Annotated in this window: 59 protein-coding genes, 1 tRNA gene and 2 pseudogenes (2 of these 62 cut by a window edge); 38 read left to right on the forward strand and 24 right to left on the reverse strand. The window is 62.8% G+C overall.

The genetic code is table 11. The features are described 5' to 3' along the window. Window positions 1-213, forward strand: the final stretch of a protein-coding gene (locus tag ACVJNE_RS08735; protein ID WP_368801683.1) for an SDR family oxidoreductase. Its footprint begins 546 nt before the window's first position; the window shows 213 of its 759 coding nt (coding positions 547-759); the start codon falls outside the window, past its left edge; its stop codon occupies window positions 211-213. A gap of 391 nt (window positions 214-604) precedes the next feature. Here the strand turns inward: ACVJNE_RS08735 and ACVJNE_RS08740 are convergent, their stop codons facing one another. The 5 genes from ACVJNE_RS08740 to ACVJNE_RS08760 all read right to left on the reverse strand — a co-directional run bounded on the left by ACVJNE_RS08740 (window position 605) and on the right by ACVJNE_RS08760 (window position 3,975). Next, window positions 605-1,429 (reverse strand): GIN domain-containing protein, encoded by an 825-nt coding sequence (locus tag ACVJNE_RS08740; protein WP_499564748.1) that lies wholly within the window; start codon window positions 1,427-1,429, stop codon window positions 605-607. Between the two features lie 37 nt (window positions 1,430-1,466). Further along, complete coding sequence (locus ACVJNE_RS08745) at window positions 1,467-2,033, reverse strand: DUF1700 domain-containing protein (protein ID WP_499564750.1); 567 nt, start codon at window positions 2,031-2,033, stop codon at window positions 1,467-1,469. Continuing rightward, on the reverse strand, window positions 2,030-2,356 hold the full coding sequence (locus ACVJNE_RS08750) for a PadR family transcriptional regulator (protein WP_499564752.1): 327 nt from the start codon (window positions 2,354-2,356) through the stop codon (window positions 2,030-2,032). The genes ACVJNE_RS08745 and ACVJNE_RS08750 overlap by 4 nt, the downstream gene beginning before the upstream one ends. A 687-nt stretch (window positions 2,357-3,043) precedes the next feature. Beyond that, window positions 3,044-3,499 carry an RES family NAD+ phosphorylase gene (locus ACVJNE_RS08755; RefSeq protein WP_499564754.1) on the reverse strand — a complete coding sequence of 152 codons (456 nt, stop codon included), beginning with the start codon at window positions 3,497-3,499 and terminating at the stop codon, window positions 3,044-3,046. Between the two features lie 35 nt (window positions 3,500-3,534). Continuing rightward, window positions 3,535-3,975, reverse strand: a complete 441-nt coding sequence (locus tag ACVJNE_RS08760) for an NUDIX domain-containing protein (protein ID WP_499564756.1) — start codon at window positions 3,973-3,975, stop codon at window positions 3,535-3,537. Window positions 3,976-4,459: 484 nt separating this feature from the next. Here ACVJNE_RS08760 and ACVJNE_RS08765 point away from each other — a divergent pair, with 484 nt between their 5' ends. The 3 genes from ACVJNE_RS08765 to ACVJNE_RS08775 all read left to right on the forward strand — a co-directional run bounded on the left by ACVJNE_RS08765 (window position 4,460) and on the right by ACVJNE_RS08775 (window position 6,229). Continuing rightward, window positions 4,460-4,921, forward strand: coding sequence for a hypothetical protein (locus ACVJNE_RS08765; RefSeq protein ID WP_499564758.1), 462 nt, complete (start codon window positions 4,460-4,462; stop codon window positions 4,919-4,921). Beyond that, complete coding sequence (locus tag ACVJNE_RS08770; RefSeq protein WP_499564760.1) at window positions 4,918-5,286, forward strand: hypothetical protein; 369 nt, start codon at window positions 4,918-4,920, stop codon at window positions 5,284-5,286. Before ACVJNE_RS08765 ends, ACVJNE_RS08770 begins: the two co-directional genes overlap by 4 nt. A 103-nt stretch (window positions 5,287-5,389) precedes the next feature. Next, window positions 5,390-6,229, forward strand: a complete 840-nt coding sequence (locus ACVJNE_RS08775) for a S1 family peptidase (RefSeq protein ID WP_499564762.1) — start codon at window positions 5,390-5,392, stop codon at window positions 6,227-6,229. On the opposite strand, the gene ACVJNE_RS08780 is transcribed toward ACVJNE_RS08775, so the two are convergent. The 4 genes from ACVJNE_RS08780 to ACVJNE_RS08795 form a co-directional block, all read right to left on the reverse strand. Continuing rightward, the gene (locus ACVJNE_RS08780; protein WP_499564927.1) at window positions 6,226-6,489 is read right to left on the reverse strand and encodes a sunset domain-containing protein; all 264 of its coding nucleotides are present in this window, start codon (window positions 6,487-6,489) and stop codon (window positions 6,226-6,228) included. The genes ACVJNE_RS08775 and ACVJNE_RS08780 overlap by 4 nt on opposite strands. A 162-nt stretch (window positions 6,490-6,651) precedes the next feature. Then, the gene (locus tag ACVJNE_RS08785) at window positions 6,652-7,074 is read right to left on the reverse strand and encodes a hypothetical protein (RefSeq protein ID WP_499564764.1); all 423 of its coding nucleotides are present in this window, start codon (window positions 7,072-7,074) and stop codon (window positions 6,652-6,654) included. Window positions 7,075-7,114: 40 nt separating this feature from the next. After that, entirely contained in the window at window positions 7,115-7,591 is a 477-nt protein-coding gene (locus tag ACVJNE_RS08790; RefSeq protein ID WP_499564766.1) for a hypothetical protein, read from the reverse strand. 202 nt (window positions 7,592-7,793) lie between these two features. Beyond that, window positions 7,794-7,883, reverse strand: a tRNA-Ser gene (locus tag ACVJNE_RS08795). Window positions 7,884-8,090: 207 nt separating this feature from the next. Here ACVJNE_RS08795 and ACVJNE_RS08800 point away from each other — a divergent pair. The 4 genes from ACVJNE_RS08800 (at window position 8,091) to ACVJNE_RS08815 (ending at window position 11,674) form a co-directional block, all read left to right on the forward strand. Further along, window positions 8,091-8,417 carry a hypothetical protein gene (locus ACVJNE_RS08800; RefSeq protein WP_499564768.1) on the forward strand — a complete coding sequence of 109 codons (327 nt, stop codon included), beginning with the start codon at window positions 8,091-8,093 and terminating at the stop codon, window positions 8,415-8,417. A 31-nt stretch (window positions 8,418-8,448) separates the two neighbouring features. Continuing rightward, complete coding sequence (msrA, locus tag ACVJNE_RS08805; RefSeq protein WP_499564770.1) at window positions 8,449-9,114, forward strand: peptide-methionine (S)-S-oxide reductase MsrA; 666 nt, start codon at window positions 8,449-8,451, stop codon at window positions 9,112-9,114. Between the two features lie 223 nt (window positions 9,115-9,337). Continuing rightward, on the forward strand, window positions 9,338-10,333 hold the full coding sequence (locus ACVJNE_RS08810; protein ID WP_499564772.1) for a BMP family lipoprotein: 996 nt from the start codon (window positions 9,338-9,340) through the stop codon (window positions 10,331-10,333). Between the two features lie 120 nt (window positions 10,334-10,453). After that, window positions 10,454-11,674 carry an MFS transporter gene (locus ACVJNE_RS08815; RefSeq protein WP_499564774.1) on the forward strand — a complete coding sequence of 407 codons (1,221 nt, stop codon included), beginning with the start codon at window positions 10,454-10,456 and terminating at the stop codon, window positions 11,672-11,674. On the opposite strand, the gene ACVJNE_RS08820 is transcribed toward ACVJNE_RS08815, so the two are convergent. Continuing rightward, the gene (locus tag ACVJNE_RS08820) at window positions 11,643-12,413 is read right to left on the reverse strand and encodes an anti-sigma factor (protein ID WP_499564775.1); all 771 of its coding nucleotides are present in this window, start codon (window positions 12,411-12,413) and stop codon (window positions 11,643-11,645) included. The two genes, ACVJNE_RS08815 and ACVJNE_RS08820, sit on opposite strands and share 32 nt — an antisense overlap. Further along, window positions 12,410-12,961 (reverse strand): sigma-70 family RNA polymerase sigma factor, encoded by a 552-nt coding sequence (locus tag ACVJNE_RS08825; RefSeq protein WP_421928248.1) that lies wholly within the window; start codon window positions 12,959-12,961, stop codon window positions 12,410-12,412. Before ACVJNE_RS08825 ends, ACVJNE_RS08820 begins: the two co-directional genes overlap by 4 nt. A 176-nt stretch (window positions 12,962-13,137) precedes the next feature. On the opposite strand from ACVJNE_RS08825, the gene ACVJNE_RS08830 reads away from it, so the two are divergent. Continuing rightward, window positions 13,138-13,935 (forward strand): DUF4394 domain-containing protein, encoded by a 798-nt coding sequence (locus tag ACVJNE_RS08830; protein ID WP_173188066.1) that lies wholly within the window; start codon window positions 13,138-13,140, stop codon window positions 13,933-13,935. 28 nt (window positions 13,936-13,963) lie between these two features. Here the strand turns inward: ACVJNE_RS08830 and ACVJNE_RS08835 are convergent, their stop codons facing one another. The 3 genes from ACVJNE_RS08835 to ACVJNE_RS08845 are packed head-to-tail and all read right to left on the reverse strand — an operon-like array spanning window position 13,964 to window position 15,776. Further along, window positions 13,964-14,170: a SlyX family protein gene (locus tag ACVJNE_RS08835; protein WP_173188064.1), complete on the reverse strand. Its 207-nt coding sequence runs from the start codon at window positions 14,168-14,170 to the stop codon at window positions 13,964-13,966. Next, a complete protein-coding gene (locus ACVJNE_RS08840) occupies window positions 14,167-14,604 on the reverse strand; it encodes an acyl-CoA thioesterase (RefSeq protein WP_499564778.1) in 438 nt (145 codons plus the stop codon). Before ACVJNE_RS08840 ends, ACVJNE_RS08835 begins: the two co-directional genes overlap by 4 nt. After that, the gene (locus ACVJNE_RS08845) at window positions 14,601-15,776 is read right to left on the reverse strand and encodes an iron-containing alcohol dehydrogenase (protein WP_499564780.1); all 1,176 of its coding nucleotides are present in this window, start codon (window positions 15,774-15,776) and stop codon (window positions 14,601-14,603) included. The genes ACVJNE_RS08840 and ACVJNE_RS08845 overlap by 4 nt, the downstream gene beginning before the upstream one ends. A 146-nt stretch (window positions 15,777-15,922) precedes the next feature. On the opposite strand from ACVJNE_RS08845, the gene ACVJNE_RS08850 reads away from it, so the two are divergent. From ACVJNE_RS08850 to ACVJNE_RS08900, 11 genes are read left to right on the forward strand one after another with little or no spacing between them, the layout of a single operon-like run. Then, window positions 15,923-17,455 carry an ABC transporter ATP-binding protein gene (locus ACVJNE_RS08850; RefSeq protein ID WP_499564782.1) on the forward strand — a complete coding sequence of 511 codons (1,533 nt, stop codon included), beginning with the start codon at window positions 15,923-15,925 and terminating at the stop codon, window positions 17,453-17,455. Then, a complete protein-coding gene (locus ACVJNE_RS08855; RefSeq protein WP_499564784.1) occupies window positions 17,452-18,591 on the forward strand; it encodes an ABC transporter permease in 1,140 nt (379 codons plus the stop codon). Before ACVJNE_RS08850 ends, ACVJNE_RS08855 begins: the two co-directional genes overlap by 4 nt. 1 nt (window position 18,592) lies before the next feature. Further along, window positions 18,593-19,564: an ABC transporter permease gene (locus tag ACVJNE_RS08860; protein ID WP_173188060.1), complete on the forward strand. Its 972-nt coding sequence runs from the start codon at window positions 18,593-18,595 to the stop codon at window positions 19,562-19,564. Between the two features lie 22 nt (window positions 19,565-19,586). Beyond that, window positions 19,587-19,979, forward strand: coding sequence for a cytidine deaminase (cdd, locus tag ACVJNE_RS08865; RefSeq protein ID WP_499564786.1), 393 nt, complete (start codon window positions 19,587-19,589; stop codon window positions 19,977-19,979). After that, window positions 19,976-20,782, forward strand: coding sequence for a purine-nucleoside phosphorylase (locus ACVJNE_RS08870; protein WP_499564788.1), 807 nt, complete (start codon window positions 19,976-19,978; stop codon window positions 20,780-20,782). Before cdd ends, ACVJNE_RS08870 begins: the two co-directional genes overlap by 4 nt. 9 nt (window positions 20,783-20,791) lie before the next feature. After that, window positions 20,792-22,111, forward strand: a complete 1,320-nt coding sequence (deoA, locus tag ACVJNE_RS08875) for a thymidine phosphorylase (protein WP_499564790.1) — start codon at window positions 20,792-20,794, stop codon at window positions 22,109-22,111. 60 nt (window positions 22,112-22,171) lie between these two features. After that, window positions 22,172-22,522 (forward strand): ArsR/SmtB family transcription factor, encoded by a 351-nt coding sequence (locus ACVJNE_RS08880; RefSeq protein ID WP_499564792.1) that lies wholly within the window; start codon window positions 22,172-22,174, stop codon window positions 22,520-22,522. Beyond that, the gene (locus tag ACVJNE_RS08885) at window positions 22,519-22,962 is read left to right on the forward strand and encodes an SRPBCC family protein (RefSeq protein ID WP_499564794.1); all 444 of its coding nucleotides are present in this window, start codon (window positions 22,519-22,521) and stop codon (window positions 22,960-22,962) included. Before ACVJNE_RS08880 ends, ACVJNE_RS08885 begins: the two co-directional genes overlap by 4 nt. Before the next feature lie 3 nt (window positions 22,963-22,965). Further along, the gene (locus ACVJNE_RS08890) at window positions 22,966-23,979 is read left to right on the forward strand and encodes an SRPBCC domain-containing protein (protein WP_499564796.1); all 1,014 of its coding nucleotides are present in this window, start codon (window positions 22,966-22,968) and stop codon (window positions 23,977-23,979) included. Next, on the forward strand, window positions 23,979-24,344 hold the full coding sequence (locus tag ACVJNE_RS08895; RefSeq protein WP_499564798.1) for a VOC family protein: 366 nt from the start codon (window positions 23,979-23,981) through the stop codon (window positions 24,342-24,344). Before ACVJNE_RS08890 ends, ACVJNE_RS08895 begins: the two co-directional genes overlap by 1 nt. A 19-nt stretch (window positions 24,345-24,363) precedes the next feature. Next, window positions 24,364-24,753, forward strand: a complete 390-nt coding sequence (locus ACVJNE_RS08900) for a VOC family protein (protein ID WP_499564800.1) — start codon at window positions 24,364-24,366, stop codon at window positions 24,751-24,753. A 4-nt stretch (window positions 24,754-24,757) separates the two neighbouring features. Here the strand turns inward: ACVJNE_RS08900 and ACVJNE_RS08905 are convergent, their stop codons facing one another. The 6 genes from ACVJNE_RS08905 to ubiE form a co-directional block, all read right to left on the reverse strand. After that, a complete protein-coding gene (locus ACVJNE_RS08905; protein WP_499564802.1) occupies window positions 24,758-25,288 on the reverse strand; it encodes a GNAT family N-acetyltransferase in 531 nt (176 codons plus the stop codon). After that, entirely contained in the window at window positions 25,285-26,511 is a 1,227-nt protein-coding gene (gene coaBC, locus ACVJNE_RS08910) for a bifunctional phosphopantothenoylcysteine decarboxylase/phosphopantothenate--cysteine ligase CoaBC (RefSeq protein WP_499564804.1), read from the reverse strand. Before coaBC ends, ACVJNE_RS08905 begins: the two co-directional genes overlap by 4 nt. Window positions 26,512-26,529: 18 nt before the next feature. After that, window positions 26,530-26,928 carry a type II toxin-antitoxin system VapC family toxin gene (locus ACVJNE_RS08915; protein ID WP_499564929.1) on the reverse strand — a complete coding sequence of 133 codons (399 nt, stop codon included), beginning with the start codon at window positions 26,926-26,928 and terminating at the stop codon, window positions 26,530-26,532. A 5-nt stretch (window positions 26,929-26,933) separates the two neighbouring features. Beyond that, window positions 26,934-27,173 (reverse strand): FitA-like ribbon-helix-helix domain-containing protein, encoded by a 240-nt coding sequence (locus tag ACVJNE_RS08920; RefSeq protein ID WP_499564806.1) that lies wholly within the window; start codon window positions 27,171-27,173, stop codon window positions 26,934-26,936. Window positions 27,174-27,249: 76 nt separating this feature from the next. Continuing rightward, on the reverse strand, window positions 27,250-28,824 hold the full coding sequence (gene ubiB, locus ACVJNE_RS08925; RefSeq protein ID WP_499564808.1) for a 2-polyprenylphenol 6-hydroxylase: 1,575 nt from the start codon (window positions 28,822-28,824) through the stop codon (window positions 27,250-27,252). A gap of 13 nt (window positions 28,825-28,837) precedes the next feature. Further along, window positions 28,838-29,614, reverse strand: coding sequence for a bifunctional demethylmenaquinone methyltransferase/2-methoxy-6-polyprenyl-1,4-benzoquinol methylase UbiE (ubiE, locus tag ACVJNE_RS08930; protein WP_499564810.1), 777 nt, complete (start codon window positions 29,612-29,614; stop codon window positions 28,838-28,840). Window positions 29,615-29,726: 112 nt separating this feature from the next. Between ubiE and ACVJNE_RS08935 the strand changes: the two genes are divergently transcribed. After that, the gene (locus tag ACVJNE_RS08935; RefSeq protein ID WP_499564931.1) at window positions 29,727-30,707 is read left to right on the forward strand and encodes an adenosine deaminase; all 981 of its coding nucleotides are present in this window, start codon (window positions 29,727-29,729) and stop codon (window positions 30,705-30,707) included. Window positions 30,708-30,800: 93 nt separating this feature from the next. Beyond that, window positions 30,801-31,430 (forward strand): uracil phosphoribosyltransferase, encoded by a 630-nt coding sequence (gene upp, locus ACVJNE_RS08940; RefSeq protein ID WP_173188039.1) that lies wholly within the window; start codon window positions 30,801-30,803, stop codon window positions 31,428-31,430. Between the two features lie 15 nt (window positions 31,431-31,445). Here upp and ACVJNE_RS08945 read toward each other — a convergent pair whose 3' ends face one another. Beyond that, window positions 31,446-33,227: a sensor domain-containing diguanylate cyclase gene (locus tag ACVJNE_RS08945; protein ID WP_499564812.1), complete on the reverse strand. Its 1,782-nt coding sequence runs from the start codon at window positions 33,225-33,227 to the stop codon at window positions 31,446-31,448. Window positions 33,228-33,447: 220 nt separating this feature from the next. Between ACVJNE_RS08945 and ACVJNE_RS08950 the strand changes: the two genes are divergently transcribed. Further along, the gene (locus tag ACVJNE_RS08950; RefSeq protein WP_173188035.1) at window positions 33,448-33,786 is read left to right on the forward strand and encodes a hypothetical protein; all 339 of its coding nucleotides are present in this window, start codon (window positions 33,448-33,450) and stop codon (window positions 33,784-33,786) included. 18 nt (window positions 33,787-33,804) lie between these two features. Here the strand turns inward: ACVJNE_RS08950 and ACVJNE_RS08955 are convergent, their stop codons facing one another. Then, window positions 33,805-34,917, reverse strand: a complete 1,113-nt coding sequence (locus ACVJNE_RS08955; protein WP_499564814.1) for a GGDEF domain-containing protein — start codon at window positions 34,915-34,917, stop codon at window positions 33,805-33,807. Window positions 34,918-35,189: 272 nt separating this feature from the next. Here ACVJNE_RS08955 and ACVJNE_RS08960 point away from each other — a divergent pair, with 272 nt between their 5' ends. The 4 genes from ACVJNE_RS08960 to sigJ all read left to right on the forward strand — a co-directional run bounded on the left by ACVJNE_RS08960 (window position 35,190) and on the right by sigJ (window position 38,306). Then, a complete protein-coding gene (locus tag ACVJNE_RS08960; RefSeq protein WP_499564816.1) occupies window positions 35,190-36,341 on the forward strand; it encodes a PQQ-dependent sugar dehydrogenase in 1,152 nt (383 codons plus the stop codon). A gap of 93 nt (window positions 36,342-36,434) precedes the next feature. Next, window positions 36,435-36,821: a hypothetical protein gene (locus ACVJNE_RS08965; RefSeq protein WP_499564818.1), complete on the forward strand. Its 387-nt coding sequence runs from the start codon at window positions 36,435-36,437 to the stop codon at window positions 36,819-36,821. Further along, window positions 36,818-37,369, forward strand: a complete 552-nt coding sequence (locus ACVJNE_RS08970) for a hypothetical protein (protein ID WP_499564820.1) — start codon at window positions 36,818-36,820, stop codon at window positions 37,367-37,369. Before ACVJNE_RS08965 ends, ACVJNE_RS08970 begins: the two co-directional genes overlap by 4 nt. Then, window positions 37,362-38,306: an RNA polymerase sigma factor SigJ gene (sigJ, locus tag ACVJNE_RS08975; RefSeq protein ID WP_499564822.1), complete on the forward strand. Its 945-nt coding sequence runs from the start codon at window positions 37,362-37,364 to the stop codon at window positions 38,304-38,306. The genes ACVJNE_RS08970 and sigJ overlap by 8 nt, the downstream gene beginning before the upstream one ends. Here sigJ and ACVJNE_RS08980 read toward each other — a convergent pair. Then, window positions 38,240-39,100, reverse strand: a complete 861-nt coding sequence (locus ACVJNE_RS08980) for a YiiX/YebB-like N1pC/P60 family cysteine hydrolase (RefSeq protein ID WP_444728403.1) — start codon at window positions 39,098-39,100, stop codon at window positions 38,240-38,242. The genes sigJ and ACVJNE_RS08980 overlap by 67 nt on opposite strands. Before the next feature lie 214 nt (window positions 39,101-39,314). On the opposite strand from ACVJNE_RS08980, the gene rimP reads away from it, so the two are divergent. From rimP to ACVJNE_RS09035, 11 genes and pseudogenes are all read left to right on the forward strand, one after another. Beyond that, on the forward strand, window positions 39,315-39,938 hold the full coding sequence (rimP, locus tag ACVJNE_RS08985) for a ribosome maturation factor RimP (RefSeq protein WP_499564824.1): 624 nt from the start codon (window positions 39,315-39,317) through the stop codon (window positions 39,936-39,938). A gap of 46 nt (window positions 39,939-39,984) precedes the next feature. Beyond that, entirely contained in the window at window positions 39,985-41,589 is a 1,605-nt protein-coding gene (gene nusA, locus ACVJNE_RS08990; protein ID WP_444728404.1) for a transcription termination factor NusA, read from the forward strand. 33 nt (window positions 41,590-41,622) lie between these two features. After that, complete coding sequence (locus tag ACVJNE_RS08995) at window positions 41,623-42,273, forward strand: RNA-binding protein (protein WP_499564933.1); 651 nt, start codon at window positions 41,623-41,625, stop codon at window positions 42,271-42,273. Further along, window positions 42,270-44,825, forward strand: coding sequence for a translation initiation factor IF-2 (gene infB / locus ACVJNE_RS09000; RefSeq protein ID WP_499564826.1), 2,556 nt, complete (start codon window positions 42,270-42,272; stop codon window positions 44,823-44,825). The genes ACVJNE_RS08995 and infB overlap by 4 nt, the downstream gene beginning before the upstream one ends. Window positions 44,826-44,941: 116 nt before the next feature. Next, a complete protein-coding gene (rbfA, locus tag ACVJNE_RS09005) occupies window positions 44,942-45,349 on the forward strand; it encodes a 30S ribosome-binding factor RbfA (protein WP_499564828.1) in 408 nt (135 codons plus the stop codon). Window positions 45,350-45,420: 71 nt separating this feature from the next. Further along, a pseudogene (gene truB, locus ACVJNE_RS09010) lies at window positions 45,421-46,080 on the forward strand (tRNA pseudouridine(55) synthase TruB); the annotation flags it as partial. Between the two features lie 18 nt (window positions 46,081-46,098). Continuing rightward, a pseudogene (truB, locus tag ACVJNE_RS09015) lies at window positions 46,099-46,332 on the forward strand (tRNA pseudouridine(55) synthase TruB); the annotation flags it as partial. Between the two features lie 69 nt (window positions 46,333-46,401). Beyond that, entirely contained in the window at window positions 46,402-48,174 is a 1,773-nt protein-coding gene (locus tag ACVJNE_RS09020; RefSeq protein WP_499564829.1) for a sensor histidine kinase, read from the forward strand. 158 nt (window positions 48,175-48,332) lie between these two features. Beyond that, on the forward strand, window positions 48,333-48,602 hold the full coding sequence (gene rpsO, locus ACVJNE_RS09025; RefSeq protein ID WP_173188017.1) for a 30S ribosomal protein S15: 270 nt from the start codon (window positions 48,333-48,335) through the stop codon (window positions 48,600-48,602). A gap of 279 nt (window positions 48,603-48,881) precedes the next feature. After that, window positions 48,882-51,032, forward strand: a complete 2,151-nt coding sequence (gene pnp / locus ACVJNE_RS09030; RefSeq protein WP_173188015.1) for a polyribonucleotide nucleotidyltransferase — start codon at window positions 48,882-48,884, stop codon at window positions 51,030-51,032. Window positions 51,033-51,108: 76 nt separating this feature from the next. Continuing rightward, window positions 51,109-52,131, forward strand: a complete 1,023-nt coding sequence (locus ACVJNE_RS09035) for a class I SAM-dependent methyltransferase (protein WP_499564831.1) — start codon at window positions 51,109-51,111, stop codon at window positions 52,129-52,131. A gap of 7 nt (window positions 52,132-52,138) precedes the next feature. Here the strand turns inward: ACVJNE_RS09035 and ACVJNE_RS09040 are convergent, their stop codons facing one another. Further along, window positions 52,139-53,268: the 3' portion of a putative bifunctional diguanylate cyclase/phosphodiesterase gene (locus ACVJNE_RS09040; RefSeq protein WP_499564833.1), read on the reverse strand. The gene runs 403 nt beyond the window's last position; the window shows 1,130 of its 1,533 coding nt (coding positions 404-1,533); the start codon falls outside the window, past its right edge; the stop codon is at window positions 52,139-52,141.

A 53,268-nucleotide genomic window follows, 5' to 3' on the forward strand; every position in this document is an offset into this window, starting at 1 on the left:
GACACGCCCACTGCGGGCGTCGCAGGCATGTCGGATGAGGAGCGCAGGGCCTTCCACGAGGTCGGTAACGCCGTCACACCGATGAAGCGCAACGGAACTGCGGAAGAGGTGGCGCGCGCGGTCGTCTTTCTGGCGTTCGAGGCGACCTACACCACCGGGGCGAAGCTCGCGGTCGATGGCGGTCTCGGCCAGAAGATAAGTGCGCCGCAATAAGCGGCATCCGACGCTTCGGCGGAGTTATTTGCGTTCTTTCAGCTCTCTGCCCGTGTCTGAGAAAGCGCTGAAATCCGACACTTCTGCAAAGCCGGCATAGGAGTCTATCCAGCTCCGATGCCGGAAAATCCGCTCGAACGGATCGAAAAGGTCCACGGTGGGGCCCTGGTTCTGGGCCCTCGACGTGTCCTTGGGTTTGCTTCTGGGCTTCGCGGTCATCTCGTCCTCGTTCGTGAGGTTGCCCGCCACACCGTTACCATTGTCACGACCGCCCTAAGCGTTCGTTAACCGACTTGTTAACCCGGCGCATCGGAGAGCATTGGCGAAGTGCGGAGAGAAGCCGGTTTAGACGGGTGGCGCTTGGCAAACGTCACCCGCCGTCGGCCATTGTTCAGGGCACCTGCCGGATACTGCCGCTGCCCTTCACCTCCGAGCGCCGCATCACGGGGCCGCCCGACAGTTCGACATCGCCACTTCCGGATACGAACACGTCGGCATCGACATGCGCTGTCAGGCTGGCGTCGCCGCTGCCTTGAATGTTTACCCGCACCGATTTGGCGGTCAGCTTTTTCAACGCAGCGTCGCCCGAACCGGAGATGTTCACATCAACGGCATCGGCTGTGCCGTTTGCCGAGACACTCCCGCTGCCACGGATTTCCAACTGCACCGACTTGGCGGTGAGGCCCCTCAGCTCCGTGTCGCCTGAGCCAGAAATGTTTACTTTGACGTCATCCGAGGTGCCGTCGACGTAGACGCTACCGCTGCCTCTGATCGCCAACGCGAGCTTCGGCTGGTTGATTTGCGACAGATTCAGAACGCCACTGCCGCGCAGTTCCCAACGGGTGATGGACGGTCCCGACAGTTTCACATCGAGCCGCGACGCAAACCAGCCGGGATCGCAATCCAGTCCCAGTTGGCCGGCTTCCAGACGCACGTGATCGAGTAAGGCCGGATCACCGGTAATCACGACTTCGGCCATGCCGCCTGGTTGATAATGAACGTTGGCAGGAATGTGGATCGAGAAGCTGTCGGTTGCTGTCAGCGGCAGCGTTCGCTGCCGCGAGGCAGAGTCTGCGGGTCCGCAGGTCGATTCTCCCATGCCCAACAAACGCGATGCGTCAGCCCAACTCGCTCCCGCAAGAGCGATACCAAGCGTCAGGAACGCTACGGCGCCCAGTGAACCCGCCATTGCAACAAATGCCAGTTTTCGAGTCATTTCAGTACGCTCCGTATCATTATTAATGTCATGAATTTCAGACGTCGCGTCGGCCCGGCTGGGCAGCACGAAAATGCAATCGGGCATAGTGGCCGAACATGCGGATGCCGGCGCTGACACCCATCAACAGGAGGGCACCACCGCCAAAGAAGCCGCTCACAAGTCCGGCTCCGATGAACAGGCGCCCCAACAGCTCGGACGTCGCTTCGCCGAAGAGCAGGGCCGTGGCGATGATCTTCAAGCCAACCGCGCCGACAGCTATCAGCACGATCGCGAAGGCTATTGCCAGAACGACCGCAACGATCAGCAACGGCAGGAAGAAGATGAGATCGACCAGGGCAAGACCTGCCAGCGCCGCAGTCGCCGTTACCAGGTTGCCGAGGCTCCATTGGCTTTCGAAGCGCCTCAATCCTATGTCGGCGCGCAGTTCCCGGGCAATCCGCGCCGGATCGCCAAGAGCGTCGGCGACATCGGCTTCATGTCGGCCATCGGCAATGGAATCGGCGAAGTGGGCTGAATAATCGGCGAGGATTTCGTCGACTTCCTCCGCCGGAAGACCGGCAAGCCCCTGTTTCAGTCTCTCCAGAAACGCATCCCTGGTCATCGTTCATCCTCGAGAAGTTTATCGACCGCCACGGCGAAAGCCCGCCAGTCTTTGCGATGCGCTTCAAAGACCGTCTGGCCCAGCGGCGTGAGCCGGTAATATTTGCGAGGCGGTCCGCTGCTCGACTCCACGAGGCGCGTCGTAACAAGGCCTTCGTTCTGCATCCTGCGCATCAGGGGGTAGATCGTGCCCTCGCCCATGCCGACGGCCGTGACCAGCGTGCTGGCAATCTCGTAGCCATAGTTCTCCCCCCGCGACAGCACTGCCAGGACACAGAGATCGAGAACGCCCTTTCGCAGCTGGATTTGGATCGAGTCGGTCATGGGAGCTCCGGATTTGGAGTCTAGATATAGCAAGCTACCGTGTTATGCACGGTAGTGTCTCATATAGCAGGTTATTGCTGGAAAGCGGCGGTCAAGGCGCATGCAAGCGGAATGTCTGCTTCTCGCAATCGCGAACTTTATCTCAGCGGTCGGCGCGGGGGCATGAACCGGCCAGGCCGGAAAAATGCATGTCTGGGCGCGATGAGTTGCGCTAAGTCACCGAGCGGGCAGCGGAAGGCTTCGGGCAGCGCGTCCATTGGCGTCAAAAGTGCGGTTCTCAATGAGGCTTCGGGCGAGATTTCGAGAGACGGTTCGAACTGGGAGCCCAGCGGGCGACCGCTCGCCGGCCGATCAGGCCGCCCCCGCGGAAGCGTTGAGAGCAGCGAATCTGCCGTGAGCGAAAATCTGGCGGAGAGAGAGTCCGCTAAACCAACATTCCACAGGGCATCAAGATACCCCATATAGCTCTATAAAATCAGCAGGTTATAGGAGTTGTCATCCCACAAGGCTCCTATATATTTTCTATTGATTTCAAGAAAAGAAGTGTAAGTAGTGTCAAAAGTCTGAAAAGCCGTTTGATATCAATGCGATAAGGCTGACACTACAACATTTGAGAAGTGTCAAAGAGGTGTCAGGCCAGCAAGGCCTCCTTAGCACCCCCATGGGTAGGCTGCGGGCCTTCCATGGCTATGGCTCAAAGGCCGACATCGGCCGGACGTAAGATAGACAGGTCAGGTCAAAAACCACAACGTGCGAAAGATTCGGCCTAGAACGGGATGAGTACAACATGGCGAGCGCTCCCCTTGCCCTCGCTTCGTCGGAAACTGCCCATGTTGGGGCGATCTCGCCGGATGCTCGAATATCTTGCCAAACTATGGACGCCGCTCGGTTTCCCCTTTCATCAGCGACACGTTCGGCATTTAACCACATTGGAACAAGTACTCTCCGCACCCCATCATGGAGGTATCGTTTGATTGCCACTGCCGCCCCCTCCGCGCTTAGAGATGCGTAGGCTGCTATTTGCCCCGAGTGATGGAAGCGGCCTTCAGGGGCCGTGGCAGGCGCGGCCGGAGTCTCGGCGACAGCAACTGGCAGCATCCGCCAAACCGGGCCGGAGAACTTGACCAAACCGCCCATTGGCATATCTCTCCGCAAGGAGCTTTCTCACCGATCCACATTCACACGCGGTAGACCGAGAAGTTCGAGCCCTCCGCAATCTGTTGCAAGGCAATCTTCACATAGGGAACCGCCGGGGCGCTGTCGTCTGTCAGGTCTCGCCACTCCAACGCATCGTGTTTATCGGGCTCGGCTACAACAGGTGTGCCCGCGAAGGCGTCTACGCCGAAGTAGAAGCCTAGCCACTCGACACCGTCAGGATTGAACACCTGCTGAACGTGGAGCAGACGGCATTCGGTGACATTGGCGGACAGGCTGGTCTCTTCAGTCAATTCTCTCACGGCGGACTCGGTAAGAGAGGTGTGCCCATCGTGGGCACCTGCCGGTAAGCTCCAATGCCCGTCTAACCAGCCAGTGCCGCTACGCCGCAGCGACAGGACCCTATCGCCGTCTCTTAGAACTGCGAACACCGCCGCATTGAGATTGTACCGCTGTCTTGTCATGGTGGCTCCTAGAAAGCCCAACTCTGCTGCAAGATCGAATGCGGTTCAATCACCTCAACGGCCTTGCCGGCGATGAGGGCGGCCGAAATTCTTCTGCCGTCGCGGGTCCTCCCCAGCCTTTGAACGCCATGCGGGGCGGCCATGCGCGATTTGTGCCCAGCTATAGAATTTTCGTTGGCCAGACTACCCGACGCGGCCGGCAATAGGTCAGATATGTTGTCCTATATCGCTTCGCGCGGTTCGTCACTTTGGGTCTGGGATCGAAAGCCGAGTCGGGCGGAGGGAACCCGGTTAGGCGCGAAGCCTTGTCGCGTATGGGGTGGAGCACTTTGGTCAGGTAGTACGGCTCGCCCCACTTTTTCGATCTGCCATAGTCGTGGTGGGTGCCTGGGGCATCCAATCGATCTTCGGGGAGAACAATCGCGTTAAAGTAGGAATAGGCGCGGATTGCTTTCACATTTGCCTTCGCCCTCTGGGGAAGGATATGAAAAGGAAGGAGAAGGGGGAAGCCATGTCGGATGACACTAAGTCTGACGAGGAACCAGAAGCGCCAACGACGCGAGAATCAGCGAAAGAGCCGTTGCCTAAGGGCAAACGGAGATCATTTAGCGGTGTTCGTCGTGAGCTAAGCGAAGAAGAGCTTGCATCCCCCGGAGTTCAAAAGACGCTACTCGACGAAATTGATAGGCTTGATAGCGATCTTCTCGAAGCAAAAGAATACCAGAGTAAATTCCACGAAGCTGACCGAAAAGCCAGCATTCTGGAAGAGAAATTTAAGACATACAAGACCGTTGAGGTAATCTCAGTGTCCTGTTTAACTGGAGGAGCGCTCATACTGGGTAATGTCCCTAGAGTTTGGGAGTCTCAACCGACTGGGTGGATGCTCCTTATCTCTGGGTCAATATTTGTTGTCGGTGGATTGATCGCGAAGGTGCTCAAACTATGAATCTGGAATTGCGATCCATAGTTGAGCCCGGAAAAATTGGGAAGGAACGTATCACCCTTCGCGCTAAGACTAAACTTGACGTGGGTGATTTCCTCATTGCCCAGTCCGGATATGTAGATGGCTCACCAACAACTGAGCTTTTTTACACTTTCTGGTTTCCTTACGAAGCTATTGACGCTGGAGATTTAGTAGTACTCTACACAAAGCCGGGGGAGCCGAGTAAAAAGCCACTTACGACCGGTAAGATTGCTCATTTTTTCTATTGGGGTATGCAGGCGGCAATATGGAACAGGGATGATTGCACGGCGGTATTGATGAACGCGCCCACATGGACAAGCAAGCATGTAACAGAGCTTAGCAAGTAGGATGTCAACCCTCTTCATCGCCCATATCCTGCCGTGATAATGACCTATCTATATACACACAACACGAAATAAGGTGCGGATTTATATTTCCTAGGAGTTGTCAATGCCACTCACGCCTGTCGAGCAAATGCTTTATTCCGCCACTAGGATAACGACATACAGAAATGGTGCTACCCTGTCTGTTGGGACTGGATTTTTCTATCTTGTGAGTCTGGAGGATGGGCGCTCGACCGTGCTTCTTGTCACTAACCGTCATGTATTTGAGAACTGTGACAGAATTGATCTATCTCTACCCTTGCGTGGGGAAAGCGGCGAGCCGTCCAAAACCTTTCACAAATGGGAGTTGATATTCCAAGGACACCCTATTGGCCATCCTGATCCAAATATTGACCTTGCGGTACTTTCAGTCACCGATTTACATCGACCTAATGGGAACGGAGGAAGAGACCTCCCTTTCTATGTCGCACTACGTCGCGAAACTATTCCAACAGCCGACGTTTGGGAGACACTTGATGCAATCGAAGACGTGATAATGGTTGGGTGTCCGAATGGGCTTTTTGATGAAGTAAACAACCTACCGATGTTTCGCAAAGGGATCACGGCCACTCATCCTGCCAAGGACTATCAGGGCCGAAAGGAGTTTATGGTAGACTTGGCGTGCTTTCCCGGTTCTTCAGGCTCACCGGTATTCCTTTACAGTACTGGGGCGAGCTATGACCGCAACACTGGCGGCTACTCCTTCGGCAGCATTCGCCTGTTCCTACTAGGGATTCTATATGCAGGCCCAACGATCAACCAACGCGGCGAGATCGTGCTTAGCCAACAGCCGTCTGTCTCCGTGGCGGCAATGATGCATTTGGGTATGGTGATCAAATCCACGCAGCTTCTCGCATTCGACGCACTCGTTAGACAGCAGATCGAACAGCAGGAAGCTTCAAACTAGCTCTTCGACCTCCGCCACCCAGCCCGGCGCGCTTCGTCCTCACTGCAAAACCAGCGCTCGCCGTATCGCGGGGAAATCACCGTCTCACGGTAGTACGTTTGGCCGGGCACATGATAGATGCGCTCCCCGGTCTCAATCGAAATGTTGCCCTTGATGTTGCAGCCGGAGCCGGGAGCCATGGCCTTCAGGCTATCGAGCGACACGTCACCTGACGTGTAGCCAACCCCCGCCGCACCCACCAGCATCAAGCCGGTAAGCATCGTGGGCACTGATAGCCGCCGTGCCTTCTTCGGCTGCTGATAGGCGGGCCGTGCCCGTGTTCGCTTCCACGTCTGCATGTTGGCAGGATGGACCGAAATGCTTGCACAGTGACGAACGCTAGAGGTTCAATTTTAGCGACTGCTGAACCGTAGACCGACAAGCTAACCCCACCGGGCGGGCTCGTAGAACTCGTAATTGCCGTTGCGGTCCAGTTTGACGCGCCAGCTTTCTTCAAGTTCCTCTAGCTGCGCATTGATCCAGTCGGCGGGTGGGTTTTCTAGGCCCATCTTCATGCGACGCGATGCGTCTTTATGCTCATTCAAATACTGCGCCGTCAGTTGCCCTATCAAATAATTGCGGCTCCCCTCGTTGTTGTCCCCGCTCGTAGATATTCGCTCCTTTAGAGACGCTATCTCTTCGTCGCGCTTGTCTAACCGGCTCTCAAGATTACTGACGCGCTCCGCAAGAAAATAGCGGCCCGCAACGAAGCCGGCCGTAGCGAACACAACGGCAAAGGTTACAAATACCCAAGGAGCCGCTTGGATTACGGCCCAATTTTCTTTCAGAAGATGAACATAATCCATTTAGGAGTCGCATCACCGAGTCATTGTGGTTGCCCAATCTCTAACCCGTCACTGGCGGCGAAAGGCTGCTGGCTTCATAGATCAAAATCGACGTCGCGCCCACGAAACATAATGCCGACGAGAAATAGAAAACAGCACGCCACTTATTGAGTGGTGGGCCGTGGTGAGGTTTGAGAAGCTTGGCATATTGCTGATCTAGAATTTGCCACGTGTCCTCAAGCTGCTGCTCCAATTCGGGGGTGAGGTCCGGTCTAGCTCGCGCAGCTTCAACGAAGTCGCGTCCGTGCTGAAGCTTCTCGCGCTGACGAATGTCCCCGTTCTGAAGCTGAATGATCGCCTTGGCTGCAAACGCTAACAGCAACCCGGCGAGATACACCCACATTGGAACCGTTGGCATGGGCAACTTGAGGACCGACACGATATCGGCCGCATTCAGCAGCAAGGCTGCAAGCGCGGTGCCATTTGCCCCCACTAGAATTGCGGTATCGTCGTCCACATAGAAAAACTTGGGTTTCATGTAGCCGCGAATGTCCGAGCGTTCATATCACCCTCCCTTGTCCCATTGGCATCATGTCACGAGTCGCACTCGGAGGGCAGTGGCGACAATGGAAGCCTTGGCGTTGCTTAGGGAATAAAAGCCAGAAGTAGGGTTGGTGATAGGGTTGGAAATCCCAATCATCCTTAATCCGCAATGAATACAACTGCTTATGGGAAGAATCTGGCGGAGAGAGAGGGATTCGAACCCTCGATACAGTTTCCCGTATACACGCGTTCCAGGCGTGCGCCTTCAACCACTCGGCCACCTCTCCGCAGCACGTCCCCGCTGGCGCGGGGCGGTCGATGGCGCTCATCTAGTCGATCCTTTGCCGAATGCCAAGCCGTGAATGCGTTCTTTCCTGCGAACGCGCTGATGGCTTCCACTATGTCGGCGATTGCCAATGTGCCCTTCCTTGCCTATCTGATGGGAGAAGAAGCCTGTCGTCGCGCCGGCGCGGGCAAACGGCCCGTTACGTTTCATGTTCAAAGCACTGCTGCGCCTGTTGTCCATGGTCATGCTCGCCATCGCCGTCATCATGGCGGTGCTGGATGCGACGCGGTCGATCGCGGCGAGCGCCGTCGTTCTGACGCCGCTGGGCGATTCCTGGGCCGCCGTGGCGCCGTCGACGCTGGAAACGATCGAACGATCGATTTCAGAGAATTTGCCGGGCTTCTTCTCCGATCCGCTGGCGACGGGCTTTCTGAGCCTGCCGGGTTTTGCGGTGTTTGCCGGCCTTGCTCTGTTGCTTGCAATTGCAGGGCGCAGGCGAGAACGCACCGCCAGCCGGTTCGTGGTACAGCGCTGACAATGCCCGCAAGGGCGAAAGGAGCGAAGAGATGTTCTTTCTGAGCGACATGCTGAACAAGAAGCTGAAGCTGCCGACCGCCAAGGAGGCGCTGCCCGGCCGTGAGCGCGCGATACCGACCGCGTCCAAGCACCATGTCTCAAAACGCCCGCTGCATGGCCCCTATCCGGAAGGGCTGGAAGTCGCCTATTTCGGCATGGGCTGCTTCTGGGGTGCCGAGCGCCTGTTCTGGGAAACGCCGGGCGTTTGGGTGACGGCGGTGGGCTATCAGGGCGGCGTGACGCCCAATCCGACCTATCAGGAAACCTGCACGGGCCTCACCGGCCATGCCGAAGTGGTGATGGTCGTCTACGACCCGTCCGAGGTCTCCTATGCGGAGCTGCTGCGGATTTTCTGGGAAAGCCACGACCCTACGCAGGGCATGCGCCAGGGCAATGATGTCGGCACGACCTACAGATCGGCGATCTACACCACCACCGATGCCCAGCATGCCGAGGCCGTCGCCTCGAAAGAGGCCTACGAAAATGCGCTGACTGCTGCCGGCCGTTCGCGCATCACCACCGAGATCGAGCCGGCGCCTGCGTTCTATTTCGCAGAAGCCGACCACCAGCAATATCTCGCCAAGAACCCTTTCGGCTATTGCGGCCTGAAGGGCACCGGCGTCACCTGCGCCGTTCCCGCGCCCGCCAGCGCCTGATTGCAGCGGCAGACCGCGTAAGGCTGAGCGCCGGAGCCACTTGGTTTCCGGTGCTCCTGCTCTTATCCAAAAGGTCAAAATTCTGCGTGAGTTTTTGCAACGCTCGTGCAACAGTAAAATCTGAGCGGGGGCTCAAACCCCTGCCGGACGGGGGTAGCCGCTTCTTGCAAGCCGGCAGCTCGCGTCGTGAAGCCAAAAAAGCAACCGACAGGGTGTGGATCATATGAAGCGTTTTGTTCTCGGCCTTCTGGCCGCCACCGCGATGACCGCTACGGCATTCGCGCAGGAAGATATCAAGCCGGGTCTTCTGTTCGACCTCGGCGGCAAGTTCGACAAGTCGTTCAACGAGGCATCGTTCGGCGGCGCCGAGAAGTTCAAGACCGAAACCGGCATCGAATATGTCGAGTTCGAAATCTCGAACGACGCCCAGCGCGAGCAGGCGCTTCGCCGCTTTGCCGAAGATGGCCGCAACCCGATCGTCATGGCCGGTTTTTCGTGGGCGTCCGCGCTCGAAATCGTCGCCGAGGAGTTCCCGGATACCGATTTCGCCATCATCGACATGGTGGTCGACAAGCCGAACGTGCGCTCCGTCGTCTACAAGGAGCAGGAAGGCTCCTACCTCGTCGGCGTGCTGGCCGCGATGGCCTCCGAGACTGGAACGGTCGGCTTCGTCGGCGGCATGCAGATCCCGCTCATCGGCAAGTTCGAGTGCGGCTACGCATCGGGCGTGATGGAGACCAACCCGGAAGCCACCGTCATCCGTAACTACACCGGCGACACGCCGGCAGCCTGGAACGATCCGACGCGCGGCGGCGAAATCACCCGTTCGCAGATCGATCAGGGCGCGGATGTTGTCTACCATGCGGCGGGCGGAACGGGCGTTGGCGTGCTTCAGGCCGCGGCGGACGCCGGCAAGCTCGGCATCGGCGTCGACTCCAACCAGAACGGCATGCATCCAGGCAGCGTGCTGACCTCGATGCTCAAGCGCGTCGACGTGGCAGTCTATAACGCGTTCACGGACGCGCAGAAGGGCGAGTTCAGCGCCGGCATCAACGTGCTCGGCCTCGCCGAGGACGGCGTCGGCTATGCCGTCGATGAAAACAACGAGAAACTCATCACCGACGAGATGAAGGCAGCGGTCGAGGAAGCCAAGGCGAAGATCATCGCCGGCGAGATCGAGGTCCACGACTTCATGAGCGACAATTCCTGCCCATACTGATCGGGAACGGGAGTCTTGCAGCGAACCGCCGGGCGCGAGCCCGGCGGTTTTCTTTTGGCGCATGAGTTTTCGCGCTCTGTGCAATGACCGACCGCCGTTCATTGCCTATCGTGGCCCGCAATGAGCTCTGATTCCTTCGGCCCCTCCCATGCAATCGCGCCGCGCCTTGCGGCGATCGTGTTCATCCTGCTTGCCGGCGTGCTGACGGGCGCGCAGCTCGGCAAGATCGCGCCGCTCATTCCCTGGTATCGCGACGAGGTCGGCTTTTCACTGGTCGAGGCCGGCTGGCTGGCGGCGATCCTCGGCATTTTCATTGCGTTGGCCGCTCTTCCAGCGGGCTTGTTGATCGACCGGATAGGCCTCAAGCGTTCCATCATGACCGGTGCACTGCTCCTGGCAGCAGGTGGTATCGCGCTCGCACTGGCGGAAACGCCCGTTGCGATCTTTGCGGCAAGGCTGGTCGAGGCTGTCGGCTATCTTGCCCTGTGTGTGGCGCTGCCGGCCATTCTCGCCGACATCTCTCCGGTCAACTGGAAGGGGCCGGTGCTGGCGATCTGGAGCGGGTTCGTCCCGCTGGGCTTTGCAACGTCGGATTTTCTGGCGCTGGCGATGCTGCCACTCTATGCGCCCTCGGCCTATCTGCTCACGATGGTGCTGCTGTTTGCCGTTCTGGCCGCAGGCGCGCTCTGGCTTGTCAGCGGCATTGCGGTTTCCGCGCCGGCAGGCGCGACGGGCGGCGTGTCGAGGACCTTGTCGCTGCCGGTCGTGCTGGTGGCCGTCGCATTCGGCGCGTTCGTGGTCCTGTCCGTCTCCATGTTCACCTTCATGCCAACCTTCGTGGCCGGCGATGGCGCGCATTTCCTCATTTCCGCCGGCGTGGTCGCGCTGAGCGTGCCCGTCGGCAACATTCTCGCCAGCCTCCTGGTGAGAGGTAGAGGCGCGGGCTACATGGCGCGGCTTGCCGTGTTCGGCTTCGCTGTCAGTGCAGCAACCGCGGTTCCGGCCTTCACGCTTGCGGACCCTGTGCTTGCGACAGTTTCGGTCTTGGCGCTGGCAATCTCGGGCGCTCTGGTGGCGTCCGCGCAGTTCGCGGCAATTCCTTTCATTACGCCTCGCGACGGCTCGGTTCCCGTGGCCATCGGTCTCGTCTGCCAGGCTGGCGGCCTCGGCACCGTGTTCGGCCCACCATTGGCGGCATCCGTGGTCGAGGCGTACGGCTGGTCCGGCTTCGGCTGGTTCCTGTCGGCTGTGGCCGTTGCGGGCCTCGCCTGCATGCTTCCTATTCTGAGTCGATACCCGGCAGCGAAAGCTAGCGCGGCGGACGCACCGCGAGCCCCTTGACCAGGATCGGTCCGGTCGGGCGCCCGACCGGCGAGCCGGGCGCATCCTCAAGCGTGATCTCGTAGAGCTGCTGCGGCTGCGGCATCGGCTGGTCGGGCCCTTGCAGGGTGATCTCGGTAGAGCGTCCGAAAGTTCCGAGCGACACCGGGCCGACGTCTCGGTCGTAAAGCGTCCAGACTTCGAGGGTTTTGCCCTGCGGCACGTCGAAATCGACCAGCGGGACGATGCGGACGGCATCGTTTCCGTAGGCTTCGACGAAAGCGCCCGGCGCGTTGTCTTCATCGGCCAGGACGACGACCACGACTGGCTCGGGAGCGGGGCCCATCGCCTGTCCCGACAGATAGCCGACGCCAAGGGCCGCAAGCAGGCAGGCGGCGATTAGCCCGCCGCGCCAGCCTGCGAACTGGTGTGCGTAAGGCCGTTTCAGCTGAAGTATGCCTTTGCGGCTCGGATCGGGCGCTCGCAAGGTCGTCACGTCGAGGCGCTCGCGAGCACTGTCGGCGGCGGTCATCTGGGGCATATCGGCGATCCGCTCGGCCACCGTCTGCCACATGTCGCCGGGCACCTCCGCCGGAGCGACATCCTTGTCGAACGCATGGAAGCGTTCGGCAAGCTGGACGACGCAGTCGCGAAATTCCGCGTCCACCTCCATGTCGCGCTCCGCCCGGGTGCGCTCCTTCTCGTCCATCAGGCCCAGCACATAGTCTCCGGCACGCGCCATGCGTTCCTCGCGGCTCATGACATGCACTCCTGCAAGGCAATGACGCCGCGTCTTATCCATGCCTTGACGGTGCCGATCGGCGCCTTGAGCCGCCCGGCGATTTCCCCGTGCGTGAAGCCTCCCACATAAGCCAGAACGATGGAGCGGCGGCGTACGGGTTCCAGCTGATCGAGGCAGCGCCGCAGGTCGCTTGCGGCGGGCAGCGCCTCATAGGCAAGATCCGCGTCGCTGCCAGCGTCGCCAAGTTCTGCCAGCATCTGCGGCTCTACAAATTCCATGCGTTGGCCGTCACGAACCATGTTCAGTGCACGGTTGCGAACCATCGTGGTCATCCATGCCCGCCCGGAGCCGCGCATCGGGTCAAACATGGTGGCCTTGCGCCAGATGGTGACAAATGCGTCCTGCACCGCTTCCTCGGCTAGGTCGGCTCGGCGCACGATGCGTCGCGCGACCGCGATAAGGCGACCGGCCTCGAGCTTGAACAGTTCCGCGAGCGCGGTTCGATCTCCGGCGGCAACCCGTTCGAGGAGAAGGGTACTCGCATCGTCCTGATTGTCCGCACTCATGCAGCGATCGCTCTCCTCGCACCAGCCAGCCCGATATGCAGATTACACGCGAAATCATCGAAACGATGCAGACGGAAGAAAATTTTCTCTCGCTGCATCCAGCAGGCGTGCCTCGCGGGTAACCACAATGCGGACATGTGCCGCCAACGCCATTTTACACCTAGAGGAGACAAGCCATGAAGCCCACCACCCGGACAATCATCCGCTCCACGCTCGCTGGCGCATCGTTTATCGCACTGACTGCGGCGGCCACCGCAGCACCCGCAGTCGGTCTCGTCGGCGACAAGACCCTCGTATGGTTTGACACCGACAATGCCGAAGTCACGCGCAGCGTCGAGGTTGAAGGCGTCGATAGCCTGATGGGTATCGACGTACGTCCGTCGAACAAGATGCTCTACGGCGTTGACGGAAACGGCATGATCGTGACGATCGACCTGGAGAGCGGCGCTGCTACCATGGGCGCTGAACTGTCGGAGAAGCTGCCTGACGGCGTGACCGCCAGCGTCAACTTCAACCCGGTTGCCGACAAGCTTCGCCTGATGGGCTCGGATGGCACCAATCTGCGCATCGATGTCGAGACCGGCGCTGCGACCGTCGACGGGAGCCTCAACTTCGAGCCCGGCGACGCGAACGCCGAAGCCACGCCCAACGTGGTGGCGACCGCTTACACCAACGGGCTGGACAAGCCGGAAAAGACCTCGATGTGGGACATCGACGCGTCGTTGGGCGCGCTGCTGCGCCAGACGGCGCCAAATGACGGCACGCTGGCCACCATCGGCATGCTCGGCATCGAAGGCGCCGATCACTACGCCATCGATTTCGAGGTGCGCGCCATCGACGACAACGTTCTCTGGCTTGCCGCCGGCAACGGCCTCTACACCGTCAATGTCGAAAGTGGTGCGGCAACCATGGAGTCCGAATTCAGCGGCCTCGACGGCACGCTGCGCGACATCGCCATCCTGCCGGCCATGTAAGTTCGTATCCCCACCCGCGAAGCCGCCGCTACCAGTGCGGCGGCTTCGTCACCGGGACGTCCGGTGAAGCCTGTTCTTCCAGTTCCAGGAAACGTTCGGTCAAGGCGTCGAGCTTGCGCTGCAGCTTGTCGATCGTCTTCCACTGTTCGGCGATCTCCTGCGACAGCTCCGAAATGGTCTTCTCCTGCTCGGCCGCCAGGATTTCGAGTTGGGTCAGGCGCGCCTCGTCGCTCATGCCTTGATGCCTTCCAGAGCGGCGCGCAGACCAGGATCGAGCTGCGTCGGTCGGCGCGTTGCACGGTCGACATACACGTGGATGAAGAACCCTTCGGCGGCGGTCGTCTGCTCCTCGTTGCGAAAAAGTCCGACTTCGTAGCGCACCGACGACGAGCCGAGCCGCGCCACCCGAATGCCGGCCGTCACCATGTCGGGAAACGCCATCTCCGAGAAATAGCGGCAGCCGGTTTCCACAACCAGACCGATCTGCTCGCCCTGGTGGATGTCGAGCACCCCTTGTTCGATCAGCCAGCCATTCACCGCCGTGTCGAACAGCGAATAGTGCACCACATTGTTCATGTGGCCGTAGAGGTCATTGTCCATCCAGCGCGTCGCAATCGAGCGGAACGCGCGGTAGTCGCCGCGGCTCGATGGGGTGGGGCGCTCGCTCACCACGCTGCCCGATAGATCGCCAGCGCGTCGGCCTCGTTCACGTCGCGTGGATTGTTGACCAGCAGGCGCTGCTGTTTCATCGCGTCGGACGCCATCTTGGCCAGATGCCCTTCGCCGATGCCGACATCGCGCAATCGCGGTTGCAGCCCGACCTTGCGCGACAGCGTCGCCAGCTCCTCGATGAAGGCGGCGCAGCGACCCTGCACGCCATCCTCGGCGGCGAGCTGCGGAAACGCGTCGGCGGCGATCTCCGCATAGAGATGCGCCGCATCCGGCGCGTTGAAGCGCAGCACATGCGGCAGCACCAGCGCGTTGGAAAGCCCATGCGGGATATGGAACGTGCCGCCGATTGGATAGGCAAGCGCATGCACCGCGGCCACCGGCGAATTGGCGAAGGCCTGGCCCGCCAGCATGGACCCCAGCAGCATCGCGCCGCGCGCCTCGATGTTGCTGCCGTCGAGCACGGCCGTCTCGATGTTGGCGCCCAGCAATTGCAGCGCCTGACGGGCGAGCATCCGCGACAGCGGGTTGTTGTTGGCGCTTTTCGACGCATAGGCCTCGATCGCATGCACCATCGCATCGATGCCGGTGGCGGCGGTAATTGCCGGCGGCAGGCCCAGTGTCAGCTCGGCGTCGAGAACCGCGATGTCGGGCAGGATGATTGGCGAGGAAACGCCGCGCTTTTCTTCCTCGCCAACGGTGATGATGGAGACCGGTGTCACCTCCGATCCGGTGCCCGCCGTGGTGGGCACCAGCGCCAGCGGCAGGCGCGGCCCTTTGGCCTGCGCCACGCCCCAGGCCGCGTCGAGATCCTCTCCGGAACCGATCAGCAGGGCGGCGAGCTTGGCCACGTCGAGCGAAGATCCGCCGCCGAAACCCGCGACGCCTGTGGTGCCTGCCGCGCGGCCGGCCTCAACCGCCTTTTCAAGTGTCTGGCGCGACGGGTCCGCCTCGACGGCATCGAAAACGGTGACCGTCGCACCCTCCGCCTCCAGCGATGTTATCGCATTGTCGCAAAGCCCGAGCTTGCGCAGGCCCGGATCGGTGACGAACAGCACCGCGGGCCCGAGCTTGCGGCCGGCGAGCGCGCCGAACCGGCGCGCGGCCCCCGGCTCGAAGATCACGGATGGCGTTGTGTTGAAGGTGAAGGGGGCAAAGGCGTGGGTATCCATGCCATCGAAATTGACAAGGGCGCGCTGATTTGTCGAGAGTGAACCGGGATTGTGGCAAGTTGAGCGCATTGGCAAGGCGGAAATCGCCATGCTAGATGTCTTGACCAAACGATAAAAACAAAGTTCCAGAGGGGTTGATCGGGCGCATGGCAGAAGCTGCGATCGAACTGGTCGGCATAAACAAGAGTTTCGGCGCGGTTCACGCCAACCGGGACATCCATCTCGAGATTCCGCGCGGCACCATTCACGGCATCATCGGCGAGAACGGCGCGGGCAAATCGACCCTGATGTCGATCCTGTACGGCTTCTATCAGGCCGACAGCGGCGAGATTCGCGTGTCGGGGAAGCAGATCCAGATCGGCACGCCGAACGACGCGATCGCGGCCGGCATCGGCATGGTCCATCAGCATTTCATGCTGGTGCAGAACTTCACCGTCCTGGAAAATGTCATCCTCGGCGCCGAGGGCGAGGCGCTGCTGGGCTCCTCCATCGCCAAGGCGCGCGCGGAACTCGTGCGGCTGGAGAAGGAATACGGCCTCGAGGTCAATCCCAACGCGATCATCGAGGAACTGCCTGTCGGCCTGCAGCAGCGCGTGGAAATCCTCAAGGCGCTCTATCGCGGCGCCGAAATCCTCATACTGGACGAGCCGACCGGCGTGCTCACGCCGGCCGAGGCCGACCATCTGTTCCGTATCCTCGCCCAGTTGAAGGATGAGGGTAAGACCATCGTCCTGATCACGCACAAACTACGCGAGATCATGGCCATCACCGACAACGTCTCGGTCATGCGGCAGGGCCAGATGGTCGCCACGCGCAAGACCGCCGAAACCACGGTCGAGGAATTGGCCGAGCTTATGGTCGGGCGTCGCGTGCTGCTACAGGTGGAGAAGGGCGCAGCCAAACCCGGCGAGTTCAAGCTGTCGGTCAAGAACCTGACGGTGAAGGATTCGCGCGGCGTGACCATGGTCAATGACGTCTCCTTCGACGTGCGCGCCGGCGAGATCGTCGGCATCGCGGGCGTTGCCGGCAACGGCCAGTCCGAGCTTCTTGAAACCATCGCCGGCATCCGCCGCGCCGAATCCGGCACCGTCATGCTCGATGGCAAGCCGATCGACGTGACCGGGCTGGCCGATCCCGGCGAATTGCGCGACCGGGGCCTCGCCCACGTTCCGGAAGACCGCCACTATGTCGGCCTCGTCCTGCCGTTCGAGGAATACGAGAATTCGATCCTCGGCTATCACGACCACAAGCAGTATCTGCGCGGCCCCTTTCTCGACATCGAGGCGATCCGGGCCGATGCCCGCGAAAAGATCGAGAAATACGACATCCGCCCCACCAACGAGCGGTTGAAGACGGCCAATTTCTCCGGCGGCAACCAGCAGAAGATCGTGCTGGCACGCGAGATGGAGAAGGACCCGGGCGTTCTGGTCGTCGGCCAGCCGACGCGCGGTGTCGACGTCGGCGCCATCGAGTTCATCCACAAGCGCCTCATCGACATGCGCGACGCCGGCAAGGCCGTGCTGCTGGTCTCGGTGGAGCTGGACGAAATCCGCTCGCTGTCCGACCGCATCCTCGTCATGTTCGACGGTCGCATCGTCGGCGAGCGCGACAGCGAAGCGAGCGAGGGCGAATTGGGCCTGCTCATTGCCGGCGTCGAACAACAGGAGGCCGCGGAATGAGCGCGCCCTACGCAAAGCTTCCGGCCTGGGCCGACTATGGACTGATCCCCGTCATCAATCTCGTCGTCGCCTTCGCGGTCGCGGGGCTGGTCGTGCTGCTGGTGGGGGAGAACCCTTTCCGGGCGGCCGCGATCATGGTCGAGGGCGCATTCGGCGGTGGACGCAACATCGCCTACACGCTCTATTATTCGACGAGCTTCATCTTCACCGGCCTTGCGGTTGCGGTCGCCTTCCACGGCGGCCTGTTCAATATCGGCGGCGAGGGGCAGGCCTATGTCGGCGGGCTCGGCGTCGCGCTGGTTTGTCTGACGTTTGATTCCCTTCTGCCGTGGTGGCTCACCTTTCCGCTCGCGATTCTCGGCGCGGCGGCCATCGGTGCGGCCTGGGCTTTCATTCCCGCCTATCTGCAGGCCAAGCGCGGCTCGCATATCGTCATCACGACGATCATGTTCAACTTCATCGCCGCCAGCCTGATGGTCTATCTGCTGGTGGGCGTGCTCAAGCCCACCGGGTCGATGGCGCCGCAGACCCGCACCTTCCTCGACGGCGGGCAGCTCCCCAAGCTCAACTGGCTGATGGAGGCTTTCGGCTTCACCGTGCGCTCGTCGCCGTTCAACATATCGTTCCTGCTGGCGCTCCTCTGCGCCTTCCTCGTCTGGCTTCTGATCTGGCGGACGCGACTCGGCTACGAGATCCGCACACAGGGTTTCAGTCCCAAGGCCGCGCGCTATGCCGGCATCGGCGAGGTGCGCATCATCATCATCACCATGATGATTTCGGGCGCGCTCGCCGGCATGATGGCCCTCAACCCGGTGATGGGCGACCAGAACCGGCTTCAGCTCGATTTCGTCACCGGCGCGGGCTTCGTCGGCATCGCCGTGGCGTTGATGGGCCGCTCGCATCCGGCCGGCATCGTTCCGGCCGCCATCCTCTTCGGCATGCTTTACCAGGGCGGGGCGGAACTTGCCTTCGAGATGCCCAACATCAGCCGCGACATGATCGTCATCATCCAGGGCCTCGTCATCCTGTTTGCCGGCGCGCTCGAGCACATGTTCCGGCCCTCGGTGCAGGCGCTGTTTGCAAGCCTCAGTCCGAAGTCCATGGGCGTGACCGCTGCCCGGCAGGGAGACGCCTGAGATGGAGTTCTTCAACACCCTCGTCGTCATCCTCGACTCCACGATCCGCCTGTCGATCCCGCTGCTGCTGGCCTGTCTCGCTGGTCTCTATTCGGAGCGTTCCGGCATCTTCGACATCGGCCTCGAGGGCAAGATGCTGGCCGGCGCGTTCGCGGCGGGTGCCGCGGCGGCAGTGTATGGTTCTGCCTGGTATGGGCTCGGCGCGGCGATCCTGGTTTCAGGGTTCCTGGCGCTCGTTCACGGCTTTGCCTCGATCACCCATCGCGGCAACCAGATCGTCTCGGGCGTTGCCATCAACTTCATAGCTGCCGGCTCCACCATCATTCTCGGGCAGGCCTGGTTCAGCCAGGGCGGCCGCACGCCCTCGCTCGGGGGCGACAGCCGCTTCGGTGCCATCACCCTTCCTTTTGCCGAGGCCGTGCGCGATGTCCCGGTTGTCGGCTACGTCTATTACGAGCTGATTTCCGGTCAATCGATCCTCGCCTATTTCGCCTTCTTCATGGTCTTCGCCACATGGTGGGTGCTGTTCCGCACCCGCTTTGGCCTGCGCCTGCGCGCAGTCGGTGAAAACCCGGCGGCGGTCGACACCGCCGGCATCTCGGTCACATGGCTGCGCTATCGGGCCGTGCTGATCACCGGCGCACTCTGCGGCGTCGCGGGCACCTATCTGGCGCTGACGCAGAATGCCGGCTTCGTGAAGGACATGACCGCCGGTCGCGGCTTCATCGCGCTTGCAGCCCTCATCTTCGCCAAATGGCGGCCTGTGCCGGCGATGTTCGCCTGTCTGCTGTTCGGCTTCCTCGACGCGCTGGCGATCCGCCTGCAGGGCACGCCACTGCCGCTGGTCGGCCGTGTGCCGGTGCAGTTCTTCCAGGCGCTGCCCTATGTGCTGACCGTGATCCTGCTTGCAGGCTTCATCGGCAAGGCGATCCCGCCGCGCGCCGGCGGCGTGCCCTATGTGAAGGAGCGTTGAGTGAGATTGTTAGAGTGCCGCGATGTCGCATGATCTTTTCCTCGCTGCGCGTGAAGCGATGGCGAAATGCCATGCGCCGTATTCCAGATTTCCGGTCGGCGCCGCGATCCGCACCGAGGACGGGCGCATCTTTGCCGGCGCCAACATCGAGGTCGCGTCCTATCCCGAGGGCTGGTGCGCGGAAACGACGGCGCTCGGCCACTATGTGATGGGCGGTGGCGGCAGAATCACCGAGATCGCGGTGGTCGCCGAAAAGATGCCGCGCATCACGCCCTGCGGCGGCTGCCGCCAGCGGCTCGCAGAGTTCGCCGGGCCGGACGCACGGCTTCACCTGTGCGATGAAACGGGTGTCGTCCAGACCCTGACCATGGGCGAGATCCTGCCGCTGGGCTTTGCCGGAGACATCCTCAAATGAACCGCACCATCGCGAAGATCACCGAGGCGCTGGAGGGGCGCACGCCCAAGACGGCGCTGGTTCTGGGCTCCGGGCTTGGCAGCCTCGTCGACGAGGTCGAGAACGCGGTGCGCATCCCCTATTCCGAGCTGCCGGTCTTTCCGCACAGCGGCGTGACCGGCCATGCCGGACAGCTCGTCGCCGGCGAGCTCGGCGGCACGCCTGTCATCATGCTGGCCGGACGCGCGCATTATTACGAGCACGGCAACCCCGCGGCCATGCGGCCGGCGCTGGAGGCGCTGACCGGCATCGGCATCGAGAAGCTGATCCTCACCAACGCGGCCGGCTCGCTGGAGCCCGATATGGGCCCCGGCTCGGTGATGCTGATCACCGATCACATCAATTTTTCCGGCACCAACCCGCTCTTCGGCGAACCGACGGACCGGCGTTTTGTCGGCCTGACAGAAGCCTACGATGCCGGCATCCGCGCCGCATTCGAGAAGGCTGCGGAAGCAACCGGCACGGCGCTTCACAAGGGCGTCTACATGTGGTTCTCCGGTCCGTCCTTCGAGACACCGGCGGAGATCCGCATGGCGCGCATCATGGGTGCCAACGCCGTCGGCATGTCGACCGTGCCGGAGGTGATCGTCGCGCGTTTCCTCGGCCTGCGCGTGGCCGCCTGCTCTGTGATCACCAACCTCGCCGCTGGCATGACCGGCAGCGAGCTTTCGCATGACGAGACGAAGGAGATGGCGCCGCTCGGCGGCCAGCGTCTCGCAACGATCCTGAAGAAAATGTTCGCCGACGGACTGGTCGACGGGTAGGCGCCGGCCATGCTCCCTCAGGAAATCGTCAGGAAAAAGCGCGATCGGCAGCCGCTGGCGCGCGATGAGATTGCCGCTTTCGTAGCCGGCCTTACCGACGGTTCCTTCTCCGAGGGGCAGGTCGCGGCGCTCGGCATGGCGATCTTCCTCAACGGCATGGAGCGCGACGAAGCCGTCGCGCTGACGCTCGCGATGCGCGATTCCGGCACGGTGCTCGACTGGTCCGACCTCCCTGGCCCGGTGACGGACAAGCATTCGACTGGCGGCGTCGGCGACAACGTGTCCCTGATGCTCGCCCCGATCGTCGCGACCTGCGGCGCCTATGTGCCGATGATCTCCGGCAGGGGGCTAGGCCACACCGGCGGCACGCTCGACAAGATGGATGCCATCCCCGGCTATGCCAGCCAGCCCGACAAGGCGCTGTTCCGCAAGGTGGTGCGCGAGGTGAGCTGCGCGGTCATCGGCCAGACGGCCGATCTGGCGCCGGCCGACAAGCGCTTCTATGCCATTCGCGACGTGACCGGCACGGTCGAATCGATCCCGCTGATTACCGCGTCCATCCTGTCCAAGAAGCTTGCTGCCGGGCTCCAGTCGCTGGTGCTCGACGTGAAGGCGGGCAATGGCGCTTTCATGGCAACGAAGAAGAGTGCTTCCGGGCTCGCGCAAAGCCTGGTCGAGGTCGCGAACGGCGCCGGCCTGCCGACCACGGCGCTGATGACCGACATGAACCAGCCGCTGGCAAGTGCTGCCGGCAACGCCGTCGAGGTCGCCAATGCCGTCGATTTCCTCACCGGCCGCGCCCGCGACCGCCGACTGGAGGAGGTGACGCTGGCGCTTGCGGCCGAGATGCTGCTCGCGGCCGGCATCGCATCCACCCACCGTCAGGCCGACAGCCTCGCCGGCAATGCACTTTCGTCCGGCCGCGCCGCGGATGTCTTCGGCCGCATGGTCTCGGCTTTGGGCGGCCCGGCGGACTTCGTCGATAAGTACGAGACCTACCTGCCTCAGGCGCCCGTCATACGGCCGGTGAAGTCCGGTAAGTCGGGCTTCGTAACGGCGATAGCATCGCGCGACGTCGGCATCGCCGTCGTTGCGCTCGGCGGCGGCCGCACCAAGCCGGAAGACGTGATCGACCACGCCGTCGGCATAACCGCGCTGGTGCCGGTCGGCACCGATATCGGCAAGGGTGACGCGCTTGCGATCGTCCATGCGCGCAATGAGGCCGACGCCGACCAGGCGGAAGCGGCGGTTCGTGCCGCCTACACGTTGGGCGAGGTCAGGCCGCGTATGCCTCGGCCAGTTATCCGCCGAATCGCGCTGTCCGCCTGATTGCGAAAAACATTAAACCGAACGGTTGACATTCGAACTGGCGCGCTCTAATTCAACCATATGGTTGAAAATGAAGCCGCCCAACTCGATGCCGTCTTCCACGCGCTGTCCGACGCGACCCGCAGGGCGATGCTGCACACGCTGTCGACCGGAGAAAGAAGTGTCGGCGAGCTGGCCGCGCCATTTTCAATGAGCCTCGCGGGCGCCTCCAAGCACGTGAAGGTGCTGGAAGGCGCAGGCCTCGTGCGCCGCGAGATACGGGGCCGCACGCATCTGTGCCGGCTCGACGCGGCGCGGCTCGCCGAGGCGCAGGCCTGGCTTCGCTACTACGAGCGCTTCTGGACCGGCCGCCTGGACGCGCTGGATGCGCTGCTGCGCGCCGAGGACGAACAGATGGAGAATTCGAAATGACCGACAAGCAACCTGTCACCTTGCAGGTGAAACGCCGGTTCGACGCATCGGCGGAGCGGGTCTTCGACGCATGGCTCGATCCGGAGACCGCCGGCAAATGGCTCTTTCGCAGCGAGGAAGGTGAGACCGTCACTGGCCGTGTGGATGCACGGGTCGGCGGCAGCTTTGCCTTTGTCAGCCACCGCAAGGATGGCGACATCGAACATACCGGCGATTATCTGGAGATCGACCGGCCGCGACGGCTGGTCTTCACCTTCGCGGTGCTGGCATTCAGCCCGGAATACGACCGCGTGACGATCGAGATCGCGCGTCTCGATAAGGGATGCGAACTGACGCTCACGAGCGAGATGGCGCCGGATGTCTTTGCCGAGTGGGGCGAGCAGACCCGCAACGGCTGGACGATGATGCTCGATGCCCTCGCGGCTGAACTGGAGGCCTGAGCCATGTTCAGGGTCGATGCGACCGCGGACGGGCAGGGTATCGTTTCCGAGCCTGCCACGGTGCGGATAGAAAAGCTGCTGCCGGGGCCGGTCGAGCGCATATGGGACTATCTCACCGATCCCGCCAAGCGGCGGCTCTGGCTGGCTGCCGGTATCTTGGAGCCCCACCCCGGCGGGCAGGTCGAGCACCTGTTCCGTCACCGGGAACTGTCCGACGAGGCAACCCCGGAAAGATACCGCGACTTTGAGGACAGCCCCGCCATGCACGGCGAGGTCACGCAATGGGATCCGCCGCGCACCCTCGCCTATACATGGCCCGGCGACAGCGGTGCGAGCGAGGTCACTTTCGAGCTCTTTCCCGAAGGCAGCCAAGTGCTGCTTGTTGTGACCCACCGGCGGCTGCGCGATCCGGAGACGATGGTCAGCGTCGCCAGCGGTTGGGATGCGCATCTGGGCATCCTTGCCGACCAGCTGTCGGGCGAAACGCCGCGCGGCTTCTGGAGCGCCCATGCGCGGCTCGAAGCAATCTATCGGGATCGCCTCGCGTTGACGACGGAGCGGGGCACGACGCCCGAGCACATGGTGCAGGTCGAGCGGGAGTTCGACGCATCCGCTGCGGCACTTTACGCGGCCTGGACCGAGCCCGCTGTGATGAACCGCTGGTTCGGCAGGGTGGACGCGGACGTCCGCCCAGGCGGCCGCTTTCGCGTCGAAAGCGATGGCGACGACGGCGAGGTGTTCGCCCATGTCGGAAAATACCTCGCGCTGGAACCGGACCGACTGGTCAAGCAGACCTTTGCCGTCGAAAGCGAGGAACCGAATCCGTACGTCGACGAATTCATTGCGATCTCGTTTCGCGACTTATCCGACGGACACGCCCGTCTCATCCTGTCTGACGGCTGGGATGGTTTGGCGCCCACCGACGAGGACATCGAAAAGACCCGCCAGGGATGGAGCCTCTGGCTCGATTTCCTCGACCGGCTGTTCGACGAAAATCCTGCCTCGAGGAGAACATGATGAACCCGACCTATTCCGGCGGCCGCAACATCGCCATGAAGGTGCCGCCGCACCAGTATGATGAAACGGTGCGCTTCTATCGCGATGTCATCGGCCTTGCCCTGATCGAGGGCCACGAGCCTGCCGTCGGCTTTCACTTCGGGGCTAACCAGCTCTGGATCGACAAAGCGCCGGGCATGAGCCAGGCCGAAATCTGGCTGGAAATCGTCATGGACGACAAGGACGCCGCCGCCGACCATCTGGCGAAGGCCGGTATCGCCCGCCGCGATGAGATCGAGCCGCTGGGCCCGGATTTCAAGGGGTTCTGGATATCCAGCCCTTCGTCGATCATCCACCTCGTCGACGAAAAGACCGGAGCCTGGTGAATACGAAAGGGCAAACCCGATGATACGATGCAATCTGTCCTCGGTGACGGTGCTCGACCAGCAGAAGGCCGAGGATTTCTATGTCGGCAGGCTGGGCTTCGTGAAGAAGCACGACGTTCCGGCCGGTGGCGCGCGCTGGCTCACCGTTCAGGCCGCCGACGGTTCCGGTGTGGAGCTGCTGCTGGAGCCGGCGGGCATGGATTTCGCGCGGGACTACCAGCAAGCGCTTTACGAGCGCGACATCCCCTTCACCCAGCTCGGCTGCGATGACGTGAAGGCGGAATACGAGCGGTTGACGGGGCTCGGCGTCGTTTTCCGCGGTGAACCGCGTGCGCCCGCGCCGGGCATGCCGCTGATGGCCACCTTCGAAGATGGCTGCGGAAACCTGATCCTGCTGGTCGAGGGCTGACCGCCTACGCGTCTGCCGCGCGCCGGAAATGGATGACGGTTCCGTCTTCCAGGCTGCCGCGTGCCGTTTCCTGAAACCCGAGGCGACCAGCGAGCTGCACGGAAGGCGTGTTGCCCTCGCTGATGATGCAGCTCAGGGGAACGCCGCGATGGTTCTGATCGGCCCAGCCGAGGATGGCTGTCATCGCTTCCCGCGCAAGACCTTTTCCCTGTACGGAAGGGTGCAGGACCCAGCCGGCCTCCAGCGTGCCGTCCAGCGTGGGTTCGATCGCGCGCTTGATGTCCATCAGCCCGGCCTCGCCGACAAGCATTCCAGAGTCCCGATCCGTCAGTGTCCAGAAGCCGGCGCCCAGCACGGCCCACAGGCCGCGCGAACGCAGGATGCGACCCCAGCATTCCGACCTGGTGAGCGGACGCCCGCTGATGAACCGCACAACATCGTCATGGGTCCAGAGATCGGTGTAGACGTCGAGGTCTTCCGGGCGATGCTCCCTCAGGATGAGGCGCTCGGTGTGAAGAACGGGAACGGTGCTCATTGTCCGCCGAGCTTTTCAGCAATCAATGCGGCAAGCCTTGTCGCCACCTCGTTCTTGCTCATCTCCGGCCATTCCTCGGCGCCATCCGCCGTGACGATGCGGACGAGATTGCGGTCGCCGCCCATCACGCCCGACGCGTTGACCCCGCTGTCGTGCGAAACGTCGTTGGCGACGATCAGGTCGGCGCCCTTCTTCTTCAGCTTCGTGCGGGCGTTTTCGAGCACGTTCTGCGTTTCGGCCGCAAAGCCCACCACCAGCTTCGGCCGGTCGGCGTGGTGCCCGATGGTGGCAAGGATGTCCGGGTTCTCGACCATCTGCAGCGCCGGTGGGCCCTTGCCGACCTCCTTCTTGATCTTCTCACCGGCCTCGCCCTCGGTACGCCAGTCGGCAACCGCTGCAACGAAAACGCCGGCGTCGGCAGGCAGCGCCGCTTCCACGGCGGCTTTCATCTGCCGGGCAGATTCGACGTGGATGACATTGACGCCGGCCGGGTCGGCGAGCGTCACCGGACCCGATACGAGATGCACCTCCGCGCCGAGCCGCGCTAGCGCGCCGGCGATCGCATGGCCCTGCTTGCCCGAGGACCGATTGGCGATGTAGCGCACGGGGTCGATCGGCTCGTGCGTCGGTCCCGATGTCACCACGATCTTGCGGCCGGCAAGCGGTTTTGGCGCCTCGTCCAGCAGAGCCTCGATCGCGGCGACGATCTCCAGCGGTTCGGCCATGCGGCCGTCACCGGCCTCGCCGCTCTCGGCCATCTCGCCGCGCCCCGGTCCGACGAAGGCGACGCCGTCCCGCTCCAATGTCGCGCGATTGCGGCGCGTGGCCGGATGGCTCCACATGCGCGGGTTCATGGCCGGCGCGATCAGCACCTTCTTGTCGGTGGCCATCAGCGTGGTCGATGCGAGGTCGTTGGCGAGCCCGTTCGCCATCTTCGCCATCAGGTCGGCGGTGGCAGGCGCCACGACCACAAGGTCGGCCTCCCGCGAGAGGCGGATATGGCCGACATCGTGCTCGTCCTGCCGGTCGAAAAGGTCGCTGAACACATGATCGGCCGAGAGTGCGCCGACAGCCAGCGGCGTCACGAATTCCCGTGCCGCAGCAGTCATCACGCAGCGCACCGACGCGCCGCGCTCGCGCAGGCGCCGTATCAGGTCGAGGCATTTGTAGGCCGCGATGCCGCCGCCGATGATGAGCAGGATGCGTTTGCCGGAAAGGATCATGCGTCGTCCGCGATCACGTCACGCCGGCTTCAGTGCCGGCTCGACGTCGGTATGGACGAAATCGTCGCCTTTGAACAGCAGTGGAAGGCCGCGTGTCTTGGCCAGGGCGTAAGCGAAACAGTCGCCCATGTTGAGGTTGGCACCGTGTTTCGATCCTCTGCCGTAGCGGGCATAGGCATTCTTGGCCGCTCGGAGTTGTTCGACGTCGAACGGGGCGAGTTCGGGCTCGATAAGCGAAAGTAGCGTCTCGATCTGCCTCTCGCCGTCGGTTAGTTTCTCGCGCCTGGACACGCAATACAGTTCATGAAGCGTGCCCGTACTGATCACTGGATAAAGGTAGTGGTCGAGATATCGCCGGAAGCGATCGGCATCATCCTCTCGGAACAGGATCGCCGCGATGGCCGAGGTGTCGACCACAAAGCTCAACGCAGCCCTTCCTCCCACATCTCGTCACTAACCTTCTTCAGATCGAAAGGAGTTTTCGGCTTGACGCCCAGCTTCTCCAAATCCTCCAGAATGGAGGCTCTGCGGCGAGGCGCCTTGACGCTCTCCGTCAGAACATCGCGAATTTCTTGCTCCATCGATACACCGCGTTCTGCCGCGCGTTTGCGCAGTTCACGCTTTATCCCGTCATCAACGTTGCGGATCGTCAAAGTGCTCATAGCTCGGGCCCGTTATGTGAGCGGCCAGATGACCTGCTAGCAATGTAAGCATTGCTAGCATTGCAGTCAAATTGCCCTACCCGAGCTGCACCGCGATCCAGATCAACGTCGCCGCGATGATCCATAGTGCTATCCGCCCGGATCGCGTCCGCCGAGCCTCGACGCGTCCGATCTTGTCGGCCGTTTCGTCGTCGAAACGAAGCCCGTTTTCGGCCATTGCGTCGATCTCACGCGACAGTCGCTCGGTGCGCGCAGCAAGGTCGGGTGCTTGGCGGGCCAGCGAAACCAGCGCGCCGACCCCATCGCGGGCGTCCTCGAGAATGCCGCGCGGCCCCAGATTGGCCCTGATCCAGTCGCCCACCACCGGCTCCGACGTCTTCCACATGTTGAAGGCAGGGTCGAGCGTGCGCGCCACGCCCTCCACCACCACCATTGTCTTCTGCAGCAGCACCAGCTCGGTCCGGGTCTGCATGTCGAACAGCTCCGTCACCTCGAACAGCAGTGTCAGCAGCCGCGCCATGGAGATGGTTTCGGCCGGCTGCCCGTGGATCGGCTCGCCGATGGCGCGTATCGCCTGCGCGAAGGCATGCACGTCGTGTGTGCGCGGCACGTAGCCGGCCTCGAAATGCACCTCGGCGACGCGCAGATAATCGCGCGTGATGAAGCCGTAGAGGATTTCGGCGAGGAACCGGCGTTCCTTCTTTCCGAGCCGCCCGGCAATGCCGAGGTCGACGGCGACGATGGTCCCGTCCGCTTCCACGAACAGGTTGCCGGGGTGCATGTCGGCATGGAAGAACCCGTCGCGAAGCGTATGACGCAGGAACGACTGTATCAGGGATGCCGCCAGCGCCTTGAGGTCGTGCCCCGCGGCGCGCAGGCCCTCGATGTCGTTCATCTTGACGCCGTCGATCCACTCCATGGTGACGACATCGCGCCCGGTGCGCTCCCAGTCCACCCAAGGCACGCGGAAGCCCGGGTCGTCGCGCGTGTTCTCGCCGAGCTCGGACAGGGCCGCCGCTTCGAGCCGCAGATCCATTTCGATCTTGGTCGTCTGGGCGAGTGTCTGCGTCACCTCGACGGGCTTCAGCCTGCGCGAGGAAGGCATGAAGCGCTCCTGCATCCGCGCGGCGATGAAATAGCTCTCCAGGTCGTTGAAGAAGCGCCGGCGCACCCCCGGCCGGATCACCTTCACCGCGACTTTCGTCTCGGCGCCATACCGCAGAACGGCTGCCGGATGAACCTGCGCGATCGATGCGGCGGCGATTGGCGCGTCGAAATGCTGGTAGAGTTCCGAGATCGGCCGGCCCAGCGATTCCTCGATCTCCGCCACGGCCTCCGCGGTCGGAAAGGTCTTCATCCGGTCCTGAAGGTTGGCGAGGTCCATCGCCACGTCGGCACCGACGACGTCCGGGCGCGTCGCCAGGAACTGGCCGAGCTTCACGTAGGAGGGGCCCAGCCGATCTACGGCAAGCGACATCCTCTGGCTGCGCTCGCGATTCTTCACCTTGCGCCGCGCAAGCAGTTTCGCCGTCCGCCAAGCCATTCGGGGCGCGCCGGTAAGCTGATCGCCCGGCAACGCTGCGAACACGCCCTCGCGTGCGAGAATCCAGCCGGCGCGAACGAGCCGGAAATAGGCGCCCAAAGTACTCATACTGCCGCCTGCTTCAAAGCTTCCAGCCCGAATGCAGCGCCGCGATGCCGCCCGAATAGTCGCGCCAGGTTACCCGGTCGAAGCCGGCCTTCCGGATCATCGCCGCGAAATTCTCCTGGTTGGGGAACTTGGCAATCGACTCCACCAGATAGCGGTAGGGGTCACCCTCGCCGGCAACGATTTCGCCGATGCGCGGAATGGCGTTGAAGGACCAAGCCTCGTAGGCCTTGTCGAGAAGCGGCATCCGCACTTCCGAGAATTCGAGGCACAGGAGACGTCCCCCCGGCTTCAGAACGCGAAACGCTTCGGCAAGCGCCACATCGATGCGCGGCACGTTGCGTATACCGAAGGCGATCGTATAGGCGTCGAAGGTCCGGTCTTCGAAGGGCAGTTCCTCGGCGTTCGCCTCGACGAAATCGATATGCTGGGCGATGCCGCGCTGCTCTGCCCGGTCGCGGCCCACGGCCAGCATAGACCCGTTGATGTCCAGCACGGTCGCATGCGCGATGCGCCGCGACGCCTCGATGATACGGAACGCGATGTCGCCCGTTCCGCCGGCGACGTCCAGCACGCGCCAGCCGGGCCGCCTTGGCGGGTTCAGCCAGGCAACCATCGCATCCTTCCAGAGACGATGAAGGCCACCCGACATCAGGTCGTTCATCAGGTCGTAGCGATTGGCGACCTTATGGAATACGTCGTTGACGAGACCCTGCTTCTCGCCAGCGCCGACCTCGCGAAAGCCGTAGGCCGTCTCCATGCCGCCCGTGGCGGTCGTGCGCTGTTCCGACATATGCTCACCTGTTCGAATTTTGGCCGGACCATAGCCGATCGTGGAACGGGGCGCTATTGTCGAAGCCGCGATGAACGGCCGCGCCTCGCAGCGGCGAGACGAGGAGAATGCGATGGCGCTGAAGGCCGAACTGCACTGCCATGTGGAAGGCGCCGCCGCGCCCGACCTGGTGATCGAACAGGCGCGCAAATACAACAAGCCGGTCGAGCCTTTCATCCGGGATGGCTCGTTCGTGTGGCACGATTTCACATCTTTTCTCGCCGCCTACGACTTCGCCGCCGACCTGTTCCGCACGGAAGAGGACTACGCGAAGCTCACCGAGCACTACCTGACCGGCCTTGCCCGGGATGGCGCGATCTATTCCGAAGTCTTCACCTCGCCCGACCACGCCACCAAGGCCGGTCTTTCGCCGAAGGCGTACACCGATGCGCTCGGCGAAGGCATGATGCGCGCCAAGGCCAAGACCGGCATAGAAGGCCGCATGATCGTCACCGGCGTACGTCATTTCGGGGTCGAATCGGTCGAGGCTGCGGCGCGCTTTGCGGCCAAATGCGGCCATCCGCTGGTCACCGGCTACGGCATGGCGGGCGAGGAGCGTTTCGGGGAGGTCGAGGATTACGTCCGCGCCTTCGAGATCGCGCGCGAGGCAGGCCTCGGCATCACCGTCCATGCCGGCGAACTTGCGGGCTGGGAAAGCGTGCAGGCCGCGCTCGACCATCTGCGGCCGTCACGTATCGGCCACGGTGTTCGAGCGATTGAAAACCCCGATCTCGTCAGGCGCATCGCCGCCGAAGGCATCGTGCTCGAGGTCTGCCCGGTCTCGAACATCGAACTGAAAGTCTTCCCGTCCTTTGCCGAACACCCTTTCCCCGCGCTGCGCAAGGCAGGCTGCAAGGTTACGCTGAACTCCGACGATCCGCCCTATTTCTGGACGTCGCTGAAGCGCGAATACGAGGTCGCGGCCGAGCATTTCGGTCTGTCCGGCAAGGAATTGAATCAGATCACCCGCGTCGCGATCGAGGCCGCTTTCGTCGACCGCAAGACGCGGGCGGCGTTGCTGGCAAGGCTCGATGCGCCCGCATCGCGTCACTGACAAATTTGTGGTTGTCGAAACGCGCACGGTATCTCCATTGCCGCGCAGTCGTTAATATCGCCGGCAATCAACGGATTTCGGAGAGCAAGGCACATGAATGGCGTAACCGTGGTCGATCACCCGCTTGTCCAGCACAAGCTCACCATCATGCGCGACAAGGAAACCTCGACGGCCAGCTTTCGCCGCCTGCTGCGCGAGATTTCGCTGCTCCTGTGCTACGAGGTCACGCGCGAGCTGGACCTGACCACACGCACCATCGAAACGCCGTTGATGCCGATGGAAGCGCCGACGCTCGAGGGCAAGAAGCTTGTGTTCGCTTCGGTGCTGCGCGCCGGCAACGGCCTGCTCGACGGCATGCTCGACCTGGTGCCGGCCGCCCGCGTCGCCCATATCGGCCTCTACCGCGATCACGACACGCTGGAGGCCGTGGAGTATTTCTTCAAGGCGCCGGGCGACCTTGAGGATCGCCTCGTCATCGTGGTGGACCCGATGCTTGCGACGGCGAACTCGGCGATAGCGGCCGTCGACAAGCTCAAGCAGCGCGGCGCGACCAATCTACGCTTCCTCTGCCTGCTGGCCGCGCCCGAGGGCATCGAGCGCTTCACATCGGCCCACCCCGACGTGCCGGTCTTCACCGCCTCGATCGACGAGAAGCTCAACGAGAAGGGCTACATCGTGCCGGGCCTCGGCGATGCCGGAGACAGGATGTACGGCACCAAATAAGTGCCTGACCGTCCTCTAAGCGACCACCCGGCTCACTGACTTTGCTTCGCCGTGCGCGGCCGGATCGTAGATGACCATGCGGTTGCGGCCCTGTTGCTTGGCCGCATAGAGTGCGTGGTCTGCCTTGCTGGCGGCACTTTCGAGCGTGTCCGAGGCGCTGACGAGATGCGCGCCGATGGATGTTGTGACGCGCAGCTTCGAGCCGCCGGCGATATCGATCGGGCGCGCGCGGATCGTATTGAGTATCTTGTCGCCGATGACTGCCAGCGAGCGCATGTCGCAGGCCTTCAGGATCACCACGAACTCGTCGCCGCCCCAGCGGGCACACAGATCCTGTTCGCGGGTCACTTCAAGCAGCCGCTGCGCGACCTCGGCGATGACGACATCGCCGACCACATGGCCATGGCCATCATTGACGGATTTGAAGTGGTCGATATCGAGGATCAGCAGGCCTGGGCGCGGCGCATCGATGGTCATGCGCCTTTCTTCCTGCGCGAAAGCTTCCACGAAGCCGCGCCGGTTCAGTACGCCGCTGAGCTGGTCGACATAGGCGATCCGCTCGAGCTGCTCCGTGCGCTGGCGAACGGCCGCTTCCAGCATGGCCCGGTCGGTTCCGACTGTCCGCGCCATCACGTTCAGGGTCCGTGCCAGCCGTGCGATCTCGTCCGAGCCCCCTTCGTCGGCGACCTGTGAAAAGTCGCCAGCCTCGATGCGTCGCACGACGGTTTCGGTGCGCGCCAGCCGATCAAGCACGCTGCGCTTGAAGAGGTAGGTGACCAGCCCGGCTGCAACGAGCATCACCAGCCCGATCAGGCAGGCTATGGGGCCGAAAAGGCGGCGATCTATGATCGTGCCGACGTCCATCAGCGTGACGTTGTACCAGCCGAGCTCACGGAGGTGGCCGACACCGACGAGCATGTCCGTGCCGTTCACCTTCAGGAAGCGTGCCTGCGCCTTGCCGCCACCTTGCTCAGCCACCGCGTCCATCATTGCCGCGAACGTTGCGCGGTCACCTTCCGTATCGAGGAAACGGAAGAACGTCTTCTTGTCGCTGTCGTCCTTGGTCAGGCTGCGGAAATCGATCAGGCTGGCGTCCCGGCTGGCCTGCACCGCGCCCGACCGGTCTACGAACATGCTCTCGACGCCGGGCTGGTCGCTCTCGACGACCTCGCGCAGGAAGGTGGTCAGGTCGATGCCTGTGCCAACGACGCCGAGCACGTCGCCATTTTCCTCGATGACGCAGTTCATCCACACCTTGGTGACTGCCAGCACGACGTCGTGGTTGACGTTGAGATGGCAGCCGGGGCCGGCGGCGAGCGTCTTGTAGTACCAATCGTCGCTTGGATTGTCCGTGGACACCGCGTAGCGCAGCTGGTCGCCGGTATAGGTGCCGTTGTGATCATTGAAGTAATAATTGCCGGACGAGCCGACGATGAAGAAGTAGCTGCGGTCGATGAACGTTCGCCGGAAATGCTCCAGCTCGGCGATCCCGCGCGCCTTGCTGTCGGCACCGAACTCGTTGCGAGCCCAGTCGATGATCGTCGGCGAGCGCATCAGCGTCTCGGCCAGCGCTACCTCGCGCCGCAGCGCCTCCAGGCCGCGATAGCGGTCGTAGAGGATCTGCCGCTCGGCAAAAAGCGTGCCCAGTGTGACCACCGTCCGATCGACGATCCATGTGAAGGCAAGAGCGGCCGGAATAGCGACCGTGACGAACGCCGCTAGCGTCAGGACAAGCACGCGCAGGCGCAGACTGGCCGCGAATTTTTGCTTCAGCGACGTCAGAATACTGGCTGCCATGAATACCCCGGTCCCGCAGCTTGGGCGAACAGCCCAAGCCTTTCCCCTGCCTGAAGGACGGTATGTATCCGAACTTTAGTTAAAAGACAGCCATCGCGGTGCAGCCGCCGACAGGCTTTGCGAAGGCAGCCTATTGACGGAACGTCGGCGCGGGCGCAGAGCGTCGAAATGCGCTGGCTTTCTACGGGCCGCGTTTCCTTTCCGTTTGCCCGGAGGCGTCGTGACCTACTCAGGACTGTTTCAACTCGGCGCGTCGACCGTGATCTTCGTGCTGGCCGCCAGCGCCGCCAAAGGCTGGACGATAACCCCCACCCACTGGCGGCTTGCTCTCGTCCTTGCGCTTTATACGGCGGGCAACCTGATCATGCTGCGCCTGATCCGCGAGTTCGGCATGGGTGTGGCTCTCAGCCTCTCCGCCGTCATCCAGCTTGTCGCGGTCAACCTCGTCGCTTTCCTGTGGTTCGGCGAGAAGGTGAACGCGCTTCAGGGACTGGGCATTCTGGCGGCCATCGCGGCAATAGGCCTGATCACCGTCGGGCCCTACCTTTCCGCACGCTGATTGCTGCCCGCGCGCCGGCTAGTCGCCGCGATAGATCAGCCAGTTCTTGGCGAAGTTGTTGGCAGATAGCGTCGAGAAGCGCGTAACGCGGTTACGCCCTGCGGACTTGGAGGCATAGAGGGCGCGGTCGGCCTTGACATAAAGGTCGTCTGGCCCCTGCGCCTGCGTGGCCATGCAGATGCCGAGCGAGATCGTGATCGGCCCGTAGTTGGTGCCCTTCGCTACGTTCACGAAAGGCGCTTCCATCACCGCCTGCCGGATTTCTTCGGCAACCCGTGCGGTCGCTTCCTCTCCGGAGCCTTCCAGGATAACGGCAAATTCCTCTCCGCCCGTGCGCGCAACGAAGGTACGTTCCTTGACGGTGGAACGCATGATGCTGGCGACGATCTGGATGATGCGGTCCCCGACCGGATGCCCGAAGCGATCGTTGACCGACTTGAAGCTGTCAATGTCCGCGAGGATAAGCGCGCCGAAGGCGATGCCGCGATTGCTGTCATAGATGCCCGCGATCGCCTGGTCGAAGGCTCGCCGGTTCTGCAACTGGGTCAGCGCATCCGTTTCCGCGAGGCGCTTGTATTCCTCGAGCTTGGACTTGACGTCGCGCAGCTCCTCCGACTTGTTGGTAATGGAGGAGACGATGTGGCTGCGGTTCTCGATCGACGCGCGCGTTGCCGTCGCTGTTACGCCGATGATCTTGTCCAGAAATTCGCGCGTGATCGCTTGTTTGTTGCCGAGCCCGTTCGAGGTCTCGCCAAGTATCTTGCTGTAGGTCTCCATCGAGGTCCGCTCCTTCTTGAGGAGCGTGATGATCTCGTCGAGCTTGGTCGTGATCGAATCGCGAGCCTCGTCGGCGGCGCCGTCGTTCGGGCGAGACAGGAACCGGCGGGCTGCCTCGTCGAGCTGCTTCTGCGTCGGGCGGCCGCCAAGCGCCGAAAGCGCATCGGACAGCTCCTTGTTGCCGGCGGTGACGGCCTCGTAGAAAAGTTCATAGTTGCGCGGCAGCGGCACCACGCCGAGCTGGCGCATCGTCAAAACGACGGTTGCCGCAGCATCGGGGCGGTTGCCGTTGCCCTCGGCGCGGCGTGGCTCCGGCTCATCCGGTGCCTGTGTCGTTGGCCTACCTGTCCCCAAACCAATCCCTCGCCACGCATGCGCAGATGGTCTCGCAGGCGATCCTGCAGACCGTTGCGCGATCCGCACCCAAATTTGAATCAAGCTAACCCTACGTCATTAAACGTAGGTTAAGTGCTGACGTCCCCAGCGCCCGACCTTCGCTCCCATTAAACGTGCCGTCGCGTAATCACAATACGCCAACAACATTCCGTGAAGCGGAACACATGCCGCCGGTGCGCCTTAAGTGTGTAAGCAACCTCGACATTCGCCCGATCCACGAAGGACCTTACATGCATCGTTCTCTGTTTCACGCGCTGGCAGCATCACTGGCCGTTGCAAGCTTGTCCCTGCCGGCCCACGCGATCGAGGAAACCTTCGAAACTGAAACGGGCCCGATCCGCGTCTCGACGGTCGCCGATGGACTGAGGCACCCGTGGGCGATCGCGTTTCTGCCAGGCAGCACAGGCATGCTGGTCACGGAGCGCGCCGGCAATCTCCGGCACATCGGCGAAGACGGGTCCGTCTCCGAGCCCATCGGCGGCGTGCCGGAAGTCGACGCGAGAGGTCAGGGAGGCCTTCTGGACGTTGCTCTCGATCCGGACTTCGAACAAAACCGACTGGTCTATCTCAGCTTCGCCGAGGCAGGACGCGGGGGCAACGGCACGGCGGTTGCGCGCGGTCGTCTGAACGAAGATTTGTCCGCGCTCGAAGATGTCGAGATCATCTTCAGCCAGCAGCCCAAGGTCCAGAGCCGGGCGCATTACGGATCGCGGCTGGTTTTCGACGGGCAGGGCCATCTTTATGTGACGCTCGGCGAGCGTTCGCAGGCGAAGTTTCGCGGGCAGGCGCAGGATCTGGACTCCCATCTCGGAAAGATCGTACGCATCAATCCCGACGGCAGCGTGCCGGACGACAACCCCTTTGTGGGCCGGGACGACGCGTTGCCCGAAATCTGGGCATACGGCGTACGCAACGTGCAGGCCGCAGCCCTCCATCCCGAAACGGGGGTTTTGTGGGAGATCGAGCATGGTCCGCGCGGTGGCGATGAACTCAACATCATCGAGCCGGGCGCGAATTACGGCTGGCCGCTGGTCACGCTCGGCGTCGAATATAGTGGCGGTATCATCGGCGAGGGACTGGAAACCGCCGAAGGCATGGTCGACGCCATCTATACATGGACACCCGTCATCGCGCCTTCGGGCATGATGTTCTACGGCGGTGATGCGTTTGAGGAATGGCAGGGCGACCTTTTCGTCGGCGGCCTTGCTTCGACGGCGCTCGTGCGGCTGGAACTCGATGGCGACAGCGTCACCCACGAGGAGCGACTGCTCGAGCCGCTCGGTCTGCGCATCCGCGATGTTGCGGAAGGGCCGGATGGCGCGATCTACGTGGCGACGGACGAGCAGAACGGCGGCATCCTGCGCATCGCGCCCGCCGACTGAGCAGGCCTTCACCAAGCGGGTTCGGCAGCCGGGACGAAATTCCGGGTCACACTTCTGGCGGCTATCTCGTCATGTCAGTGAAAGGAAACTGACATGACACGAATCCTGCTTGTTGTTCTGGCCGCCTATCACGGCATCAACGGGGCTGTGATGCTCGCAGCACCCGAAACCTGGTATTCCGTCGTTCCCGATGTCGAGCATACGGGGCCGATTAACGTCCATTTCATTCGCGACATAGGTCTCGGCTTCCTTGCGGCGGCGATGGCTCTGGTGCTTGTCGCGCGCGGCCGCCGGAGCGCGCTGCTTCCGGCATTGGTCTTTCTCGGAGGCCACGCTGCACTGCATGTTGTCGAAATGATCGCCCACGGTACGACCGCGACCGCGGCCGTGAGAGACCTGACGACCATAGTGCTGCCGGCCCTGCTGCCGTTGGTCGCCTTGAAGTCGGTATCCACGATCCCGAACGGGGAGCGTGCATGATGCTCACCAAAATTCTGAAGGCCGCATTCGATCGATTCGGCCGGCGCTACGACTACGACACGCGTTACCTCGCCGAAGTGGCGGAGGTGGACTTGGCCGGCGGGGTCAAGCTGGGGCTGGTCTCGCTCTTTACCAGCCACACCTTCCGGGCACCGCGAGATGCCTACTACGCCGCAAAGATCACGGCGGTGCGTCACGCCGATTGCGGTTCGTGCCTGCGGCTCGCCGTTGCAATGGCGCTGGAGGCGGGCGTCGAAAGGGGCAAAATCGTCGCGCTGCTCGCCGGACCCGCGGACGCGGTTCCCGAAACGATGCGGTTCGCAAGCCGATACGCCGAGGCGGTTATAGGCAACCATCCCGGCCACATGGAGCTGGTCGAGGAATGCCGCGCGCGCTGGGGTGAGGAAGGACTTGCCGGGCTTGCCGCCGCCACTGTATCCGGCATGTTCTACCCGCTGTTGAAGCGCGGGCTAGGCCACGGGAATGCCTGCGAGCCGGTCCTTGCCACGCTCAAGGTTCAAAGCGAAGGGGTGGCGGCAGATGGTTGAAGGTGAGGAACGTCGTCTCGAGGCCTATCTCGCCCATCGGCAGCGACTGCTGCGCCTTGCCTACAGGCATCTCGGGTCGGTAGGCGAGGCCGAAGACATTGTGCAGGATGCATGGATCCGTTTCCAGGCCTCGCCCGAACCCCTCGATGCCGGGCGGTTTCTGTCGCGGATCGTGACCAATCTGTGCCTCGATCGGTTGAAGTCCGCGCGCGCGAGGCGCGAAACCTATGTCGGCCCCTGGTTGCCGGAGCCGCTCATCGAGAAAGCCGGCATCGTTGAGCCTGAAGTCGGCGAGACGGCGCTGGACATTTCATTCGGCGTCATGCGCGCCCTCGAGCGCCTGTCGCCTTTGGAGCGGGCGGTGCTGTTCCTGCACGACCTGTTCGACATGCCGTTCCACGAGATTGCCGACACGCTCCAGCGCTCCCCCGCGGCGTGTCGCAAGATGGCGACAAGGGCAAGGTCGGCGCTGGCCGCGTCCGGGCAGAGGTTCCGGCCCAGCGCAGGCGATGTCGACCGGTTCCAGCAGAGCTTCATGCAGACATTGGCCAGTGGCGACCTGGAGCCCTTCAAGCGCCTGCTCGCGGATGAGGTCGAGTTCGTATCCGACGGAGGTGGCAAGGTCGCGGCTGCGCTGCAGGTCGTCAGTGGTGCCGATAAGGTCGCCCGTCTTCTTTATGGTCTGGCACAGAAGCAGCTCGAACATCGTGTGGCCAGTTCCGAACTGGCGCGCATCAACGGCCTGCCGGGTCTGGTGATCGCGCTGGACGGACAGCTCGACCAGACGATGAGCCTGGAGCTCGACGAAAACGGCCTGATCGCGGGGATATACGTGGTGCGCAATCCCGACAAACTTGCCCATATTCGGTTTCAACCCGAAGCGGATTTGGGCTCGGTTGCTTCCCCCGTATCTGCCGGTAGCGATTCGACTGGCTGAACGCCGGTATCGTCCGCCGGCGCTTCGCCCCACACGACCTGCTTGTAGTCGAACCCATAGACCAGTGTCGGCTTGACGATCTGGAAATAGGGGGAGAGGTCGAAGTCGCGCGGCGTATAAAGCGAGTGGTGGCGGATATGCATGATTTCCGCCCGCGAGAAACTGGACTGGGCCGACGCCCTGCCCGGCGCCCGGGTGATTTCAGGAAGGATCGGATAGCCGATCTCGCCATAGGCCTCCGCGATCATCGACGAGCAGATCGCTCGCGTCGGGTCGCCCGATCCGAAGGCCAGCATGCGTCTGCGCCAGCGCACCGGTACCGGCGGCGTCGGCAGGAAGTAGCGCAGCATGTCGAGGATGTTCTTGGTGTCGTATTTCAGGCCCAGCCGCGAGGTCATGAACTCGACGACATGTTTGCGGTCTTCCGGCGTCAGCCCCAGCGCCCGGCAGATGCGGGTATTGTAGGTCTGGTATTTCGACAGCGGCACCGCCACGCAGCCTTCGCCCAGATTGACCTCGATGAGGCGCGGCCGCTCCGAGCCGTCCTCCGGTTCATCCAGCGCATCGCCGACATAGAGTGCGGCGTGCGACCAAGTCGACTGCGTCAGATATTTGATCGCGGCCGATATCTTCTGGTTGCCCTCGATCAGCAGAATGTCGCCGGGCTGCAATGTGCGCCGCAGCGTTTCGGGGTCCGAAGGCGTATAGGGCTCGTAGCCGGAGGATTCCGTCTGCAGCCGGCGCGCCAGAAAGCGGCCGAGGCGGTCGAGGAGCGTGTCGGTTTGCTGGGTCATCCTGTGCCGGGTAGCGTTCGTCGAAAGCGCGCGGCACGCTATCAAGTCGGGCTCCGAAGCGCAAAGGCGGAAGACGCAGTTGGCGCATTGCCGCCGAGCGACCTTGATAAGCTGCGCCGTCTCGTCTATATCAACGTCAAATTCTTGGTCGGTATGGCGAAGAGTGGGTCCACCCGGTCCCGCTCTTTTTTGTTAACCGGCGTCTGGAGACGAAATGGCAGAATCTGCTTCCGGCGATGATCGCATCATTCGCGAGACTGGCGTCGACGCGCGAGTCGCGTCGATCATCATGCCTGTGCTCGACACGATCGGTTTTCGGCTGGTGCGCGTGCGCCTCTCCGGCCAGAACGGCCTGACGCTTCAGATCATGGCCGAGCGCAATGACGGCACGATGGATGTCGAAGGTTGCGAGGAAGTCAGCCGCGCCATTTCGCCGGTGCTCGATGTGGAAGATCCCATCGACAAGGCGTATCATCTTGAGGTGTCCTCGCCGGGCATCGACAGGCCGCTGGTGCGCAAGTCCGATTTCGAGGCGGCTCTTGGCCATCTGATCAAGATGGAAACGGCGGTCATGGTTGCCGAGCGCAAGCGCTTTCGCGGCAAGATCGCGTCGACCGACGGCGAGGCTGTCACGATCGAGCGCGATCAGGCGAGCTACGGCGACGAGCCGGTGGTGACCGTGCCCTGGGATGCCATTGCCGAGGCAAGGCTAATCCTGACCGACGACCTCATCGACGAGGCGTTGAAGAAGGACAAGCAGGCCCGCCAGCAGGCCAAGAAGAAAAGCGGCGCGGAAGAAGACGACGCTGCCGAACACGAGCCCGATAACGACAACTGAGACGAGCACCCGGCAGGCGCCGGTGGAAATGCCCGAGGAGACTAACATGGCAGTCAGTGCAAACAGGCTGGAACTTCTGCAGATCGCCGATGCGGTCGCGCGCGAAAAGTCGATCGACAAGCAGATCGTGATCGCGGCGATGGCCGATGCGATCCAGAAGGCGGCGCGCTCGCGCTACGGTCAGGAAACCAACATCCGCGCCGACATCAATCCCAACACCGGTGAGATGAAGCTGCAGCGGCTTCTCGAGGTGGTCGAGGAAGTCGAGGAATCGGCGCGCGAGCTTTCGCTGGCCGACGCCCGCACCCGCAACCCCGATGCCCAGGTCGGCGACTTCATCGCCGAGCAGCTCCCGCCGATGGATTTCGGCCGCATTGCAGCCCAGTCGGCCAAGCAGGTCATCGTGCAGAAGGTGCGCGAGGCCGAGCGCGACCGCCAGTACGATGAATACAAGGATCGTATCGGCGAGATCGTCAACGGTTCCGTCAAGCGCGTCGAATACGGCAACGTTGTGGTCGACCTTGGCCGCGGCGAGGCGATCATCCGTCGCGACGAGCTGATCCCCCGCGAGAACTTCAAGTATGGCGACCGTGTCCGCGCCTATGTCTATGACGTGCGCCGCGAGCAGCGCGGGCCTCAGATTTTCCTCTCGCGCACGCATCCGCAGTTCATGGCGAAGCTGTTCACGATGGAAGTGCCGGAGATTTACGACGGCATCATCGAGATCAAGTCGGTGGCCCGCGATCCGGGCTCGCGCGCCAAGATCGCCGTCATCTCGCGTGACTCCTCCATCGATCCCGTCGGCGCCTGCGTCGGTATGCGCGGTTCGCGCGTGCAGGCCGTCGTCGGCGAGCTGGGCGGCGAGAAGATCGACATCATTCCGTGGTCGCAGGATGCGGCTGCCTTCATCGTCAACGCGCTGCAGCCTGCCGAAGTGGCCAAGGTCGTGCTCGACGAGGAGGCTGAGCGCATCGAGGTCGTGGTGCCGGACGACCAGCTCTCGCTGGCGATCGGCCGTCGCGGCCAGAACGTGCGCCTCGCCTCGCAGCTTACCGGCTGGGATATCGACATCCTGACCGAGCAGGAGGAAAGCGAGCGTCGCCAGAAGGAATTCGTCGAACGCTCCTCGCTGTTCATGGATGCACTCAACGTCGACGAGATGGTCGGCCAGGTGCTGGCGTCCGAAGGTTTCACCTCGGTCGAGGAAGTCGCCTATGTCGAGTCGGACGAGATTTCCTCGATCGACGGCTTTGATGAAGGCACGGCTGAAGAGATCCAGATGCGCGCCCGCGAATACCTCGAGAAGATCGAGGCCGAGCACGACGCCAAGCGCCGTGAACTGGGCGTCGAGGACGAGCTGCGCGAGATTCCGGGCGTCACCACCGCCATGATGGTCACCCTTGGCGAGGATGGCGTGAAGACGATTGAGGATTTTGCCGGCTACGCGATCGACGATCTGGTCGGCTGGAAAGAGCGCAAGGATGGCGAGACGAAGTTCTATCCTGGCGTGCTGGCGGACTTCGGCGTCAGCCGTGCCGATGCCGAGCAGATGGTTGTCGCCGCCCGTCTGAAGATGGGCTGGATCAGCGAAGAAGACCTGGTCGAAGAGGCCGAGGAAACCGCCGAAGAGGAAGAAGCGACCGGAGCATGATGATGCGTCCGGCCGGGAGAGCCCTTGAACGAGATGAACGAACGCACATGTATAGTGACGCGCCGGGCGGGCGAGCCGGATGGCTTGCTGCGCTTCGTCGTGGCTCCGGACATGTCCGTCGTTCCCGATCTCAAGCGGCAGCTCCCGGGTCGCGGATGCTGGGTTAGCGCGGAACGCATTTACGTCGAGGAAGCGGCCCGCAAGAACCTCTTCTCCCGGGCGTTCAAGGCCAAGGTGACGCCGCCCGATGATCTGGGCGGTATGGTTGACATGCTGATGGCGCGTGCGGCGCTTGGCTCTCTCGGACTTGCCCGCAAGGCCGGACAGTTGGTCATGGGTGCGGCCAAGGTCGATAGTGCGATCCGCTCCGGCAAGGCCGCGCTGGTTCTGCATGCTCTGGAGGCCTCTCCAGACGGTGTGCGCAAGCTCGATCAGGCCCGCCGCGCGGTCGTGTGGCAGGAGGGCCCGTCCATCCCCGCCTACAAACTCTTTTCGGAGGCCGAATTGGGTTTGGCATTGGGGGGTACAAATGTGATACATGCAGCCGTGCTCGCTGGTGATACGGGCAAGGCGGTGCTTAAGCGCATGGTGGCGCTTGACCGATACAGGGGCGGTTCCCCCGAAGACCGGATGATGCTTGCGGCAACCGGCGATCATGATGACGCCGCAGAGGATATGGAATGAGTGATACCAAAGACGACAAGACGCTGAGCGTAAACCCGAAGAAGACGCTGACGCTGAAGCGCCCTGGCATGGAGCAGGGCACGGTGCGTCAGAACTTCTCGCACGGGCGGACGAAGGCTGTCGTCGTCGAAACCAAGAAGCGCAAGTTTTCCTTGCCTGGCGAGAAGCAGGAAGCGCCGCAGCCCGCGGTGACGCTGAAGCCGCGCGCGCCGCAGCCCGAGGCGCCGCAGCCGCCGGCGCCGCCGCGTCCGGTCGCTCCGGCAGCCCCTTCGTCGCGTTCGGGCATGGTGCTGAACGAGCTCTCCACTGAGGAGATGGACGCGCGCCGTCGTGCGCTGCAGGATTCCAAGGTGCGCGAGGTTGAGGAACGCAAGCGCGCGGCCGAGGATGCCGCGCGTCGCGCCGAGGAAGAAGAGCGCCGCCGCCACGAGCGCGAGGAATCCGCGCGCCGTCAGGCTGAAGAGGAAGCCCGTCTCCAGGCCGAGGCGGAAGCCCGTCGTCGTTCGGAAGAAGAAGCGCGCCGCCGCGCCCCTGCCGCTGAAACGCGGGCCGTCGAGGACGAGGAAGAGGCCAAGCCGCGTGGTGCCGCCGCCGTCAAGCGCGGCCCGGTCAAGCCGGAGGTTGCCACCCCGAAGCCCGTCAAGGCCAAGGGCGAGGAAGATCGCCGCCGTGGCAAGCTCACCCTGAATGCCGCGCTCGCCGGTGACGAGGCCCGCGGTCGCTCGCTGTCGTCGATGCGCCGACGCCAGGAGAAGTTCAAGCGCGCCATGCACGGCGAGACGCGCGAGAAGATCATGCGCGAAGTGGTGCTGCCCGAAACGATCACGATCCAGGAACTCGCCAACCGCATGGCCGAGCGGGCGGTCGATATCGTCAAGTACTTCATGAAGCAGGGCCAGATGATGAAGCCCGGCGACGTGCTCGACGCTGACACGGCTGAACTGGTCGCTTCGGAATTCGGTCACACGGTGCGCCGCGTTGCCGAGTCCGACGTCGAGGAAGGCCTGTTCAATATCGAGGACAACGCCGAGGACCTGAAGTCGCGTTCGCCGGTCGTCACCATCATGGGTCACGTCGACCACGGCAAGACCTCGCTGCTCGACGCCATCCGCCACGCGAACGTCGTGGCTGGTGAGGCGGGCGGCATCACCCAGCACATCGGCGCTTATCAGGTCGAGCAGGGCGGTCAGAAGATCACCTTCATCGATACGCCGGGCCACGCAGCGTTCACCGCGATGCGCGCCCGCGGCGCCCAGGCCACCGACATCGCGGTGCTGGTGGTTGCCGCCGACGACAGCGTGATGCCGCAGACGATCGAGTCCATCAATCACGCCAAGGCAGCGGGCGTTCCGATCATCGTTGCCATCAACAAGATCGACAAGCCGGAAGCCAACCCGCAGAAGGTTCGGACCGAACTCCTCCAGCACGAGGTGTTCGTTGAATCGATGGGCGGTGAGGTGCTCGACGTGGAGGTTTCGGCCACCAAGGGCACCAACCTCGACAAGCTGCTCGACGCGATCCTGCTCCAGGCCGAGATTCTCGACCTCAAGGCCAATCCGGACCGGACGGCCGAGGGCGTCGTCATCGAGGCGAAGCTGGACAAGGGACGTGGCTCGGTTGCGACCGTGCTCGTTCAGGCCGGAACGCTCAAGCCGGGCGACATTCTCGTCGCCGGCAACGAGTGGGGCCGCGTGCGTGCGCTCGTCAACGACCATGGCGACCAGATCAAGGAAGCCGGTCCGTCGATGCCGGTCGAGGTGCTCGGTCTCCAGGGTCCGCCGCAGGCTGGCGACCGTTTCGCCGTCGTCGAGAACGAGGCGCGGGCGCGCGAGATTTCCGAATACCGCCAGCGGCTTGCCCGCGAGAAGGCGGTTGCCCGCCAGGCTGGACAGCGCGGCTCGCTCGAGCAGATGATGTCGCAGCTCCAGACGACCGGTCTCAAGGAGTTCACGCTGCTCATCAAGGGCGACGTGCAGGGCTCGATCGAAGCGATCGTCGCCGCGCTGGACAAGCTCGGCACCGACGAGGTCCGGGCCCGCATCGTCCATTCGGGCGCTGGCGCCATCACTGAGAGCGACATCTCGCTGGCCGAAACCTCGGGTGCCGCCATCATCGGCTTCAACGTCCGTGCCAACAAGCAGGCGCGCGACGCGGCCGAACAGGCGGGCATCGAGATCCGCTACTACAACATCATCTACGACTTGGTGGACGACATCAAAGCGGCCATGTCCGGCCTGCTGTCGCCCGAGCGCCGCGAGACTTTCCTCGGCAATGCCGAGATTCTCGAGGTGTTCAACATCACCAAGGTCGGCAAGGTGGCGGGTTGCCGCGTGACCGAAGGCAAGATGGAACGCGGTGCCGGCGTGCGCCTGATCCGCGACAACGTCGTCATCCACGAGGGCACGCTGAAGACGCTCAAGCGCTTCAAGGACGAAGTCTCGGAAGTGCCCGTCGGCCAGGAGTGCGGCATGGCGTTCGCCAACTACGAGGACATCCGTCAGGGCGACGTCATCGAGGCCTATCGCGTCGAGATGGTCACGCGGACGCTCTAGCGCCCGGCAGCTACTTGCAAGTTCACTGACGCTGGCGGCGGGTTGTCCCGCCGCCGGCGCGTGTGCAACGGGCGTCCGGTTCCATCCCGGCCGCCGCGACACAGGAAACAGCCACCATGTCCCGCTTTTCCAGTTCCGGCCCATCCCAGCGCCAGCTTCGCGTGGGCGAGCAGGTGCGCCACGCGCTCTCCGACGTGCTTCAGCGCGGCGAGGTCCGCGACGATCTCATCGAATCCACCGTGATTTCGATCTCCGAGGTCAGCATGTCGCCCGATCTCAAGATCGCGACCGCGTTCGTCACGCCTCTTGGTGCGGCCGACGATCAGGCGGTCATCAAGGCGCTGGCGCGCAACGCGAAGTTTATCCGCGGCCGCGTGTCCGGCGCCCTCAAGCAGATGAAATACATGCCGGAATTCCGTTTCCGGCTCGACACCAGCTACGACAACATGGCCCGCATAGACGAATTGCTGCGATCTCCGGAAGTCGCTCGCGATCTCGATCACGACGGCGACGACGAGGAATAGCAATGGCGCGCCAACGCAAGAAGAAGGGCCGGCCGGTTTCTGGCTGGATGGTCCTGGACAAGCCGCTCGGCATGGGGTCGACCGAGGCCGTGTCCAAGATCAAATGGCTCTACGGCGCCGAGAAGGCCGGTCACGCCGGCACGCTCGACCCGCTTGCCTCCGGCATGCTGCCGATTGCGCTTGGAGAAGCGACCAAGACCGTTCCCTATGTACAGGACGGCGCCAAGGTCTACCGCTTCACGGTGAGCTGGGGCGAGGAACGCTCTACGGACGATCTCGAGGGCGCGGTGACAAGGTCCTCGCCGGAACGCCCTGACGAGCAGGCGATCCGCGCGCTCCTGCCGAAATATACCGGCGTGATCATGCAGATCCCGCCGCAGTTTTCAGCCGTCAAGATAGCCGGCGAACGAGCCTACGATCTGGCGCGCGAAGGCGAAGCCGTCGACATCCCTGCCCGCGAGGTGGAAATCGGCCGTTTCGACCTGGTCGAGATGCGCGGCGCGGATGCGACGGTATTCGAAATCGAGTGCGGCAAGGGTACTTATGTGCGTTCGCTGGCGCGTGACATGGGGCGCGACCTCGGCTGCTACGGACATATTTCCGAGCTTCGCAGAACGGAGGTCGATCCTTTCACCGCGGATGAGCTGGTCACCATGGCCGAAATCGAGCAGGCAATCGCGTCGGTGCAGCCGGCAGCGACCGAAGAGGATGAGGCCCCACAGGCGCCGCGTCCCGGACCGGATCAGTGGAAGGCGCTCGATGCACTCCTGATGGACACCGGCGCGGCTCTCGACTGCCTGCCGCAGGTGGTGGTCAACGACGACACGGCCGCTCGTCTCAGGCTCGGCAACCCTGTCATCGTGCGCGGACGCGATGCACCCGCGCAGGCTGACGAGGCCTGCGCCTTCGCCCGGGGCAGGCTGGTGGCGATCGGCGCGATCGAGGCGGGCATGTTCAAGCCAAAACGGGTCTTCAGCCTCTGATTTCCTCTGGCGAAACCGCGCGCCAGCGGGCATTGTCTGTCCCATGCATTCCGTGGATGAATCTGGAAAATGAGCGATAGTACCAGTCAGGTGTCGCAAAAGAAGCGGCCTGCTCACAATCCAGAGCCTGCCGAGGCGGAGGCGCCTGCGTCGTCGGCGGCCAAGTCGCGCAACCGCATAGGCCAGATTTCGGTGGGTGCGATCCTGTCGCTTTTGATGGCTGCGATCATCATCCCCGCGCTGATTTTCGCGGTGATGCTTCTCCAGCGCAACAACCAGGCCCAGCAGGAAATGGTCTCGACGCTTGCCGAGGCGACAGCCGGTTCAATCGCTGAAACCGTCGATCGCCAGCTCTCGGGCATGTTGACGACGCTGCGCGTTCTCGCCACGTCGCGTGCCATCGGCAGCGGAAACCTCGCGGATTTCTACTATCGGGCCGGCAAGGCGCTCGAGGGGTCCGACGCGTTTCTCATCGTCACTGACGAAAACCTTAACCAGCTTATGAATACGCGTGTCCCCTTTGGCTCGCCTCTGGGAAAGATCTCGGATGTCGAAACCGCACGCAAAGCGCTGGCGAGCGCCGAACCGGCGGTCTCTGGCGCATTCTATGGGCAGACCGCCCAGCGCTGGGTCTTCAATGTAATCCTCCCCGTGCGCGTCGATACCGGGCAGGTGCGCCTGCTTATACTGACACAGGATGCGGAACGTCTGTCGGATTCGCTTGCAAGCCGGAATTTGCGCGGCGGCTGGAACGCGGTGCTGGTGGATGGCGACGGCACGGTGCTTACCTCATCATACATGACCTCCGACATCGGCAAGCCCTTCTTTCTGGCTGAAGCGACCAGCAAATCCGAGGCGGGGTCGACGGTGCGCGATTCCGTCGAGCTTGAAGGCGAGTCTTACGAAACGATACGGTCTTCCTCGTCGCGCAGCGATTGGGAGACCATCGTGTGGGCGCCCACCGCCGTGGTTCAGGCGCCGTTGGAACGCACCTTGCGGGTGCTGGCGCTAGGCGGCCTCACCATCATCGCCCTTGGCGCACTGCTTGCCTGGGTGCTCGGACGTCAGATATCGAAGCCCATCCGCCGGCTTGCGCGCGATGCGCGTCGCTTGGGCGCGGGCGAAAGGGTCGAGCCGGTAGAGTATCCTGTTGCCGAGATTTCCACCGTGTCTCTGGCGTTGGCGCAAGCATCTGTAGATCGTCAGGCTGCCGAAAACGAGATTCGCTTCCTCATGCGGGAAGTCGCTCATCGGTCAAAGAACCAGCTCACCGTCGTATCGTCCATCGCGAAGCAGACGGCCCGTCATGCGCGCACCTTCGCGGCATTCCAGGATGCCTTTCAAAAGCGGGTGCATGGGCTGGCCCGTTCAACCGATCTGCTGATTGCCGGCGGCGCCGTCGGTGTCGAATTGCGTGAGCTGATCGAAGCGCAGATCGAACCTTTCCGGCCAAGCGACGGCGAGCGCCTGGAGATCAAGGGCACCGCGTTCCGCCTCTCGAACCAGGCGGCGCAGACGCTGGGTCTGGCACTGCATGAACTGGCCACGAACGCATCCAAATACGGGGCTTTCGCCACACCTTCCGGCCGGCTGACGATCCAGTGGAAGCGCAGCCAGGGGCAGCTCGATCTTCTCTGGCGCGAATTCGTGCCCCGTCTGCGTCGGCGCACAGTCACGCCCGGCTTCGGCACGGAGGTCATCGAGCGCATGCTCGGCGGAACGCTGGACGCGCAGATCGAGCGCGTCATTCACCCCAACGGGCTCGAATGCCGTTTCACGATACCGATCGCGCGGCTGGAACCCGAACGGGCAGATGCCGAGGGCGACCGGGACGAACCCTGACGGGCTTTGCGCCGGCTCGGCGATTTCGCTGGCAATCCAGCGGATTTTACACTATATGCCCCGCAACATCCGCATTTGAGCGCATGTTCACCGGCCCCTGCTGGACGACATCCTGGCTGTGGGCGACCCGTTTCCTCCAACATATAAGGAAAAGCGCGATGTCGATTACCGCAGAGCGTAAGCAGGAATTGATGAGCGAGTTCGCGACCAAGAAGGGCGACACCGGTTCTCCGGAAGTCCAGGTGGCGGTTCTTTCAGAGCGCATCAAGAACCTGACCGAACACTTCAAGGATCACAAGAAGGACAACCATTCCCGTCGTGGTCTGCTTGCCCTCGTCTCACAGCGGCGCAGCCTGCTTGATTATCTCAAGCGCAAGGACGAAGCCCGTTATCAGACGCTGATCGAGAAGCTCGGCCTGCGCCGATAAGTCAGTTTGGCCGGCGGTTCCGCGAGGGTCCGCCGGCCTTTCACATGGGTGGCCCACATGCCGCCCGCCCGGCTCCGCAACGGACAAGGCAGTATGTCGGAGCCGCCCCAGGACAGGGTCATGGGGCAGGATTGCAGGGCGCTTTTGGCGGTTTCCGCCGCCCTCTTCAAAGCGAAGCGTCCCGTTGTCTTGCCCGTGGCTCGTCCTGCAACGAAGCAAGGGAACATTCTCCGTGCCGCAAGAGCTGGCGCGCCCCGTTCCCGTATTGAAGGACAAGAAATGTTCAATCATCACAAAGTGGAAATCGAGTGGGGCGGTCGCCCCCTGATTCTGGAAACCGGCAAGATCGCGCGGCAGGCCGACGGCGCCGTACTCGCCACCTACGGCGAAACGGTTGTGCTCGCCACGGTCGTTTCCGCCAAGGAGCCGAAGCCGGGCCTCGATTTCTTCCCGCTGACCGTCAACTACCAGGAAAAGACGTTCGCGGCCGGCAAGATCCCCGGCGGCTTCTTCAAGCGTGAAGGCCGTCCAAGCGAAAAGGAAACGCTGACCTCGCGCCTGATCGACCGGCCGATCCGCCCGCTCTTTGCCGAAGGCTACAAGAACGACACCCAGATCATCGTCACCGTTCTCCAGCACGACCTCGAGAACGATCCGGATATCCTCGCCATGGTCGCGACGTCGGCCGCGCTGACGCTCTCGGGCGTGCCTTTCATGGGCCCTATCGCGGCTGCCCGCGTCGGCTATATCGGTGGCGAATACGCGCTGAACCCGCACATCGACGAGATGCCGGAATCGAAACTCGATCTGGTTGTGGCCGGCACGACCGATGCGGTCATGATGGTCGAATCCGAGGCCCACGAGCTCTCCGAGGAGATCATGCTCGGCGCCGTCATGTTCGGCCACAAGGCCTTCCAGCCGGTCATCGACGCCATCATCAAGCTGGCGGAAGTGGCTGCCAAGGACCCACGCGACCACGTTGCGCCCGATCTCAAGGAACTCGAGCAGACCATGCTCGGCCTGATCGAGGACGAACTGCGCGCCGCCTACAAGAACACCGACAAGCAGGCCCGCTACGCCGCCGTCGACGCCGCCAAGGCGAAGGTGAAGGCTACGCTGCTGCCCGAGGGCGCGGACGACACTGCATGGACTGCCGAGCAGGTCGGCTCGGTGTTCAAGGAGCTCCAGGCCAAGATCGTGCGCTGGAACATCCTCGACACCGGTTCGCGCATCGACGGCCGTGATCTCAAGACGGTTCGCCCGATCGTTTCGGAAGTCGGCGTTCTGCCGCGCACACACGGCTCTGCCGTGTTCACCCGCGGCGAGACGCAGGCGGTTGTCGTCGCAACGCTCGGCACCGGCGAGGACGAGCAGTTCGTCGACGAACTGACCGGCACGCGCAAGGAAGCCTTCCTGCTGCACTACAACTTCCCGCCCTATTCGGTGGGTGAGACCGGCCGCATCGGCTCTCCGGGACGTCGCGAGATCGGCCACGGCAAGCTTGCTTGGCGCGCCATTCATCCGATGCTGCCAGCCGCCGAGCAGTTCCCGTACACGCTGCGCGTGGTTTCCGAGATCACCGAGTCCAACGGCTCGTCCTCGATGGCGACCGTCTGCGGCACCTCGCTGGCGCTGATGGATGCCGGCGTGCCGCTCCAGAAGCCGGTTGCCGGCATCGCCATGGGCCTGATCCTCGAAGGCGAGCGCTTTGCGGTTCTCTCCGACATTCTCGGTGACGAGGATCACCTCGGCGACATGGACTTCAAGGTTGCCGGCACCAGCGCCGGCATCACCTCGCTGCAGATGGACATCAAGATCGCCGGCATCACCGAGGAGATCATGAAAGTCGCGCTCGAGCAGGCCAAGGGCGGCCGCGAGCACATTCTCGGCGAGATGGGCAAGGCCCTGACCGGCGCCCGTTCGGAGCTCGGCGAGTTCGCGCCGCGCATCGAGGTGATGAACATTCCGACCGACAAGATCCGCGACGTGATCGGCTCGGGCGGCAAGGTGATCCGCGAGATCGTCGAAAAGACCGGTGCGAAGATCAACATCGAGGATGACGGCACGGTCAAGATCGCTTCGTCCAACGCCAAGGAGATCGAGGCGGCGAAGAAGTGGATCCACACCATCGTTGCCGAGCCGGAAGTCGGCGAGATCTACGAGGGTACGGTCGTCAAGACCGCCGACTTCGGCGCCTTCGTCAACTTCTTCGGCCCCAAGGACGGCCTCGTCCACATCTCGCAGCTCGCGCCGGAGCGCGTCCAGAAGACCACCGACGTCGTCAAGGAAGGCGACAAGGTCTGGGTCAAGCTGATGGGCTTCGACGAGCGCGGCAAGGTGCGGCTCTCCATGAAGGTCGTTGACCAGGAGACCGGTAAGGAACTTGCCAAGGACAAGAAGAAGGAAGACGCCGAAGAGGCCGACGCCTGATATCTGACTGACTGCTTTAGGGGGGCGGGCGCAGCCGAAAGGCTTGCGCCCGTTTCTCATGTAAGGACTGCCAGAAATGAACGACGGAACGCTCAAGACCCTTTTTCATCCTTTCGATACGGGATTGCTGGAAGGGCCGGGTGCTGACGCCAGGGTTCTCTTTCTCAATGCAGATTCCGGCTTCGTTTTGCCGGAGAGGTTCCCTGAAAACGTCACGCTCCAACAGGATTTTCGCCCGATATTCCGTGCGCTTGAGGGGGGAACCCACACGGTGGTTCCGCAGCCCGAAGGCGAAGGGTATGATCTCACGCTGGTCCTGACGGGGCGCCATCGCGGCCAGAATGAACTATGGGTCGCCGAGGCGCTCAAGCGTACGCGCGAAGGCGCGCGCATCGTCGTTGCAGGCGGCAAGACCGATGGTGCCGCAAGCCTGCGCAAGCGCCTCGCCGACCTGATGCCGATCGACGATCACGCATCGAAGAACCATGGCGTTGTCTTCTGGATGACGCGCTCGGAATCGACCGATGCCGCCATTGAGGCGCTGGAGGCAGCCAACCCGCCCCTTCTGCTGGATGGCGGGTTTCTCACCGTGCCTGGTGTCTTTTCGCAGGAACACATCGATCCGGCCTCGAAACTGCTGGCCGAGAACCTGCCGGAGAAGCTGGAAGGCGATGCAGCCGACTTCGGTGCCGGCTGGGGTTATCTGTCCGTCCAGTTGGCCGAGCGTGCGCCTGCCATCCGCACGATCGAGCTGTTCGAGGCAGGCTTTTCAGCCTGTGTCGCAGCCAAGGCTAATATGAACAACCTTGTGCGCAGCGTCGAAAGCCGGGTTCTTTGGTACGATCTGCTGGCCGAGCCCGTCGAACGCAGATACGACGTCATCGTGATGAACCCGCCATTTCATCAGGGACGGGCAGCGGAACCGTCGATCGGCGAGGGCATGATCGAGGCTGCCAGTGCTGCGCTGCGGCCGGGCGGCAGACTGTACATGGTCGCCAATCGGCAGCTACCCTACGAAGCTGTGCTGGAAAGCGCCTTTGCGCGCCACGGTGAGACGGTGCGCGATACGCGCTTCAAGGTGCTTTGGGCAGTGCGATGATCCCGCGCTACGCCGTTGCGACCCGTCGCGGAGGCTCAACATGGGTCTCGCGCACCTGCAATGGAGCCGGTTTGCCGAACAGATAGCCCTGGACGACTTCGCAGCCGGCGGCCTTGAGCAGCGTTGCCTGGTTTTCCGTCTCCACGCCCTCGGCGATCGTGCGTACGCCAAGCGCGCGCGACAGACCCACGATGGTCGAAACGACGGCGCCCGAATTGGCGTCCGTCTCAAGCCGGCGGACGAATGACTGGTCGATCTTCAGTTTCTTGAACGTGAAGTCGATCAGATAGGAAAGATTGGAATAACCGGTGCCGAAATCGTCCACGGCTACCGAGATCCCCATTCTGGCGAGTTCCTCCAGAATTTGAGCGGCCCGGTCTCGGTCCTGCATCATGGCTGTTTCCGTGACTTCCAGCTCGAGTCGGTGCGGTTCGATGCCCGTCGCCTTGATGACGGCCCGCACCTGCGCAAGGAAGTCTTTGGTCATGAACTGGACGGTCGAGATGTTCACGGCCACGAAGCATTCAGGTGGCATCAGGTGGGCGTCCGCGCATGCTTTGCGCAATACCCATTCACCGATAAGCGCGATCATTCCCGTTTCTTCGGCGATCGGCACGAACTCCTGCGGTGGGATCATGCCTCGCTCGGGATGCCGCCAGCGCACAAGCGCCTCATAGCCGACGATCTTGCCGCTCAGCAGATCGTATTGTGGCTGGTAGTGGACGACGAAGTCCCCACGCTCGAATGCGGTGTGGAGTTCCGATTCGATCCACTGCCTGTATTCGGCGACGAGACCCATCTGCTGGTGGAAAACCGACCAGTTGCCGATGCCGCCCGCCCGCGCATGTTGCAGCGCCAGGTTCGAACGGCGCAGCAGGATCACCGGGTCCAGCCCGTCCTTGGGCATGGCGACGATACCGACCGACAGGTTCACCGATTGCAGGTGCGAGGGAAGCTGGTAGGGCTCCATGAGATTGTCGATGAGATATTCGACGAGCGTGTCGACGGAGCCCGTATCCGGTGTATCGGGGATCAGAACCGCGAACTCGCCGGCGCCGATACGGCCGATTTCGGTGCCTTCGGGCAGAAGGTCCTTCAGCCGCTGGGCGAATACCCGGATAAGCTGGTCGCCGTGGC

The organism is Mesorhizobium sp. DxT (assembly GCF_058448885.1).

Coding starts and splice junctions, on each gene's coding strand:
- ACVJNE_RS08755 (WP_499564754.1), bottom strand. CDS start 3,499: ATGCCAATGGGCGGTTTGGTCAAGTTCTCCGGCCCGGTTTGGCGGATG.
- ACVJNE_RS08860 (WP_173188060.1), top strand. CDS start 18,593: ATGGAGTTCTTCAACACCCTCGTCGTCATCCTCGACTCCACGATCCGC.
- ACVJNE_RS08740 (WP_499564748.1), bottom strand. CDS start 1,429: ATGACTCGAAAACTGGCATTTGTTGCAATGGCGGGTTCACTGGGCGCC.
- ACVJNE_RS08905 (WP_499564802.1), bottom strand. CDS start 25,288: ATGAGCACCGTTCCCGTTCTTCACACCGAGCGCCTCATCCTGAGGGAG.
- ubiB (WP_499564808.1), bottom strand. CDS start 28,824: ATGAGTACTTTGGGCGCCTATTTCCGGCTCGTTCGCGCCGGCTGGATT.
- ACVJNE_RS08780 (WP_499564927.1), bottom strand. CDS start 6,489: ATGCTTACCGGCTTGATGCTGGTGGGTGCGGCGGGGGTTGGCTACACG.
- ACVJNE_RS08845 (WP_499564780.1), bottom strand. CDS start 15,776: ATGGATACCCACGCCTTTGCCCCCTTCACCTTCAACACAACGCCATCC.
- ACVJNE_RS08945 (WP_499564812.1), bottom strand. CDS start 33,227: ATGGCAGCCAGTATTCTGACGTCGCTGAAGCAAAAATTCGCGGCCAGT.
- ACVJNE_RS08980 (WP_444728403.1), bottom strand. CDS start 39,100: ATGACCCAGCAAACCGACACGCTCCTCGACCGCCTCGGCCGCTTTCTG.
- ACVJNE_RS08970 (WP_499564820.1), top strand. CDS start 36,818: ATGATGCTCACCAAAATTCTGAAGGCCGCATTCGATCGATTCGGCCGG.
- ACVJNE_RS08835 (WP_173188064.1), bottom strand. CDS start 14,170: ATGAGCGACGAGGCGCGCCTGACCCAACTCGAAATCCTGGCGGCCGAG.
- ACVJNE_RS08935 (WP_499564931.1), top strand. CDS start 29,727: ATGGCGCTGAAGGCCGAACTGCACTGCCATGTGGAAGGCGCCGCCGCG.
- ubiE (WP_499564810.1), bottom strand. CDS start 29,614: ATGTCGGAACAGCGCACGACCGCCACGGGCGGCATGGAGACGGCCTAC.
- ACVJNE_RS08820 (WP_499564775.1), bottom strand. CDS start 12,413: ATGAGCCGCGAGGAACGCATGGCGCGTGCCGGAGACTATGTGCTGGGC.
- rbfA (WP_499564828.1), top strand. CDS start 44,942: ATGTCCCGCTTTTCCAGTTCCGGCCCATCCCAGCGCCAGCTTCGCGTG.
- coaBC (WP_499564804.1), bottom strand. CDS start 26,511: ATGATCCTTTCCGGCAAACGCATCCTGCTCATCATCGGCGGCGGCATC.
- ACVJNE_RS08785 (WP_499564764.1), bottom strand. CDS start 7,074: ATGGATTATGTTCATCTTCTGAAAGAAAATTGGGCCGTAATCCAAGCG.
- ACVJNE_RS08790 (WP_499564766.1), bottom strand. CDS start 7,591: ATGAAACCCAAGTTTTTCTATGTGGACGACGATACCGCAATTCTAGTG.
- rimP (WP_499564824.1), top strand. CDS start 39,315: ATGGCAGAATCTGCTTCCGGCGATGATCGCATCATTCGCGAGACTGGC.
- ACVJNE_RS08850 (WP_499564782.1), top strand. CDS start 15,923: ATGGCAGAAGCTGCGATCGAACTGGTCGGCATAAACAAGAGTTTCGGC.
- ACVJNE_RS09035 (WP_499564831.1), top strand. CDS start 51,109: ATGAACGACGGAACGCTCAAGACCCTTTTTCATCCTTTCGATACGGGA.
- deoA (WP_499564790.1), top strand. CDS start 20,792: ATGCTCCCTCAGGAAATCGTCAGGAAAAAGCGCGATCGGCAGCCGCTG.
- ACVJNE_RS08815 (WP_499564774.1), top strand. CDS start 10,454: ATGAGCTCTGATTCCTTCGGCCCCTCCCATGCAATCGCGCCGCGCCTT.
- ACVJNE_RS08800 (WP_499564768.1), top strand. CDS start 8,091: ATGTTCAAAGCACTGCTGCGCCTGTTGTCCATGGTCATGCTCGCCATC.
- sigJ (WP_499564822.1), top strand. CDS start 37,362: ATGGTTGAAGGTGAGGAACGTCGTCTCGAGGCCTATCTCGCCCATCGG.
- upp (WP_173188039.1), top strand. CDS start 30,801: ATGAATGGCGTAACCGTGGTCGATCACCCGCTTGTCCAGCACAAGCTC.
- ACVJNE_RS08760 (WP_499564756.1), bottom strand. CDS start 3,975: ATGACAAGACAGCGGTACAATCTCAATGCGGCGGTGTTCGCAGTTCTA.
- ACVJNE_RS08745 (WP_499564750.1), bottom strand. CDS start 2,033: ATGACCAGGGATGCGTTTCTGGAGAGACTGAAACAGGGGCTTGCCGGT.
- ACVJNE_RS08920 (WP_499564806.1), bottom strand. CDS start 27,173: ATGAGCACTTTGACGATCCGCAACGTTGATGACGGGATAAAGCGTGAA.
- infB (WP_499564826.1), top strand. CDS start 42,270: ATGAGTGATACCAAAGACGACAAGACGCTGAGCGTAAACCCGAAGAAG.
- ACVJNE_RS08880 (WP_499564792.1), top strand. CDS start 22,172: ATGGTTGAAAATGAAGCCGCCCAACTCGATGCCGTCTTCCACGCGCTG.
- ACVJNE_RS08750 (WP_499564752.1), bottom strand. CDS start 2,356: ATGACCGACTCGATCCAAATCCAGCTGCGAAAGGGCGTTCTCGATCTC.
- ACVJNE_RS08765 (WP_499564758.1), top strand. CDS start 4,460: ATGAAAAGGAAGGAGAAGGGGGAAGCCATGTCGGATGACACTAAGTCT.
- cdd (WP_499564786.1), top strand. CDS start 19,587: ATGTCGCATGATCTTTTCCTCGCTGCGCGTGAAGCGATGGCGAAATGC.
- ACVJNE_RS09020 (WP_499564829.1), top strand. CDS start 46,402: ATGAGCGATAGTACCAGTCAGGTGTCGCAAAAGAAGCGGCCTGCTCAC.
- rpsO (WP_173188017.1), top strand. CDS start 48,333: ATGTCGATTACCGCAGAGCGTAAGCAGGAATTGATGAGCGAGTTCGCG.
- ACVJNE_RS08770 (WP_499564760.1), top strand. CDS start 4,918: ATGAATCTGGAATTGCGATCCATAGTTGAGCCCGGAAAAATTGGGAAG.
- ACVJNE_RS08890 (WP_499564796.1), top strand. CDS start 22,966: ATGTTCAGGGTCGATGCGACCGCGGACGGGCAGGGTATCGTTTCCGAG.
- ACVJNE_RS08995 (WP_499564933.1), top strand. CDS start 41,623: ATGAACGAACGCACATGTATAGTGACGCGCCGGGCGGGCGAGCCGGAT.
- ACVJNE_RS08885 (WP_499564794.1), top strand. CDS start 22,519: ATGACCGACAAGCAACCTGTCACCTTGCAGGTGAAACGCCGGTTCGAC.
- ACVJNE_RS08810 (WP_499564772.1), top strand. CDS start 9,338: ATGAAGCGTTTTGTTCTCGGCCTTCTGGCCGCCACCGCGATGACCGCT.
- ACVJNE_RS08830 (WP_173188066.1), top strand. CDS start 13,138: ATGAAGCCCACCACCCGGACAATCATCCGCTCCACGCTCGCTGGCGCA.
- ACVJNE_RS08965 (WP_499564818.1), top strand. CDS start 36,435: ATGACACGAATCCTGCTTGTTGTTCTGGCCGCCTATCACGGCATCAAC.
- ACVJNE_RS08895 (WP_499564798.1), top strand. CDS start 23,979: ATGAACCCGACCTATTCCGGCGGCCGCAACATCGCCATGAAGGTGCCG.
- pnp (WP_173188015.1), top strand. CDS start 48,882: ATGTTCAATCATCACAAAGTGGAAATCGAGTGGGGCGGTCGCCCCCTG.
- ACVJNE_RS08775 (WP_499564762.1), top strand. CDS start 5,390: ATGCCACTCACGCCTGTCGAGCAAATGCTTTATTCCGCCACTAGGATA.
- ACVJNE_RS08960 (WP_499564816.1), top strand. CDS start 35,190: ATGCATCGTTCTCTGTTTCACGCGCTGGCAGCATCACTGGCCGTTGCA.
- ACVJNE_RS08825 (WP_421928248.1), bottom strand. CDS start 12,961: ATGAGTGCGGACAATCAGGACGATGCGAGTACCCTTCTCCTCGAACGG.
- msrA (WP_499564770.1), top strand. CDS start 8,449: ATGTTCTTTCTGAGCGACATGCTGAACAAGAAGCTGAAGCTGCCGACC.
- ACVJNE_RS08855 (WP_499564784.1), top strand. CDS start 17,452: ATGAGCGCGCCCTACGCAAAGCTTCCGGCCTGGGCCGACTATGGACTG.
- ACVJNE_RS08870 (WP_499564788.1), top strand. CDS start 19,976: ATGAACCGCACCATCGCGAAGATCACCGAGGCGCTGGAGGGGCGCACG.
- nusA (WP_444728404.1), top strand. CDS start 39,985: ATGGCAGTCAGTGCAAACAGGCTGGAACTTCTGCAGATCGCCGATGCG.
- ACVJNE_RS08900 (WP_499564800.1), top strand. CDS start 24,364: ATGATACGATGCAATCTGTCCTCGGTGACGGTGCTCGACCAGCAGAAG.